Origin of the sequence: Affinundibacterium baiyunense, assembly GCF_018139645.1 — a bacterium.
Taxonomy (GTDB): Bacteria; Pseudomonadota; Gammaproteobacteria; order Burkholderiales; family Burkholderiaceae_D; genus Undibacterium; species Undibacterium baiyunense.
The window spans coordinates 1-57,671 of the sequence record NZ_JAGSPM010000009.1 but is presented as its reverse complement, the minus strand read 5'-3'; the positions used below and the strand labels follow the sequence as shown (position 1 = coordinate 57,671).

General features: G+C 45.5%; 47 protein-coding genes and 4 tRNA genes (1 of these 51 running past the window's edge). 36 read left to right on the top strand and 15 right to left on the bottom strand.

The annotated features are described in order from the left end of the window. The 12 genes from KDM92_RS14405 to KDM92_RS14350 form a co-directional block, all read left to right on the top strand. A protein-coding gene (locus KDM92_RS14405; protein ID WP_212685148.1) for an ABCB family ABC transporter ATP-binding protein/permease crosses the window boundary here: on the top strand, positions 1-1,201 show its 3' portion. Its footprint begins 641 nt before the window's first position; only the last 1,201 of its 1,842 coding nucleotides appear in the window; its start codon lies off the left edge, out of view; it ends in the stop codon at positions 1,199-1,201. A gap of 100 nt (positions 1,202-1,301) precedes the next feature. Continuing rightward, positions 1,302-2,261, top strand: coding sequence for a LysR substrate-binding domain-containing protein (locus KDM92_RS14400; RefSeq protein ID WP_212685147.1), 960 nt, complete (start codon positions 1,302-1,304; stop codon positions 2,259-2,261). Between the two features lie 139 nt (positions 2,262-2,400). Then, the gene (gene rnk, locus KDM92_RS14395; protein ID WP_212685146.1) at positions 2,401-2,823 is read left to right on the top strand and encodes a nucleoside diphosphate kinase regulator; all 423 of its coding nucleotides are present in this window, start codon (positions 2,401-2,403) and stop codon (positions 2,821-2,823) included. A gap of 829 nt (positions 2,824-3,652) precedes the next feature. Beyond that, positions 3,653-5,332, top strand: a complete 1,680-nt coding sequence (locus tag KDM92_RS14390) for a class I SAM-dependent DNA methyltransferase (protein WP_212685145.1) — start codon at positions 3,653-3,655, stop codon at positions 5,330-5,332. A 25-nt stretch (positions 5,333-5,357) separates the two neighbouring features. Next, positions 5,358-6,719, top strand: a complete 1,362-nt coding sequence (locus tag KDM92_RS14385; RefSeq protein ID WP_329603165.1) for a restriction endonuclease subunit S — start codon at positions 5,358-5,360, stop codon at positions 6,717-6,719. Positions 6,720-6,892: 173 nt separating this feature from the next. Next, on the top strand, positions 6,893-7,552 hold the full coding sequence (locus KDM92_RS14380; RefSeq protein ID WP_230408365.1) for an REP-associated tyrosine transposase: 660 nt from the start codon (positions 6,893-6,895) through the stop codon (positions 7,550-7,552). Between the two features lie 186 nt (positions 7,553-7,738). Beyond that, entirely contained in the window at positions 7,739-10,915 is a 3,177-nt protein-coding gene (locus tag KDM92_RS14375) for a type I restriction endonuclease subunit R (protein WP_230408364.1), read from the top strand. Between the two features lie 228 nt (positions 10,916-11,143). Beyond that, positions 11,144-11,707 carry a hypothetical protein gene (locus tag KDM92_RS14370; RefSeq protein ID WP_212685143.1) on the top strand — a complete coding sequence of 188 codons (564 nt, stop codon included), beginning with the start codon at positions 11,144-11,146 and terminating at the stop codon, positions 11,705-11,707. Further along, the gene (locus tag KDM92_RS14365; protein WP_212685142.1) at positions 11,704-12,426 is read left to right on the top strand and encodes a hypothetical protein; all 723 of its coding nucleotides are present in this window, start codon (positions 11,704-11,706) and stop codon (positions 12,424-12,426) included. Before KDM92_RS14370 ends, KDM92_RS14365 begins: the two co-directional genes overlap by 4 nt. 61 nt (positions 12,427-12,487) lie before the next feature. Beyond that, on the top strand, positions 12,488-13,933 hold the full coding sequence (locus KDM92_RS14360; protein WP_212685141.1) for a DUF2130 domain-containing protein: 1,446 nt from the start codon (positions 12,488-12,490) through the stop codon (positions 13,931-13,933). Between the two features lie 503 nt (positions 13,934-14,436). Further along, on the top strand, positions 14,437-14,886 hold the full coding sequence (locus tag KDM92_RS14355) for a helix-turn-helix domain-containing protein (RefSeq protein WP_212685140.1): 450 nt from the start codon (positions 14,437-14,439) through the stop codon (positions 14,884-14,886). A gap of 3 nt (positions 14,887-14,889) precedes the next feature. After that, positions 14,890-16,224: a type II toxin-antitoxin system HipA family toxin gene (locus KDM92_RS14350; RefSeq protein ID WP_212685139.1), complete on the top strand. Its 1,335-nt coding sequence runs from the start codon at positions 14,890-14,892 to the stop codon at positions 16,222-16,224. A 188-nt stretch (positions 16,225-16,412) separates the two neighbouring features. On the opposite strand, the gene KDM92_RS14345 is transcribed toward KDM92_RS14350, so the two are convergent. Further along, positions 16,413-16,488, bottom strand: a tRNA-Phe gene (locus KDM92_RS14345). 160 nt (positions 16,489-16,648) lie between these two features. Between KDM92_RS14345 and KDM92_RS14340 the strand changes: the two genes are divergently transcribed. From KDM92_RS14340 to KDM92_RS14320, 5 genes are all read left to right on the top strand, one after another. Continuing rightward, entirely contained in the window at positions 16,649-17,848 is a 1,200-nt protein-coding gene (locus KDM92_RS14340) for an FAD-dependent monooxygenase (RefSeq protein ID WP_212685138.1), read from the top strand. Positions 17,849-18,000: 152 nt separating this feature from the next. Then, on the top strand, positions 18,001-18,750 hold the full coding sequence (locus KDM92_RS14335) for a DsbC family protein (RefSeq protein WP_212685137.1): 750 nt from the start codon (positions 18,001-18,003) through the stop codon (positions 18,748-18,750). A gap of 3 nt (positions 18,751-18,753) precedes the next feature. After that, entirely contained in the window at positions 18,754-19,365 is a 612-nt protein-coding gene (locus tag KDM92_RS14330) for a nucleotidyltransferase family protein (protein ID WP_212685136.1), read from the top strand. A gap of 103 nt (positions 19,366-19,468) precedes the next feature. After that, positions 19,469-19,924: a DUF3429 domain-containing protein gene (locus tag KDM92_RS14325; protein WP_212685135.1), complete on the top strand. Its 456-nt coding sequence runs from the start codon at positions 19,469-19,471 to the stop codon at positions 19,922-19,924. Positions 19,925-19,938: 14 nt separating this feature from the next. After that, a complete protein-coding gene (locus KDM92_RS14320; RefSeq protein WP_212685134.1) occupies positions 19,939-21,759 on the top strand; it encodes a M61 family metallopeptidase in 1,821 nt (606 codons plus the stop codon). Between the two features lie 163 nt (positions 21,760-21,922). Here the strand turns inward: KDM92_RS14320 and KDM92_RS14315 are convergent, their stop codons facing one another. Genes KDM92_RS14315 through KDM92_RS14305 form a run of 3 tightly spaced genes read right to left on the bottom strand, consistent with a single transcriptional unit; the run spans position 21,923 to position 24,909 of the window. Further along, a complete protein-coding gene (locus tag KDM92_RS14315) occupies positions 21,923-23,077 on the bottom strand; it encodes an FAD-dependent monooxygenase (protein WP_212685133.1) in 1,155 nt (384 codons plus the stop codon). Positions 23,078-23,088: 11 nt separating this feature from the next. Beyond that, entirely contained in the window at positions 23,089-23,835 is a 747-nt protein-coding gene (gene murU / locus KDM92_RS14310) for an N-acetylmuramate alpha-1-phosphate uridylyltransferase MurU (RefSeq protein ID WP_212685132.1), read from the bottom strand. A gap of 12 nt (positions 23,836-23,847) precedes the next feature. Continuing rightward, on the bottom strand, positions 23,848-24,909 hold the full coding sequence (locus tag KDM92_RS14305; RefSeq protein WP_212685131.1) for an aminoglycoside phosphotransferase family protein: 1,062 nt from the start codon (positions 24,907-24,909) through the stop codon (positions 23,848-23,850). A 503-nt stretch (positions 24,910-25,412) separates the two neighbouring features. Between KDM92_RS14305 and KDM92_RS14300 the strand changes: the two genes are divergently transcribed. The 5 genes from KDM92_RS14300 (at position 25,413) to pgi (ending at position 32,824) form a co-directional block, all read left to right on the top strand. Further along, complete coding sequence (locus KDM92_RS14300) at positions 25,413-27,650, top strand: LPS-assembly protein LptD (RefSeq protein ID WP_212685130.1); 2,238 nt, start codon at positions 25,413-25,415, stop codon at positions 27,648-27,650. A 107-nt stretch (positions 27,651-27,757) separates the two neighbouring features. Continuing rightward, positions 27,758-29,188, top strand: coding sequence for a peptidylprolyl isomerase (locus KDM92_RS14295; protein WP_212685129.1), 1,431 nt, complete (start codon positions 27,758-27,760; stop codon positions 29,186-29,188). 19 nt (positions 29,189-29,207) lie between these two features. Further along, positions 29,208-30,272, top strand: coding sequence for a 4-hydroxythreonine-4-phosphate dehydrogenase PdxA (gene pdxA / locus KDM92_RS14290; RefSeq protein WP_212685128.1), 1,065 nt, complete (start codon positions 29,208-29,210; stop codon positions 30,270-30,272). A 55-nt stretch (positions 30,273-30,327) separates the two neighbouring features. Beyond that, positions 30,328-31,107 (top strand): 16S rRNA (adenine(1518)-N(6)/adenine(1519)-N(6))-dimethyltransferase RsmA, encoded by a 780-nt coding sequence (rsmA, locus tag KDM92_RS14285; protein ID WP_212685127.1) that lies wholly within the window; start codon positions 30,328-30,330, stop codon positions 31,105-31,107. A gap of 70 nt (positions 31,108-31,177) precedes the next feature. Next, positions 31,178-32,824: a glucose-6-phosphate isomerase gene (pgi, locus tag KDM92_RS14280; protein WP_212685126.1), complete on the top strand. Its 1,647-nt coding sequence runs from the start codon at positions 31,178-31,180 to the stop codon at positions 32,822-32,824. A 103-nt stretch (positions 32,825-32,927) separates the two neighbouring features. Here pgi and gloA read toward each other — a convergent pair whose 3' ends face one another. The 9 genes from gloA to glyQ form a co-directional block, all read right to left on the bottom strand. Further along, the gene (gloA, locus tag KDM92_RS14275) at positions 32,928-33,332 is read right to left on the bottom strand and encodes a lactoylglutathione lyase (RefSeq protein ID WP_189347167.1); all 405 of its coding nucleotides are present in this window, start codon (positions 33,330-33,332) and stop codon (positions 32,928-32,930) included. 78 nt (positions 33,333-33,410) lie between these two features. After that, positions 33,411-34,139, bottom strand: a complete 729-nt coding sequence (locus KDM92_RS14270; RefSeq protein ID WP_212685125.1) for a transglutaminase-like domain-containing protein — start codon at positions 34,137-34,139, stop codon at positions 33,411-33,413. 81 nt (positions 34,140-34,220) lie between these two features. Then, entirely contained in the window at positions 34,221-35,009 is a 789-nt protein-coding gene (locus KDM92_RS14265; protein WP_212685124.1) for an AraC family transcriptional regulator, read from the bottom strand. Between the two features lie 11 nt (positions 35,010-35,020). After that, positions 35,021-35,911, bottom strand: coding sequence for a M48 family metallopeptidase (locus KDM92_RS14260; RefSeq protein ID WP_212685123.1), 891 nt, complete (start codon positions 35,909-35,911; stop codon positions 35,021-35,023). Between the two features lie 130 nt (positions 35,912-36,041). Further along, positions 36,042-36,776 (bottom strand): lysophospholipid acyltransferase family protein, encoded by a 735-nt coding sequence (locus KDM92_RS14255; protein WP_212685122.1) that lies wholly within the window; start codon positions 36,774-36,776, stop codon positions 36,042-36,044. A 35-nt stretch (positions 36,777-36,811) separates the two neighbouring features. After that, positions 36,812-37,375, bottom strand: a complete 564-nt coding sequence (gene gmhB / locus KDM92_RS14250; protein ID WP_212685121.1) for a D-glycero-beta-D-manno-heptose 1,7-bisphosphate 7-phosphatase — start codon at positions 37,373-37,375, stop codon at positions 36,812-36,814. Positions 37,376-37,381: 6 nt separating this feature from the next. Further along, the gene (locus KDM92_RS14245; protein WP_212685120.1) at positions 37,382-37,582 is read right to left on the bottom strand and encodes a hypothetical protein; all 201 of its coding nucleotides are present in this window, start codon (positions 37,580-37,582) and stop codon (positions 37,382-37,384) included. Between the two features lie 48 nt (positions 37,583-37,630). Next, positions 37,631-39,715, bottom strand: a complete 2,085-nt coding sequence (gene glyS / locus KDM92_RS14240) for a glycine--tRNA ligase subunit beta (RefSeq protein ID WP_212685119.1) — start codon at positions 39,713-39,715, stop codon at positions 37,631-37,633. A gap of 43 nt (positions 39,716-39,758) precedes the next feature. After that, complete coding sequence (gene glyQ / locus KDM92_RS14235) at positions 39,759-40,748, bottom strand: glycine--tRNA ligase subunit alpha (RefSeq protein ID WP_230408363.1); 990 nt, start codon at positions 40,746-40,748, stop codon at positions 39,759-39,761. Between the two features lie 276 nt (positions 40,749-41,024). Between glyQ and KDM92_RS14230 the strand changes: the two genes are divergently transcribed. From KDM92_RS14230 to arsC, 7 genes are all read left to right on the top strand, one after another. Beyond that, positions 41,025-41,879, top strand: a complete 855-nt coding sequence (locus KDM92_RS14230) for a c-type cytochrome (protein WP_212685118.1) — start codon at positions 41,025-41,027, stop codon at positions 41,877-41,879. Between the two features lie 205 nt (positions 41,880-42,084). Then, positions 42,085-42,438 carry a hypothetical protein gene (locus tag KDM92_RS14225; protein ID WP_212685117.1) on the top strand — a complete coding sequence of 118 codons (354 nt, stop codon included), beginning with the start codon at positions 42,085-42,087 and terminating at the stop codon, positions 42,436-42,438. 110 nt (positions 42,439-42,548) lie between these two features. Beyond that, entirely contained in the window at positions 42,549-43,319 is a 771-nt protein-coding gene (locus KDM92_RS14220) for a head GIN domain-containing protein (RefSeq protein ID WP_189347176.1), read from the top strand. Between the two features lie 310 nt (positions 43,320-43,629). Then, positions 43,630-44,247, top strand: a complete 618-nt coding sequence (locus KDM92_RS14215; RefSeq protein ID WP_212685116.1) for a 3'-5' exonuclease — start codon at positions 43,630-43,632, stop codon at positions 44,245-44,247. An 86-nt stretch (positions 44,248-44,333) separates the two neighbouring features. Further along, on the top strand, positions 44,334-45,104 hold the full coding sequence (locus KDM92_RS14210) for a hypothetical protein (RefSeq protein ID WP_212685115.1): 771 nt from the start codon (positions 44,334-44,336) through the stop codon (positions 45,102-45,104). A 157-nt stretch (positions 45,105-45,261) separates the two neighbouring features. Continuing rightward, positions 45,262-48,408, top strand: a complete 3,147-nt coding sequence (locus KDM92_RS14205) for a S9 family peptidase (RefSeq protein ID WP_212685114.1) — start codon at positions 45,262-45,264, stop codon at positions 48,406-48,408. A 238-nt stretch (positions 48,409-48,646) separates the two neighbouring features. Continuing rightward, a complete protein-coding gene (arsC, locus tag KDM92_RS14200; protein ID WP_212685113.1) occupies positions 48,647-49,066 on the top strand; it encodes an arsenate reductase (glutaredoxin) in 420 nt (139 codons plus the stop codon). 120 nt (positions 49,067-49,186) lie between these two features. Here arsC and KDM92_RS14195 read toward each other — a convergent pair whose 3' ends face one another. Then, positions 49,187-49,696: a YciI family protein gene (locus KDM92_RS14195; protein WP_212685112.1), complete on the bottom strand. Its 510-nt coding sequence runs from the start codon at positions 49,694-49,696 to the stop codon at positions 49,187-49,189. 361 nt (positions 49,697-50,057) lie between these two features. On the opposite strand from KDM92_RS14195, the gene KDM92_RS14190 reads away from it, so the two are divergent. Together KDM92_RS14190 and KDM92_RS14185 are read left to right on the top strand one after the other, a co-directional pair. Beyond that, positions 50,058-50,885, top strand: a complete 828-nt coding sequence (locus tag KDM92_RS14190; RefSeq protein WP_212685111.1) for a type 2 periplasmic-binding domain-containing protein — start codon at positions 50,058-50,060, stop codon at positions 50,883-50,885. 193 nt (positions 50,886-51,078) lie between these two features. Next, positions 51,079-54,048 (top strand): S9 family peptidase, encoded by a 2,970-nt coding sequence (locus tag KDM92_RS14185; RefSeq protein WP_212685110.1) that lies wholly within the window; start codon positions 51,079-51,081, stop codon positions 54,046-54,048. 90 nt (positions 54,049-54,138) lie between these two features. On the opposite strand, the gene KDM92_RS14180 is transcribed toward KDM92_RS14185, so the two are convergent. Continuing rightward, positions 54,139-56,022 carry a DUF885 domain-containing protein gene (locus KDM92_RS14180; RefSeq protein WP_212685109.1) on the bottom strand — a complete coding sequence of 628 codons (1,884 nt, stop codon included), beginning with the start codon at positions 56,020-56,022 and terminating at the stop codon, positions 54,139-54,141. Positions 56,023-56,257: 235 nt separating this feature from the next. Between KDM92_RS14180 and KDM92_RS14175 the strand changes: the two genes are divergently transcribed. The 5 genes from KDM92_RS14175 to KDM92_RS14155 form a co-directional block, all read left to right on the top strand. Further along, the gene (locus tag KDM92_RS14175) at positions 56,258-57,004 is read left to right on the top strand and encodes an MgtC/SapB family protein (RefSeq protein WP_189347184.1); all 747 of its coding nucleotides are present in this window, start codon (positions 56,258-56,260) and stop codon (positions 57,002-57,004) included. Positions 57,005-57,138: 134 nt separating this feature from the next. Continuing rightward, positions 57,139-57,223: transfer RNA gene (locus KDM92_RS14170), tRNA-Tyr, on the top strand. Between the two features lie 44 nt (positions 57,224-57,267). Beyond that, positions 57,268-57,341 (top strand) — tRNA-Gly (locus KDM92_RS14165). A gap of 41 nt (positions 57,342-57,382) precedes the next feature. Next, positions 57,383-57,457 (top strand) — tRNA-Thr (locus KDM92_RS14160). Positions 57,458-57,548: 91 nt separating this feature from the next. Then, a partial coding sequence (locus KDM92_RS14155) for a GTP-binding protein (RefSeq protein ID WP_229827326.1) occupies positions 57,549-57,671 on the top strand: 123 nt, incomplete at its 3' end.

Genomic DNA, 57,671 nt, shown 5'->3' with positions numbered 1-57,671 from the left:
TCTCGATTCAAAAGCCAGTACCAAAGCAATTGATTCACTACTCAATTATGAGACCGTGAAATATTTTGGCAACGAAGAATACGAAGCACAGCGCTACGATCAAGGTTTGCAGAGTTACGAAAAAGCCGCAGTCAAATCGCAAACAACTTTGTCGATGTTAAATGCGGGCCAATCTTTGATTATCGCCACCGCAGTCACTTTAATTTTATGGCGTGCCGCGCAAGGTGTGATTGACCAAACGATGACGCTTGGTGACTTAGTACTGGTTAATGCTTTTATGATTCAGTTGTATATCCCCTTAAACTTTTTGGGAGTCTTATATCGAGAGATCAAACAAAGCTTGGCGGATATGGAAAAGCTATTTAGCTTGCTCGATCAAAACAAAGAAATCGCCGATAAGCCAGCAGCACCAGTATTGCAATTGGCTGGCAATGCTTCGCCAGAAGTAGAGTTCAAACGCGTGAATTTTAGTTACGAAGAAAAACGTCAAATTTTGTTTGATCTTGATTTCACGATTGCGGCAGGAACCACGACGGCTGTGGTCGGGCACAGCGGCTCAGGCAAGTCAACGCTGTCGCGTTTGCTGTTCCGCTTCTACGATATCCAATCTGGCAGCATTCATATTGGTGGCCAAAACATTATGGATGTGACGCAGCATTCTTTGCGCCAAGCGATTGGCATCGTGCCGCAAGATACTGTCTTATTCAATGACACCATTGGCTACAACATTGCTTACGGTAAACCCGGCGCAACGAAAGAAGAAGTGATTGCAGTAGCTAAGGCTGCGTATATTCATGATTTTATTGAGAGCCTGCCAGATGGCTACGAAACCATGGTCGGTGAGCGTGGCTTGAAATTGTCTGGCGGTGAAAAACAACGTGTCGCGATTGCGCGTACTTTACTCAAAAATCCGGTGGTCATGATTTTTGACGAAGCGACTTCGGCACTTGATTCAAAATCGGAACAAATGATACAAGCGCAATTAAAGCAAATTGCCAAGAGCCGCACCAGCTTAGTCATCGCCCATCGCCTATCGACGATTGTCGATGCACAGCAAATTTTAGTGATGGATAAAGGGCGCATTATCGAACGTGGTACGCATCCAGAATTGATGGCACTCGCAGGTGCGTATGCGCAAATGTGGGAGCGACAACAGCATAGTTATGATACGGCTAGCAATGTAAATGAGGCTGAGTCTTGATTTCATGCGATTGAATTCTGTCGCTGTGTCGTAGTTCTAATGCGTAGTTGACACTAATGTTTGAGTCTAACTTTTAATATTATTTATCTCAAAATAATCTATGGAAACCAAATGGCTAGAAGATTTCGTCTCCTTGGCGGAAACCAATAGTTTCAGTCGTTCTGCAGAATTGCGGCACGTAACGCAGCCAGCGTTTTCGCGACGCATACAATCCTTAGAAGCTTGGTTAGGCGCTGATTTGATTGATCGAACTTCTTACCCAACGCGTTTAACAAACGCGGGTGAAATTTTCTTTGAACAAGCGATTGCGATGCTGGGGCAAATCAATAATGCACGCGCCTTATTGCGCGGCAAGCGCACTTCGATTCAGACTACCGTCGACTTTGCAGTGCCGCATACTTTGTCCTTAACCTTTGTACCGAAATGGCTGAGTGAATTGCATAGCAACTTTGGCGAGATCAATAGCCGATTGTTAGCTTTGAACGTGCATGATGCGGTGATGAGTTTGGTAGAAGGTGGTTGTGATCTTATGCTTTGCTATCACCATCCACAGCAGCCCTTGCTGTTAGATCCAGCCCAATACGATATGATCAGCATGGGAACTGAAACTTTACGTGCGTACGCGCGCTGTGATAAAGCAGGTCAGCCAGATTTCATTTTGCCTGGCACCATCGAAGAACCCTTACCGTTTTTAGCCTACGCAAATAATGCTTATCTTGGACGCATGGTGGATTTGATTCTGACGCAAACCAAGCAAGCACTGCATCTCGATAAATGCTACGAGACTGACATGGCAGAAGGTCTCAAAATGATGGCCCTTGAAGGACGTGGCGTTGCGTTTCTTCCAGAATCTGCGGTAACGCGTGAGCTCAAGCAAAAGCAATTAGCACGCGCTGATGGTGGCGCAGATGCATGGGAAGTACGTATGGAAATCCGCTTGTATCGTGAGCGTCCATCAGAACAAAAGCCCGGCAAACCAGTCGTCGCTAAATTATGGGACTATTTGACGCAAATGAGTGCGTTAGCGAGCAAATCAAAAACAGTACGTTCTCAACGTTAGATCGTGCCACGTTAGATTGTGCAATCTTAGATTGTCCAACCTTAGATTGTCCAACCTTAGATTGTCCAACCTTAGATTGTTTATGCGGTCGATGTTAGACTAAGCCAAATCAAATTTGAATGTAGCAAAGGAGAAAAGTATGACCCCGCAAACGCTGAGTAGACCTAAGATTATTGTTTCCACATTAGATGCGGAGCGCATAGAACAATTGCTGTATGGTCTTCCACACAATGCAGCAATCAAAGACGAATTAGAAGCAGAGTTGCTGCGTGCCGATGTCGTTGAACCGACCGAGATTCCAGCTAATGTGGTGACGATGAACTCCACAGTCAGATTTAAAGTTGCATCTTCACCAGAAGAATTCGAATTAACTTTGGTGTATCCAAAAGATCTCGACGCCAGCGGCAAGAAAATTTCAATTCTGGCCCCAATCGGCAGTGCCTTACTCGGCTTATCGCAAGGCGACCAGATCCAATGGCCAACACCAGATGGCGGCGTGCAACAAGTATCGATACAAGAAATTACCTATCAACCTGAACGAAATGGTGAGTATCACCGCTAATGAAACATCAGCAATCATGCTCCATGTTACTGGCTAAATACTAAAGCGAAGACGATGGTTAGCGATTGATTGTGAATCGATTTGGTATTTTTCTATGAAATAGCACGAAGTCATTTTCGTGCTATTTTTTTTACTTGCTACTACTTGAAATCAGAGCGTTGAATTACAGACTAAATAGTGCAATCCAAAAGAATAAAAAGCTACCTAGTCAATTTCTTTATTAAGTAGGGTCAATCCTCGATTAAATTTTTTAGGAACATTGATTCAAGTCTAATTTTTGTCTGCGATTCGCTATTGTTGATGAGACTATCGGCCTGCTCAAAAATGATTGTGGTGCACCTGACATGTGGCTGGCATTCTTTGTGCATAGTTGCGCTAGCCTAAAAACTTGCATCAAAAAAAAGGGAAAGTTGAATAGAGTTCACACGGCATTGACTTGCTCTTGCGACGTTATTGGTTACACTTTTCCATTGAATTCACATAAGTATTTGATGGTGTCTTCTTACGTGTAATTGACATGTAATCGTTGCTGATTGTTGTGGATGCATTAAGTTCAAGGCGAACTAATCTAGTTTGTTTGAAATCTAAGCAAAAATCAAGAAAGCTACTGTATCACGCTGAAGTCATTCATATAGCTTGATACATCGGTTGGTAACTATGAGCTGAGGAGCTGTAGATAAGAATCAAAATAATGCAATATTGGCGAGGCATCTATCAAGATTTAGAATATGATCCTTAGTCTCGTTAAAAAGCATCGATGAAAACATCGCAATGCTGCAAAAAATAATGCTCTTTTTAAAACGAGCATACAAAACACATAGAAAGCATCATGGTCGATCAGAACGAACAAGAATTCCTCAACAGCCTAGAAAAGAAACTCTGGACCAGCGCCAATAAGCTTTTGCCCGCACTCGATGCGGCGCAGTACAAGCACGTCATGCTTGGTCTGATCTTTTTGAAATATGTGTCCGACGCCTTTGATTTGCGTCGAGAAGAGCTCGCCAAACAAATCGCTGATCCTCAGCATGAAAACTATCTCGACCCAGACGGCATGGACGAAGCCGAGTATCAGGCTGAAATTGCGAATGAATTAGAAGTGCGCGACTTCTACTTGGAGACTAATACCTTCTGGGTGCCGCCCGTCGCACGTTGGCAATTCTTGCGCGATCACAATAAAGTCGTCATTGGTGGTGCAGAGCTTGAAGTGCTCGTCAACGGCAAGGCGCAAAAAGTAAAGGTGAGTTCCGTCGGGCATTTGATCGACAATGCGCTGGAAGCGATTGAGTTAGACAACACCAAACTCAAAGGCGTGTTGAACAAACGCTATACGCAATTGCAGATCGACCAAGCCAAGCTTGGTGAATTGATCGACCTGATTTCCACCATCCCGTTCACGCACGATTCTTTGTCGAGCAAAGATATTCTCGGCCACGTCTACGAATACTTCCTCGGTCAATTCGCTTTGGCCGAAGGTAAAAAAGGCGGGCAGTTCTACACGCCCAAAGCCATCGTGAGTTTGATCGTGCAAATGTTGGAACCCTACAAAGGCCGCGTGTACGACCCTGCTATGGGGTCGGGTGGTTTCTTTGTACAGTCGGAACAATTCATACGCGAGCACCAAGGTCGTATCGGTGAGATTTCGATTTACGGGCAAGAGTACAACCACACCACATGGCAACTCGCCGCCATGAACATGGCGATCCGTGGCATCGAATTTAACTTCGGCAAAGAGCCTGCCAACACCTACACCAACGACCAACATCCCGATCTGCGCGCCGATTTTGTGATGGCCAATCCACCATTCAATATGAAGGAATGGGATACCGGTGTCGACGACAACGACCCCCGCTGGGTCTACGGCAAGCCACCGTCTGGCAATGCCAACTTCGCATGGTTGCAGCACATGCTGTATCACTTAGCACCCAACGGTAGCATGGGTTTGCTGTTGGCGAATGGCTCCATGAGTTCCAACACCAGCGGCGAAGGCGAGATCCGCAAAGCCTTGATCGACAACGATTTGATCGAATGTATGGTGGCGCTACCGGGGCAACTGTTCACCAACACCCAAATCCCCGCCTGTATTTGGTTCCTCACCAAAAACAAAGGCGCACGCACTGCCGCCAGTGGCCGTGCTTTGCGCGACCGCAAGCAACAAGTCTTGTTCATCGATGCACGCAATTTGGGTTACATGAAAGACCGCGTCCTGCGCGATTTCACCGCAGAAGACTTGAAGAAAATTTGCGATGTTTATCATGCTTGGCAAACCGGAATTGATTACCAAGATCAAAAAGGATTCTGCGCCAGCGCTCGTTTAGAAGACATGCAAAAGCAGGACTACGTGTTGACACCCGGCCGCTATGTGGGAGCAGAAGAAGTCGAAGAAGATGGCGAAGCCTTCGCAGAAAAAATGACGCGCTTGACCGCGCAGTTGAAAACGCAGTTTGAAGAAAGTGCGCGCTTAGAAGGCGAGATCAAGAAGAACTTGGCGGGGTTGGGTTATGAGTTCTGATTGGAAAGAGTACGCTTTGCTTGATGTGTTTGATGTAACCAATGGTCTCTCAAAGAGTCGAGAAGCGTTTGGTTTTGGCTACCCGTTCTTAACTTTTAAAGAAATTTTTAATAGTTATTTTGTGCCTGATGAGTTGGTTAACTTAGCTAATACCACTGAAGCAGAGAGAAAGAAGTGTTCTATCAAGCGTGGTGATGTTTTTATTACCAGAACAAGTGAGACCTTCGATGAATTGGGCATCACGTGTGTGGCTTTAAAGGACTATCCTAATGCAACGTTCAATGGTTTCACTAAACGCTTGCGACCAAACGGTAAGGTTAAAATCAATCCAGAGTATTCATCTTTCTACTTCAAGAATGCTTCGTTCCGACGTCAAGTCTTAAGCCTAACAAATATGACCACAAGAGCGAGCCTTAACAACGAAATGCTCGAACGATTGACGATTGTCTTACCTCCCATGGAGAAGCAGAAAGAGATTGCGAAGATTTTGGTTGATTGCCACAACAAAATCGAACTCAACCGTCAAATCAACCAAACCCTAGAACAAATCGCGCAAGCCATGTTCAAGAGTTGGTTTGTCGATTTCGAACCCACACGCGCCAAGATTGCAGCGAAAGAAGCGGGTGGTGATCAAGCAGCCATAGAACAAGCCGCCATGTGCGCCATCAGCGGCAAAACCTCAGACCAACTAAACCAAAGCCCACCAGAAACCCTAGCCCAACTAAAAGCCACCGCAGCCCTATTCCCAGACGCACTAGTTGATTCGGAGTTGGGGGAGATTCCGGAAGGGTGGGAGGTTAGTGAAATTGGCAAAGAGGTTGACGTTGTAGGTGGAGGAACGCCTAGTACAGCGAATGTGGAGTTTTGGGATGGCGGGCAACATCATTGGACTACGCCAAAGGATTTATCCAATCTGACCGACAAAATACTTTTGGAAACCGATAGGAAAATTACCGATGCTGGCTTAGCGAAAATTAGCTCGGGACTCTTACCTCAAAATACTGTGCTGATGTCATCACGCGCACCTGTCGGCTACTTGGCGATTGCGAAAATTCCCGTTGCCATCAACCAGGGTTACATCGCAATGAAGTGCGAGAAAATTCTTAGTCCTGAATATGTTGTCCAATGGGCAGAGTCGGTCATGGATGAGATCAAGCAGCGTTCCAGTGGCACTACTTTTGCAGAGATTAGTAAGACTAATTTTCGATTAATTCGAGTCCTAGTACCCAGTAAAGACTTGATTCAGGCGTATACGAAAGATACATCGAAGTTCTACGAAACAATCACATCTTTGCTTTTAGAAAATTTAACCCTAGTTTCAATGCGTGATTCGTTACTGCCTAGGCTATTGTCAGGTGGCACAATTTTCGGAGTGAACGATGAATGAGGCTTCTTTTATTCTTCAAAATTTCAATAGCGCTTTCGTAAGCAATGCTTCCGCCTCTCATTTGTTAGGGACGTAGGGCGCAATGAATTGCGCCGCATGGGGTGGTTGAATATGGTGTGATGGATGGTGAAACTCATGGGATCGTAAAAATGCTGTGATGTGCGGTTGAAACAATGGCGCAATACATTGCGCCCTACGCTTCTTGGTTTGTTTTTGGCGGAGTGGTTGAACCGATGGTGCAATGCATTGCGCCTTACGCCGCGACGCTTCGTGGTTTGTTTTTTGGAGGGTGGGGTTTCGTAATACTTGTTACGGATGGGAGATGCGCTGTGCCAAATTATCGACGTTTGTGGTATCCGGGAGGCACCTATTTTTTTACGGTGAACTTATTGGAACGTAAGGGAAATGATTTATTGGTGCGGCATATTGATTTACTGCGTATCGCGGTGCGCGAGGTAAAAGTGACTCATCCGTTCGTAATACACGCTTGGGTGGTGCTACCTGATCATTTGCATTGCATCATCGAATTACCGCAAGGTGATGTTGATTTTGCCATGCGTTGGCGGCGCATTAAGGCAATTTTTTCGAAGTCACTTCCCAAGGGGGAAACCCTTTCCGCGACGCGTGTGAAACGGGGGGAGCGTGGTATTTGGCAACGCCGCTTTTGGGAACATTTGATACGCGACGAAGATGATTATGCGATGCACATGAACTATGTGCACATCAATCCCGTCAAACATGGTTTAGTGAGCAAAGTAGCCGATTGGCCGCACTCCACTTTTCATGGTTTGGTGGAACAAGGTGTGTATGCGGCAGATTGGGCGGGAGAATAAGATTGTAGGGCGCAATGCATTGCGCCGCATGGGATGATCGAATATGGTGTGTTCGATGGTGAAACTCATGGAATCGAAAAAAATGCCACGGTGCGTGGTTGAAACAATGGCGCAATACATTGCGCCCTACGGTGTTGCAAAACAACGATGTCTTGAACGTAATAGTGAGAAAGTGAAAAGGATAGGATGATCACCGAAGACCAACTAGAACAACTCTGCCTTTCATGGTTTCAAGAGATCGGTTACGACTACGTCTGTGGCTATGATATCGCGCCCGAAGGTTCGCAACCAGAGCGTGTCGATTATCGTCAGATTATTTTGACGCAGCGTTTGATCACTGCTTTACAACGCATCAATCCGCACATTCCCTTGGCGACACTGGAGCAGGTGGCTTTGTCTTTGGCTAAGCCCGAGTCTTTAACACTGATCAAGAGCAATAAAGCGATTCATCAGTTGGTGTTAGAGGGTGTGAAGGTTGAGTTTAAGACGCAGGATGGTGATAGCGGTGCTGATGCCAAAATCGATTATGTGCGTTTGATTGATTTTGCTGTGCCTAGCAATAATCAGTTTTTGGTCGTGAATCAGTACAGTTTGGTGGGTAAGAAAATTGATCGTCGCCCTGATGTCTTGGTCTTCATTAATGGCTTGCCTTTGGCGATTTTGGAGCTGAAAAATCCTGCCGATCAGAATGCAGATATTTGGCAGGCTTTCCAACAGATTCAAACCTATAAAGACGAAATTCCTGAGTTATTTGTTTTTAATGAAGCCGTGGTCGTCAGTGATGGTATTGTCGCGCGCGTTGGTTCGCTGACGTCAAACAAAGAGCGCTTTTTACCTTGGCGCACTGTCGCGAATGAAAACGACAAACCCAAATTTGAATATCAGCTTGAGACCTTGGTCAAAGGTTTCTTCAAGCCCGAGCTCTACCTTGATTACATTCGCTTCTTCATTTTGTATGAGCAAGATGGTGATACCACGATTAAGAAAATTGCGGGCTACCATCAGTTCCATGCCGTGCGCGAAGCGGTTCGCGCCACCGTGATTGCGGCTCAGCGTGCCGATGGGCGCAGCGTCATGCAACCACGTGCCAACTATGCGAATGAAGTCGTGCCGGGATCAGGCAAGGCGGGTGTGGTGTGGCATACGCAAGGCTCAGGTAAATCGATCTCGATGTTGTGTTATGCGGCCAAGCTGTTAGCGCAACCTGAAATGAATAACCCCACCATTGTGGTCGTCACCGATCGCAATGATTTGGACGGGCAGTTGTATAACACCTTCAGCTTGGCGCAAGAATCATTGAAGCAAACGCCAGTGCAAGCAGAAGACCGCGATAGCTTGCGTGAACTGCTCTCATCACGCCAATCGGGCGGCATTATCTTTACCACGGTGCAGAAGTTTGCTTTGCTAGGCGAAGAGACGATGCATCCGGTGTTATCGACACGCCATAATATTGTGGTGGTGAGTGACGAAGCGCACCGTAGCCAATATGGCGACAAAGCCAAATTCAACACCAAGACGGGGCAATATAGCTTTGGCTATTCCAAGCATATGCGAGATGCATTGCCAGAAGCGTCTTTCATTGGCTTTACGGGCACACCAATTGATTCAGCAGACAAAGATACCAAAGCGGTGTTTGGTGATTATGTGTCGATCTACGATATTCAAGATGCGGTCGATGATGGCGCCACGGTGCCGATCTACTACGAATCGCGTCTCGCTAAATTGAATATTGATCAAGCGGGCATTGAAGACCTGAATGAAGAGATTGAAGAAATTATCGAAGATGAAGAAGACGTTGCTACCCGCGAAAGCACTAAATCGCAATGGGCTGCGTTAGAGAAGTTGGTCGGTAGTGACCCGCGTATTCAACAAGTGGCGGCAGACCTTGTCGCCCACTTTGAAAGTAGAACTGCGAGTATGCCGGGCAAGGGCATGCTGGTGTGCATGAGTCGCGAGATTTGCGTGGATATGTACAACGCCATCACCGCATTGCGACCGGAGTGGCACGATGCCGATCCGAATAAAGGCGCGATCAAAATTGTGATGACGGGTTCGGCTTCTGATAAAACAAAGCTGCAAGCACACATCTACAACAAAGAAACGAAAAAACTGTTTGAGAAACGCTTCAAAGATGTGAATGATCCATTGCGTTTGGTAATTGTGCGTGACATGTGGCTCACGGGTTTTGATGCGCCGAATTGCCACACCATGTACATCGATAAGCCGATGAAGGGGCATAACTTGATGCAAGCGATTGCACGAGTGAACCGCGTTTTCAAAGATAAACCAGGCGGCTTGGTGGTGGACTATATCGGCATTGCGAGCGAACTGAAAAAAGCTTTGCACACGTACACCAATTCGCAAGGCAAAGGCAAACCAACGCTCGACACGCACGAAGCCTATGCCATCTTTTTAGAGAAGCTGGAGATCATACACGCCATGTTTCATGGTTTTGACTACAGCCAATTTGAAACCAAGGCTTTACAACTATTGCCCGGTGCGATGAATTATTTGTTTAGCATCAAGGGGGCGAATGGTGAACTGGATGGTAAGAAACGCTTCCTAGACGTCATGGCCGCCTTGAGTAAAGCCTACACCTTGTGCAGTACCTTGGACGAAGTCGGCCCGGTCAAAAAAGAAGTCGCTTTCTTAAGCGCGGTAAAGCACGCCATCACTAAATTCACCACCATCGACAAACGCCGCACCGATGAAGAACGCAATAGCGCGATGAAACAAATCATCGACAACGCCATCATTGCGGAAGGCGTGGATGATATTTTTAAATTGGTCGGCTTAGACAAACCGAACATCGGTTTGCTTTCGCCCGAATTCTTAGATGACGTGGCCAACTTACCGCAAAAGAACCTTGCCGTCGAACTCTTGGAAAAGTTATTGCGCGATGAAGTCAAAGCACGTATGAAAACTGACGTGGTATCGGAGAAAAAATACTCAGATCGCATCTTAGAAACCCTACGCAAGTACCATAACCGCGCCATCGAAACCGCACAGGTGATCGAAGAGATGATCCAGATGGCGAAAGACATGGCAGCAGACGCAGAGCAAGCGGCTAGGCTTGGCTTGAATGCCGATGAAATCGCCTTCTACCGCGCCCTGATTCAAAACGAAGCCGCAGTCCGCGAACTAGGCGACAACAACTTACGCGACCTAGCCAAATACGTCACCGAACAACTACGCGCCTCCACCACGGTCGATTGGCAAGTACGCGACAGCGTCCGCGCCAAACTACGCAACTTAGTACGCCGCGCCCTCAGAAAATGGAAGTACCCACCAGACAAAGCCGATGAAGCGATTGAACTGTGCTTGAAGCAGGCTGAGGTGTTGAGTCATGGGTGGAGTAGTTGAGTGTTTATGTGTGCAAGTGAGCCTGGCTATAGCAGTTTTTAGGAAAATTTGAACAATGTGAGTTCTATGTGTCAGCGTTTTGGCATTGAGCTGCGCGCATCTTTAAATACAGTCTCTGACATTAAAAAAACAACACATTCGCTATTCGCGAATAACGAATATCCTTAATAAATCATTGACAAATAATGGAAAAATAAAGAACATATTCTATTCGTGAATAGAGAATGGATGTTTGCATTTAAGACAATGACTGCTGTTAAAACAAATCCTCAAATTATTTTGCGCCCCCAAGATTTGGTCGTCTTGTTGCGTCTCTCTTTGGAGAATGGGCCCGCACCAACTTATGCAAGTTTAGCTGACGAACTATGTTTGACAGCATCGGAAATTCACGCCGGTGTTAAACGTGCAGAGGCGGCGCAGTTATTATTTAAGGACGAAGCTGGCAAAGCAATCGTGATTAAAGAAGCTTTGCGTTTGTTTGTACAGCATGGCGCGCGTTATGCATTCCCAGCGACACGCGGCAGTGAATCGCGAGGGATGCCCACCAGTTACGCGGCAGCACCCTTAGCGGATAAGATCGTTGCCGGAAGTGGTGTCTTGCCTGTGTGGCCGTATAAAGGAGGCAGTGCGCGTGGCTTTGCTTTTTATCCGCTGTACCCAAGCGTGCCACAAGCCGCGATGCGCAACGCAGCCTTATACGAACTTCTCGTTTTATTCGATGCCATACGTGGTGGAAGCCCAAGGGAACGTGCTTTAGCAATTGGCATGCTAGACGAAAGACTCAAAGCATGAGTCCACATGATCCTAATATCGCGATGATCGAATTAGTCGCCAAGCACTTGGGTGACATGCTGCTAGATGAAGTGGTCTTTGTTGGTGGTGCGGTGGCGGGTTTGCTGATCACAGATCCTGCTCAGCCAGCGATTCGTCCAACTGAAGACGTGGATATGATCGTGCAAGTCATCGCGCATAGCGATTACTATCAGCTTGAAAAGCGTTTGCGTGAACGTGGTTTCATACAAGACTTGCAAGCTGAGGCACCGATTTGTCGTTGGAAAATCCAAAGCATCACCGTTGATCTGATGCCGACACTAGAAGAAATTTTAGGCTTCTCTAATCGCTGGTATGGCTACGCATTGGAGATGGCGCAAAGGATCGTTTTGCCATCAGGATGTGCGATACGTTGTATCACAGCGCCATTATTCCTGGCGACCAAATTAGAAGCTTTTTCGGGGCGTGGGAATGATGACTACTTATTCAGCCACGACCTCGGTGATTTACTCGCCATTATTGATGGGCGCGAAACGATTATCACCGAATGCGCGCAAACAAAAATAGAACTGAGAGAATACTTTCGTGATCGCTTACGAGCCTTATTGCAAACGCCAGCATTTGTCCAAGCCTTACCTGGGCATTTGCCCGGTGATGCTGCCAGTCAAGCGCGACTGCCAGAACTTCACGAAAAAATACGGCTGCTAGCTGGGTTAGTAGAAATTGAGAACAAGCACTAAATTTGTTCTCACTGATTGTGACCATCACGCCACGATTACGAGAGCGAATGTCGCACGCTTTATGTATAGTGCAGCCACCCCATTTTTAGGTAAGACGTATGAACGAAATCATTGCCCCCATTGCAGTAAAGCTTTCAAGATCGATGAAACTGGTTATGCCGATATCGTGCGGCAGGTGCATGATGCGGAGTTTGAGCAGGCTTTGCATGAACGTTTGAGCTTGGCTGCGCAAGAGAAGCAGACGGCTGTGCAGTTGGCGGAGGCGAAGAGTGCGAGTGAGGTGCAGCGCGTGGCGGCGAGTAAGGATGCTGAGATTGTGGCGCTGAAATCTAAGCTCGATGCGGTGGGTGTTGAGAAGCAGTTGGCGGTGGCTGAGGCTTTGAGTCAGGTGCAAAAAGAGCGCGATGCCTTGGCGAATGAGTTGGCACAAGCCAAGCGTGATCGCGAAGCAGCGTCGGCTTTGTTGGAGGCGAAATTGCAAACCGAGATGCAGAGAGTTGCGGCGGAAAAAGAAGCGCAGATTCAGAGTTTGAAAGCGCAGTTGGATGCCAAGGCTATCAGCGAGCAATTGGCGATTAAAGAGGCGATCACCACGGTTGAGAAACAGCGTGATGAATTGAAAAATGGTTTAGAGCGTTCGCAGCTGGAACGTAGTTTGGCCGAGAGTGCTCTTAAGGAAAAATACGAAACGCAGTTGAAAGATCGCGATGAAGCGATTGAGCGTTTGAAGGATATGAAGGCCAAGTTGTCGACCAAGATGGTGGGCGAAACTTTGGAACAGCATTGTGAGATCGAGTTCAATAAAATCCGCTCCTTGGCCTTTCCGCGTGCCCATTTCGAGAAAGACAATGACGCGCGCAGTGGCAGTAAGGGCGATTTCATCTTCCGCGATTTTGATGAATCGGGTACCGAGATTGTCTCGATCATGTTCGAGATGAAAAACGAAAACGAAGAGACCGCGACCAAGAAAAAGAATGAAGATTTCTTGAAAGAGCTCGACAAAGATCGTCAAGAAAAGCAATGCGAATACGCGATCTTGGTGTCGATGCTAGAACCAGAAAACGAACTCTACAATTCGGGCATCGTCGATGTCTTTCATCGCTATCCCAAAATGTATGTGGTGCGCCCGCAGTTCTTTATCCCCATGATCACGCTGTTGCGCAATGCGGCGATGAATTCTATGCAGTACAAGAACGAGCTAGCGCTCGTGAAATCGCAGAATATCGATATCACCAATTTTGAGAGCGAACTCGATAACTTTAAGGCTGCGTTCGGTAGAAATTATGAGCTGGCTTCCGCCAAGTTTCAAAAAGCCATCGAGGAAATCGACAAGTCCATTGATCATCTGCAAAAGACCAAAGACGCTTTGTTAGGCACTGATCGCAATTTGCGTTTGGCGAACGATAAGGCGCAGGATGTGACGATTAAACGTCTGACCAAAGGGAATCCGACCATGGCGAAGAAGTTCGCAGATTTGCGTGATGGTGGTGGGGATTTGTTGGATTAATGCATTCAATTCTCAATGAAGCAACTTAACTTGATTTTCGATGGGTACTTTACATATTGCCGAATCTCCGAATGTTTTGGAATTGTTGAATTGTTGCACTGAAAGAAACTAATTGATTCTCAATCTAGGAGCAATAGGAAGTTTTGGAGTAGATCGACGATAAAAGCTAGTGAAGAGTGGAAAAATCCTAGATAAATGAAAACGGCTCACATTTCTGTGAGCCGCATTATTTTGGTGGCCCGGGGGGAATCAAGTTGGTGAGATAGGGATTTTTTAATCCTCGATTAAATCATTTAAAACAATGAGTTAGATTTATTTTTTCTCCGAAATATGCACTTTATAAGTTCCGCTTTTTGGCGAAGATAATTTCGTTTAACAATGTTTATGTTTCAACTCCTCGTTACAATGTATAAATTGTAATTTGTAAATACAATTTTTATGTTGTATTGTTGAAATACAATGCTAAACTTGTAGGCGATTTAAATTGTCAGGAGTAGGAGCGCATGGAATATCGAATCCAAACACTCAATCAACTAAAACCACTTGTTCAAGGCTTTAGGCGAAAATCCGGCTTGACGCAAGCGGCGATGGCTGAGCGACTAGGGGTGTCTCAGCAAGCATATGCACAAATTGAATCAAACTTATCCAGCACAAGCGTTGAACGACTTTACACAATACTTAGGCTATTGAATATCGATATTAATTTTACGAGCCAGACAGATGTCCAATCAACAGCGGCAGAGATCGCTAGCATTTCATCGAAAAATCTGGTCACTCCGAATAAAGTTAAAAAAACTCAGAACTTCAAAGCAGAACAAGGTACTAAAAAACTAGTCTCCAGAGAAAAGCAGTCAAATACTTTATCGAGCAAAGAAGAAACTAGCGTAAACAAAAAACGAACCTTGGTCTCACCTGCAAAACTAAGTAAGCGTTCAGACACGACGAAATGGTGATGCATGGCACGTAGATCAAAGCAAAATACGCTTAATGTTTGGTTCAACGGCACTCCCGTTGGTCAATGGAGAAACAAGGCAAATTCTTCTACTTTCACTTACTTTAATGAGTGGTTAGAGGACGAGGGCGGACGTCCATTGTCATTGTCGATGCCATTTACGGCAAGTAATGATGCCTATTCCGGTCAGGTAGTCATAAACTATTTCGATAATTTATTACCAGGCAGCGATATCATTCGACGTCGGCTTGCCATGCGCCACAATACAGGCGGCACATCTCCGTTTCAACTACTTGAGGCAATCGGTAGAGACTGCGTGGGCGCCGCCCAAATACTCCCTGTAGATGTGCAGCCCGAAGACTTGTTTTCTATCCGCAAACGTCCATTAGACGAACAGGCGATCGCCAAATTATTGCGTGATACTACTAACCCAAATGCGTTTGGACACCACGATGATAATCAAGATTTCCGAATTTCCATCGCTGGTGCGCAGGAAAAAAATGCTCTCCTATACCATCAGGGAGGTTGGTACCTACCAATTGGAAGTACTCCAACCACACATATATTGAAATTGCCGCTCGGATTGGTTGGAAGTATGCGCGCGGATATGAGTACATCGATAGAAAATGAATGGCTGTGTTCTATCATTCTTGAAGGGTTTAATCTGCCGATTGCTAAGACAGAAATTCTGCAGTTTGAAGAACAAAAAGTGCTTTCTGTAGAAAGATTCGATCGGAAGTATTCCGATGACAGAAGTTGGATTGTTCGTCTGCCGCAAGAAGACATGTGTCAAGCCTTGGGATGTTCACCGCTCAATAAATATCAGAGAGATGGCGGACCAGGAATTGAAGCGATTATGCGGCTGTTGTTGGGCTCCGAAAGCGCGGTAAAAGACAGACAAAATTTCTTTAAAACCCAAGTCATCTTTTGGTTGCTCGCGGCAATCGATGGGCACGCAAAAAAATTCAGTATTTTCTTACAGCCGAATGCTCGATATCAGGCAACGCCAATCTATGACGTGTTATCTGCACACCCAGTTATTGGTACAGGACCTAATATGATTTCGCCACAGGACGCTAAACTCGCTATGGCAGTCCGAGGAAGCGCTAACTACTATCATCTTCAACCTATCCAGCGTCGACATTGGTCTAGTGTGGCAAAACAGGTGGGACTAGGTGCAATCACCGCTGAAGAGATTATCGAAGAGGTACTTGCGCAGGTCCCAAAAGTTGTTGAGTCTGTGTATGGAAGATTGCCCGCAAACTTTCCATTATCTCTTGCCGAGTCGATAATTGAGGGACTACAAAAACAGGCGGCCATTCTTATCAATCAGTGCTGACGCGCATCCCCGGCTGGTCAAATTTGAGTGTGCGTCAATACATTACATCAAGAACAGACGCGGAGATCAGGTAAATCCAACCAAATAGTCGTGACGTGGAAAGATGCCAAACAGGTGGAATTGTGGAGCAAGCAAGAAATTGCCGAACAAAACAAAACGGCCCACATCGCTGTGAGCCGCATTATTCTTGGTGGCCCGGGGCGGAATCGAACCACCGACACAAGGATTTTCAATCCTCTGCTCTACCGACTGAGCTACCAGGCCAAGACCAAGAATTATAGACACCTATTCCGGAAAAAGCAAATAATTTCTGTTTTATCCTTGAAATTTGATTCTTCTCAGATGGGATTGCGGCTGGCGTATGGATTATTTTGGCTCACGTATAATGCGGTTTTGGGTGTCTTCTTGTCCGTAAAGGTGAGGTATGAACCAGCAATTGATTCGTTCGGAAATATGTATCGTTGGTGATGGTGCGGTTGGTAAAGCGGCTGCTTTGGGATTGGCGCAGGCTGGTTTGTCGGTGGTTTTATTGCGTAGCGGCGCGACCAATAAGTTGGTAGAGACGACACCTGATTGGGACGTGCGTGTGTTTGCCTTGAACCATGTGGCACACGATTTATTGGATTCTTTGAAGGTATGGGGTGCGCTTGATGCGTCTCGGTTGGCACCAGTGAGTGCGATGCAAGTGCATGATGCGGCTGAGTCTGGTAGTGGCAAGCTCGACTTTGATGCTTACGGTGCTTATATTAATGAACTGGCATGGATAGTTGAAGATAAAAATCTGAATCAAGCCTTAGATAGCGCCTTACGTTTTGCGCCGAATATTCAATTCGTGGACGGGCGAGCAGAGGCGTTGCATGTTGGCAGTGACTCGGCAAGTATCCGTTTGACCGATGCACGTGTGATTGAATCGCAATTGATTATTGGTGCGGATGGCGCGCAATCTTGGGTTCGTGGGCAAGCTGATATTGGTTTGGATTATCGTTCTTATGGGCAGCAAGGCGTGGTAACAAACTTTGCTTGTGAAAAGCCGCACCACGGTGTCGCGCGTCAATGGTTTGTGGAAGGGCAGGGAATTATTGCTTTACTACCTTTGCCCGGCAAGCAAGTGTCATTGGTGTGGTCGGCTCCTGATTTATTGGCGGCAGACTTAATGCGTGAGCCATTGTCTGCATTGGCGGATCGCTTGGCGGTGTATGCAGCACCAGAGTTGGGTAACTTAACTCCGTTACAACCCGAAGTAGTGAAGGCTTTTCCACTACGTTTGATTCGTCCACATAGCATGGTCGCACAACGTATTGCCTTAATTGGCGATGCGGCGCATGCGGTACATCCTTTAGCTGGACATGGTATGAATCTGGGGTTTGGCGATGTACAAGCACTACTGCGTATTTTGCGTGAACGCGAAGCGCATCGTGATTGTGGTGATGCGCGAATTTTGGCGCGATATCGTCGAGCCCGTCGCGAGGAAGTGGCGCTGATGCAATTCACAACAGATGGTTTGGCACATCTCTTTGGTAGTGAATTTCCTGCCGTTCGTCTGATGCGTAACTTAGGAATGAACTTACTGAATCAATTACCAGTCCTAAAACGAAAACTGATTTCCCATGCGATGGGGAAGTAAAAATAAAGTTGAACGGGGGACGTGCGCCGCTCTAGCTGCGGATTTCGTGTGATCGGCTCAATGCAGCATCGTACTGCAAGGTACAATAAAGCGACGATCAGAATTGAAAACGAGCATGCTATTTTAAGAAAGATATTTTAAGAAAGACCAATATGAAAAAGAAACTAATCAGCTTTGCAGTTGCCGCTATCACGATGGTCGGCAGCAGCGTTTGGGCACAGACGCCGGCGCAAATTGAAGCCAATATTAAGAAGGTGATTTCGTCGAATATCAGTAGTGGTGTCAAAATTGATTCCGTGACCAAGACGCCTTATGGTGGTTTATATGAAGTACGGATGGGAAATGAAATTGTCTACACCGATGACAAAGCAAAATACATTTTTGTTGGTAGCATTATCGACGCTAAAGGGACGACTAATTTCACCAAGCAACGTACCGATGAGTTGAATCGCGTGAATTTTTCTGAGTTACCTCTGGATGCCGCAGTCAAGTATGTGAAAGGTGATGGCAAACGTGTGATTGCGATTTTTGAAGATCCTAATTGCGGCTACTGCAAAAAGTTTAGAAAGACTTTGCAAGGTGTCGACAATATTACGATCTACACTTTTATGTACAATATTTTGTCCGACGATTCTGTAACCAAATCACGCGACATCTGGTGTTCTGCGGATCGTAGTAAAGCTTGGGATGAATGGATGATGAATGGCAAAGTAGCACCGACCGCTGCCGCCAGTTGCAAAACGCCGCATGATCAAGTGCTAGCGCTTGGTAAAAGGTATCGTGTCACTGGCACGCCAACGGTGATTTTTACCGACGGCTCGCGTTTGCCGGGCATGGTTGATGTGAAGGCATTGGAAGAAAAGTTCGCTAGTTTAAAAACGCCTTCGCTCGCGGCGAAATAAACCATGAAGGATCAGCGTTTTCTCTGTTGTGGCATTTTATTATCGGCAGGGCAAGGGAAACGTTTTGATCCAAGCGGAGCGCAGCACAAGTTATTGCAAGTGCTGCCCTCTGGTGTCAATGTTGTGAGTGCGAGTGCGCAGCATTTGCAACAAGCGTTGCCGCAAAGTTGGGCAGTGTTAGCTGATCCAGCTACTTCAAACTTGGCGTCACAAATTCAGGCATCTCTGCATGCCATTAACTTTCCAACCTATATTTGTCATGATGCCGCCTTAGGCATGGCACATTCGCTTCGTACTGGTGTCGAACATCTTCCTGCTGATGCTAATGCCTTTGTAATTGCCTTGGCCGATATGCCATTTGTGGCAATTCAGACCTTGATCGCGATTCGTGATGCACTTGCACTGGGTGCAGATCTAGTGGTGCCAGTTTGTCGTGGGCAGCGCGGTAATCCGGTTGGATTTTCAAGAAAATATCTACCGCATTTGATGAATTTGCGCGGTGATCGTGGTGCTCGCCAATTATTGCAAACTGAGTATGTCACCGAGATCGAGGTTAACGATGTTGGCATTCTGCAAGATATTGATCGCCCAGAAGATTTATCAGTTTATCTTTAGAACTTGTCTTTGGTTCTCTATCATTGATCGCAGTCCGTGCATATTTCGCCTAAAATAGCGCCTTTATTTCAATGATCGCACTGCACGATCCAAATTGCTTGATATGGAAACTCTTGATAAACAGTTCGCTACCCGCCTTGGTTTAGTTGGCCTCGTTCCTTTCGTTTTACTCACTTTGTTATGTTGGATTGTTCATCCTGAATGGATGCAATTCTTCGTCGAAGCCCAGTTAGTTTACGGTATTGCGATTTTGGGATTTTTAGGTGGCTTGCACTGGGGTCTGGCTTTGATCGGTAAAGAGCGTAGTGCGCAAGAAGCCAAGCGTGATTTGCTTTCTGGTGTGTTGCCAGTGATTATCGCTTGGTTTGCATTGTCGCAAATTACGGTGATTGGATTCTTGATTCAGATGGGCGCGTTCATTTATTCCTATCACTACGATAAACGCATGTATCAACGCTTTGCGATGCCTGCTTGGTTTGTGGAGTTGCGATTCCGCTTAACGGCTGTGGTAGTCACAACGCAAGTGTTCACTTTTCTCGCCGCGAATATACGTTTGTAATCAAGGAGCGCAATATGACTAAGCAACAAAGCGCTGTGCATTACAGCATTACCTCGCATGATTTAGCTGCGCATCTATTTCATGTGACGTTAACGATTTCGAATCCTGATCCAAACGGACAAGTGGTGTCACTGCCAGTTTGGATACCAGGTAGTTACATGGTGCGCGAATTCGCACGCAATATTATTCGGATTCAAGCGCACGCCAATGGCAAAAAAATCGCATTGAAAAAATTGAATAAGACTAGTTGGCAAGCTGCGCCTTGCGATGCGAATGCAAGCTTACAGATCAGTTACGAAGTCTATGCGTGGGATTTATCTGTGCGTGCGGCGCATTTGGATCAGTCGCATGGTTTCTTTAATGGCACCAGCGTGTTCATACAAGTGCATGGACAAGAGCAACTGGCGCATGTTGTAGATATTCAAAAACCTGTCGATAGCGCAAGCAAGACTTGGCGTGTCGCGACTTCTTTGCCAGAACTAAAGGCCAAGCGTTATGGCTTTGGAAGCTATATTGCCCGCGATTATGATGACTTAATTGATCATCCAGTTGAAATGGGTGATTTTGCTTTGGTCAGTTTTAAAGCGCATGGGGTGCCACATGATTTCGTCGTGACGGGCAAAGTTCCTAATATCGATTTGGCTCGCATTGCGAAAGACTTGCAGAAAATTTGTGAAACCGAGATCGCTTTCTTCGAGCCGCGAACCAAGCAAGCACCGATGCAGCGGTATGTGTTTATGACGATGGCGGTAGGTGAGGGATATGGTGGCTTGGAGCACCGCGCGTCAACGGCATTGATTTGTAATCGCGCTGATTTGCCGACCAAGAATGATACGAGCTTAAGTGAGGGCTATCGCGGCTTTCTAGCTTTGTGCAGTCACGAGTATTTCCATACCTGGAATGTCAAACGCATCAAACCAGCGGTATTTGCAAAATACGATTTGAGCCAAGAAAATTACACGAGTTTGCTTTGGCTATTTGAAGGTTTCACGAGTTATTACGACGATTTGTTTTTGCGCCGTAGCGGCTTAATTGACGAAGCAACGTATTTAAATTTGATCGCAAAAACCGTCAATACAGTGCAACGTGGTTCTGGACGTAAAAAGCAAAGCGTTGCCGATTCTAGTTTTGATGCGTGGACCAAATATTATCGTCAAGATGAAAACTCACCAAACGCGATTGTAAGTTACTACGCCAAAGGTTCTTTAGTTGCACTAGGTTTGGATTTGACTATACGCCACGAAACTGCTGGCAAGAAATCACTCGATGATGTAATGCGAGCGCTATGGAAAAAATACGGTAAAGATTTCTACGAGAAAGCGCAATCTGGTAAGCAACAAGGATTAGGCGAGACGGAGTTTGAGAGCTTAGTTGAGCAAGCAACTGGAGTGAAGATTCAGCGTTTTATCGATAAATACATCAAAGGTGTTGAGGACGTCCCTTTGGCAAAGTTGTATGCGGATTTTGCGGTCGACGTTATCGAGCAATCTGCGAGCAAGAAAGCCTCTCTGAATGTACGTTTAAGTAAGAGTGGTGCCGATTGTAAGTTGGCGCATGTCTACGAGAATGGTGCCGCACATCGTGCTGGACTCTCTGCTGGTGATGTGTTGGTGGCACTTAATGGCTTGCGTGTTACTGCTGCCGATGCAGGCAATGGTTTAGCCAATTTGCTGGCTGCTTATCGGATTGGTGAGACGGTGCAGATACATGCTTTTAGACGCGATGAGTTGTTGACCGTGGATCTGAAATTGCAAGCCGACGATGCGCCCATGTTGGCGATTAGTTTGGCAAAGAATCAGAAATTGGCCGGTGCTAAAAAACGACCGTCTTTGTAGTTGATGCTGTTCAGCTAAGCTAAAATAAATTTAAAGCATTTCTGTGTCATCCCTGCGTAGGCAGGGATTCAGTGCCTTTAGGCTTTGACGCCACTGGATTCCCGCCTTCGCGGGAATGACGAGTTTCCCTTCATCCAATCGCGGATAAAGGTATTTTTTAAATTCAGCGCCAACCAAACATCATTTGTTCAGCCAGCGTTTTTTTTGCGACAGGCAGCAAATCGACCGCACTTAAACCTAAGCCAAATAAACCCTGCATCAAACTACCATCCGCACTACTCGCAAACATTTTTGCCATGGTATCGGTGAGTTTGATTGTGGTTTGTCGGTCTGCTTTGCGTTGATGTAAAAATGTCTGTAGTGCTTGTGACGAGAAATCACGAGTAAGACACTGCGCTAAACAATGAGCGTCTCGCAATCCTAAGTTGAGGCCTTGTCCCGCCACAGGGTGCAAGGTTTGTGCGGCATTGCCTATGCGTACGCTACGCAGACCGGCTTGGGCTTGGGCGTTAAGACCAAGAGGATACGATACCCGTTTGCTCACCGCAGTAAATTGCCCTAAGCGTTCACCAAAGGCTTGCTGAAGTGCTTGTAAGAACGCGGCATCGTTTAAAGCTAATATGGTGGTCACAGTTTCTGGTCGTATGCACCAGACTAAAGAATAGCCGTCTTCTTGCGGTAACAGTGCAATCGGCCCTTGATCGGTAAAGCGTTCGAAGGCGCGATGCGCAATTGGTCGATCTGCGATGACATGCGCAATCAATGCGGTTTGTTGATAGTCATGATGTTGCTGCCTTTGCTCTTGATCCGCGAAGGTGCCGCCTTCAGCTTGAATCACAAATTCAGCCGTATGCACACTACCATCTTGTAAATGAACACTGGCAAACTGATCACCATCTTCGATGTTGACGACTTGAACCGGGCGATGTGTGGTGATTCCAGCGACAGATAATGCTTGCTCTAAAGGACTGACGATATCGCCATAACGCACCACATAACCAAGCGCTGGTAATTGATAATCGGTTGCCGTCAAAAAACTTCGACCGAAATGACGGCGGCGTGAAACGTGGATTTCCGTAATTGCTGTCGTTCTCTGCGGACGCGCATGTAACTTGCTGAGAAGTTGATCGCTACCATAAGAGAGCGCGATACTGCGTGCATCTTGGTTGGCTTGTTCACTACTCTTCGCATCGAATAAAACGATGTCCGCAGCTGCCATACCTTGTTGATGCAACATTAAAGCTAAGGCTTGACCAACTGGACCAGCGCCACAAATCGCTATTTTGCTGTGTTGGTTGTTATGGCTTGTATTGGACATGCGAATCAAAATTAATGCGGTTTATCTTTTGAAGCAAAGTTAATCGGTGGTGCGTTTAATGCTACTAGTTGCTCAGGCGTGCCGAGGTTATGCCATTCTCCACGATATAGCTCGCCACCGAGTTGACCTTGATCAGCATATTTGCGCAGGATAGGCGCAAGTTTAGCGTGTTCGCCAGCTTGGATGCTAGCAAACATTTCGGGACGATAGACGCCGATATTGCCAAACGTGACGCGCTCTGCACCAGCATTGTCTTCATTGGATAATCCCATCAAACTTAATGAAAAGTCGCCCTTGGGATGGAACGAAGGATTCTTCACCATATACAACCAAGCGACATCGCGCTTATCTAATGGATGCGGATTACCCCACATATCTTCTGCTTCTAAAGTGTTTAAGCATTCTGCAAAGTTAAAGTACGGAATGTAGATGTCACCAGAAACCACGATGAAAGGTTCTTCGCCGTCGGTGAGTAAGGGCAAGGCTTTGGCGATGCCACCAGCAGTTTCTAATGCAGTTTCTTCCGCCGAGTAAGAAATAGTCGCGCCAAATTTGCTGCCATCACCAATCGCATCAACGATCATTTGTCCTAAATGCGCGTGATTGATGACGATCTCAGTGATCCCAGCTTTTACTAAGTTCAAAATATGCCAGACGATCAGCGGACGACCGCGTACTTTTAATAGTGGTTTCGGACAAGTATCTGTTAGTGGACGCATGCGTTCGCCACGGCCAGCGGCAAGGATCATTGCTTTCATGCTGCGATCCTCTTAAAAAGTGTAGCCAAATTGCGGTGCGGTTTCTTCTAACACGTCCAATAAACGCAATAGCGGAATCAATTCTTTGTAGCGATGAGAAGTTTTACGCACGTAATCCATCACGGTTGGCATGTCGTCGAGATAATGTTGTTTGCCATCGCGATGGGCGAGGCGGGCGAAGATGCCGAGAATTTTTAAATGACGCTGCAAGCCCATGAATTCAAAATCACGATAGAAGGTATCGATATCAGGAGCGACTGGCAAGCCCGCTTTTTTGGCTTTTTCCCAGTAGCGAATTGCCCAATCCAAGACCATTTCCTCATCCCATTGCACATAAGCGTCGCGCAATAATGACACCAAATCATAAGTCAGTGGACCGTACAAAGCACCTTGAAAATCCAAGATGCCGGGATTGCCTTTGCCCATCAACATCAGGTTGCGCGAGTGGTAATCGCGATGCACAAAGACCTGTGGCTGCGCCATAATATTCGCGAGCAGAGCATCGAATACTTTATGCAAACTTGCATTTTGTTCGTCTGTGAGTGTGATGCCTAAGTGTTTGTTGATATACCACTCAGGGAAAATCATCAATTCGCGCTTGAGAAATTCTCTATCGTATTCGGGCAACACATCTGGCTGACTTTGGGTTTGCAATAAAATCAGAGAATCGATCGCGTCCATGTACAGTTTATGCGCCGTATCGCTATTGAGCACATGCGAGTACATAGTTGTACCCAGATCAGTGAGTAGCAAAAAGCCTTGCTCGGTATCTTGCGCCAACACTTCTGGCACTGTTAAGTTGATCTGTTTAAACAATTGCGCGATTTGGATGAAAGGTTTGACATCCTCTTGCGGTTGCGGTGCGTCCATAACGATGAAGCTATACTTGGTGCCTTCGGCTTCGCCATCGATACGGAAATAACGGCGGAAGCTGGCATCCTCGGACGCAGGTCGGATACTGCTTAAATCTAATTTTGGATTTGTTAATTTGCTTAGCCAAAGATGTAAATCTTGCAGACGTTGTGCGTCTTGCGCGGATTGACTGGCTGAAGAATTAGGCGAAATAGCGGACATGATTGGCTCGTGTAACAAAAGTAATCGTTAAGAATGGCGTTTGCCGTGGTAATTAATTAAATAGAATTTTAAGATAAATTATTTGACTCAGTTATTTGGATCAATGTCGCGAAACGAGCATTCCGCAAAAGACGGACTTGGTTTCAACTGCTTAGATATCAAATGAGATTCCAAATAAGATCCAAATAACACCCAAATAAGGCCTAAATAAGACCCCCAAATAATGTAACTCTATGCAGGGAAGCAATTTAGCCTAGCGTTTGCGCCTATAATAGAGCGCTTTTATTGGCTTAGGATTTTGCAATCAATTTTCTTGCATTTTTCTTCGTATGCTATTGCTTGCATCAGCACATCAACATGTCTGTCATTTTACGTAAGCAATGTGTGAAGCAATCCTTAGCGCTAGAGAAACATTTAACTTAATGTCATTCAATAATTATTCCATGTCTCGGAAAAATCATTCTACAAAAGCGTTATTATCGCATCCATCGCAATCCACAGCTATGTTTCCTGCAAGCCCAGCATTTGCGAAGACAGTTATCGCAGTTTGCTTGTTGTCTGCATTTTCTTCAGCTCAGGCACAAGAAGCTGCGTCACAGCAAGTTGCAAGTGACAAGACCGTAGACAAATTGGCGTTAAAAGTAGAGCCGAAGCTCGAGTTAAAAAAATCATCTTCTCAGCCAATCAACACAACCGTCATTAAGGCGGAGCATGTCAGTGGTCAACCAGATCGCGTGATTCATTTGGATCATCAAGTTGAAGTCACACGCGGCAACTTAAATTTCAGTGCCGATAAAGCGACATACCTGCAAGTTGAAGACCAATTAGATGCAACAGGTAAGGTCAAATTGCAGCGCAATGGTGACTGTTACAGCGGCGATTTGATGCGCTTCATATTAGAAACTGGTGCTGGTTATGTGCAAAATCCTAGCTATTTTTTCGCGAAGAATAATGGACAAGGGCGCGCTGATAAAATTGAATTTGAGAGTGAAGAAAAGGCCAAAATCACCAATGGTACTTACAGCACGTGCGAAGGTTTAGATCCCGATTGGTACTTGCGAGCAGATACCATGAGCTTGGATACCGGATTGGATACCGGTATCGCGGGTAAATCTGTCCTGTATTTTAAAGGTGTCCCAATTATGGGCACACCATCTTGGTTGAATTTTAGTTTCCCACTGTCTGGCGCACGTCATTCGGGCCTATTACCGCCAACCATTGGGCATTCAAATAAAGGTGGCGTCGAATTTGGTATGCCTTACTACTTCAATATCGCACCGAATAGGGATTTCACTTTACATCCTAAATTGATCGCTCGACGTGGTTTGCAGTTAGGCATGGAAGGACGTTACCTCGGTGAAACCTATGCAGGCGAAACCGCGGTTGAAGTGGTACGCGACAAATTAACCGAGACCACACGTTATGCGGGCGCTTCTGTACATAAACAGAATTTGACGCCGGCTTTGGTCTTTTCTTGGAATATGAATAAGGCATCGGATAATGATTATCCAGCCGATTTTTCTAACTCCACGACTAAGACTGCCCAGCGTTTATTGGTGCGCGATATCGGATTAGATTACTACGGCTCCATTTGGAATGCGTCGTTGCGTTCTACTAGCTATCAAGTGTTACAAGACGTGACGGCACCGATTACCTTGCCTTATGAACGTTTGCCGCAATTGAGTTTCCGCGCTGGGCAGAGTGATGTGCTTGGATTGGATTGGTCAGTGGATGCATCGATGACGCGCTTCTGGCATCCAACATTGACGCGTGGTCAGCGCGCAGTGATCAATCCACAACTGTCTTTGCCATTTATTCAGCCGGCGTATTTTGTAGTGCCGAAAGTGTCGTTCCATGCCACTAGCTACCAGATTGATAATCCTATGGCGGGGCAGCCGGACCGATTACAGAGAACCGTGCCGAGTTTTTCGGTGGACAGTGGCTTGATCTTTGAGCGAAGTGCCAAGTTGCTGGGGAATAAAATGACGCAAACGCTAGAACCGCGTTTGTTTTATGTAAACACCCCGTTCCGCGACCAAAAAAATTATCCTCTCTTTGATACTGCCTTAGCAGATTTTAATTTCGCACAGATTTTTAGTGAAAATCGCTTTACAGGACACGACCGTATTGGCGATTCGAATCAAGTGACGGCGGCGGTGGTTTCTCGTTTTATTGAAGACAATGGGGTCGAACGGTTTAAATTTGCGCTTGGTCAGCGTTTTTATTTCAATACGCAAAAAGTTAGTTTGGATGGTATTTCAAGCCCTAGCCGCTCGGACTTGCTATTAGCTGGAACTGGGCAAGTTTCTGATACTTTAAACGTTGAAGCTGCTTTGCAAGTGAGTCAAAGTGATCGACAATCCGTTCGATCGAATTATGCAGTGCGTTGGCAGCCTGCACCGAAGAAAATATTGAACTTGCAATACCAATTCCAGCGCGAAGTGTTGAAACAGTTAGAGTTATCAGGACAATGGCCAGTCGCACAGCGCTGGTATGTCGTCGGTAAGAGTAACTATTCTTTGCAAAATAGTAAAATGGTGGAAGGTTTAGCAGGATTTGAGTATCGCGCAGATTGCTGGGCTTTACGCTTTGTGGCGCATCGTTTTGCGACCACCAATTTATCGAACAACTCGGGTTTTTCGATTCAGCTAGAGTTAAATGGCCTAGCCCGCATAGGATTTGGCTCGAATCCAGTCGAAACTTTGAAAAAGAATATTTCCGGTTATCAGGCTACGAATTAGCGTGTATATTGCAGCTTTCGCCAGAAAATGGCGATAAAAGTCGAGGTAGATTAGCTAGCACCTCATTTTTATTATGAATTTGGATCACTATGCGACACAATTTGCACATGAATCAATTGAAACGCCCTGCAGCAATCTGTTTATCCGTATGCCTGACCGCTTTATTTGGACTCTCTATTTCCGCGAATGCGTGGTCGCAAGCCGCACCAGCAAGTAAAGCACAATCGGCTTCACCAGTCGCACCAATTGAAGACCCGTTAGCTAGTGCGACTAAAGCGCCAGTCAAAAAGGTTTCTAAGGCGCAAATTATTAACGGTATCGCCGTGGTGGTAAATGATGAAGTGATTACCAACATGGAAGTACAAGAGCGTATCAATTCCATCGAGCGTAGTTTGAAAGCACAGGGAACGCCATTGCCAGCGCGTGCTGATCTCGAAAAACAAATTTTGGAACGCATGATCATTGATCGTTTGCAAGTTCAATTGGCCAAAGAACAAGGTATGCGTGTTGATGACATTATGCTCGACCGTGCCTTGCAAAGAATGGCAGAGCAAAATAAAACGACTTTGCAAGAACTGCGCAATCAAATTGAACGTGACGGTACTTCTTTCTCTGCGTTCCGTGAAGAGATTCGTGACGACATCATGATGCAGCGTGTACGTGAACGTGAAGTCGAAAGCAAATTGCAAGTGTCTGAATTAGAAGTTGATAACTTTATCGCTGCACAAGAAGCGGCGCCAAGTAAAAATCAAGAAATCAATCTAGGTCACATCATGGTGCGTATTCCAGAGAATGCAACACCAGAAGTGATCGCTCAACGTAATGCACGTGCGCAAGAAGCGTACAAAAAATTGCGTATCGGTGATGATTTTGCGAAATTGGCGGCAACTTACTCTGATTCTAGTGAAGCACTCAAAGGTGGCGAAGTCGGTTGGCGTGATCAAGATAAAATCCCAACGATCTTTGTCGAAGCGGTCAATAAAATTAGTTTTGTCGGTGGTTTTTCTGAAATCGTGCGTAGTCCAAATGGCTTCCACATTTTCAAGTTGTTAGGCAAACGTGATGCAGCGCCGGTGGCGGCTAGCAATACCGTGCAAGAAACAAACGTGCGCCATATTTTGATGCGTCCTACGCAGTTATTAACTGCGGCGCAAGTGAAGAGCACTTTGGCAGAACTCAAACAAAAAATCGTCAATAAAACAGCAACATTTGAAGAATTAGCTAAAGCAAATTCGGTTGATACTTCAGCTTCTAAAGGTGGCGATCTGGGCTGGGTCAATCCTGGCGATACTTTCCCTGAGTTTGAAGCTGCCATGAATAAATTGGCGATCAATGAAGTCAGTGATCCTATCGAAACGCAAATGGGCTTCCACATTTTGCAAGTGGTAGAACGTAAAGTTAGTGATGACTCTAAAGAGCGTAAGCGTGTCGCTGCGCGCCAATCTGTGCGCGCGCGCAAATCTGAAGAAGCCTTGCAAGACTGGCTGCGCCAATTGCGCGACCGGGCTTATGTTGAATTCCGTAACGAACAGAAATAATCACTAAGCACCACACATAATGGGATCGTCTTTACCTGTCATTGCAATTACTGTTGGTGAGCCAGCCGGCATTGGTCCAGAGATTTCTTTGCTGGCGGCTTGGGAATTGCGAACACAAGTGCGTCCTGTACTGCTTGGCGACGCCGCTTATTTAGCCATGCTCGCCCATGATTTGGATAGAAACATTCGACTCATGGGAATCTCGCAACAAGCGCTAAGAAATAATGGCTTGCCTGGTTGTGGTAAAGATCAAATCACCGTGATCGACTGTCCGCTTGCTGCGCATGTGGTGGCAGGGCAACTCGATCCACGTAATGGCCGCGCGGTATTAGCTACCCTAGATTTAGCGATTGAGTGCATACAACAAGGCTGGTGTGATGCGATGGTCACCGCCCCGCTGCAAAAAAGTACGATCAACGATGCAGGTGTCGCCTTTACCGGACATACCGAATATTTAGCGCAACAAACGAAGACACCACAAGTGGTGATGATGCTAGCATGTGAAGCTTCGGCGCATTTACCGCAAGCATTGCGGGTCGCCTTAGCAACGACACATTTGCCATTACGAGCAGTTCCAGACGCAATTCAATTTGATCATTTGCTGACTAGCTTGCAGATTATCCATAATGATTTGCAAGTCAAATTTGGTATCGCCAAACCAAAGATTTATGTGGCGGGTTTAAATCCGCATGCAGGGGAAAATGGCTACCTTGGGCAGGAAGAAATTGATGTCATTAATCCTGTAATTTTGCATGCGCGTGGCTTGGGTATGGATGTGCATGGTGCTTTTCCAGCAGACACTTTATTCCAACAAAAATATTTGAAAGACGCTGATTGTGTGTTGGCGATGTATCACGATCAAGGTTTGTCGGTATTAAAGCATGCGAGTTTTGGTTTGGGCGTGAACATCACTCTAGGCTTGCCATTGATACGAACTTCAGTCGATCACGGTACTGCTTTGGATTTGGCAAAATTAGGTACAGGCTTAGCAGATGCGGGAAGTATGAAAGTGGCGATTCGGATTGCCGCAGAAATGGTGGCACGCCAACATGCTGCCACAAACTCGGCAACTCGCCATCATTAAGTTATCACCGCGTGCGAAATGATTCGCTACGCCATAACGCAAAAATACAAATAATATGAAACACATAGCGCGAAAACGGTTTGGTCAAAATTTCCTCACAGACCAGCAAGTCTTGAGTGACATCATTCAGGTGATTAATCCTAAACCGGGCGAGAGCATGGTTGAAATCGGACCTGGATTAGCAGCAATGACACGTTTGCTGCTAGAAGGCTTGGATCAATTACATGTGGTTGAGCTTGATCGTGATTTGGTCGCGCGTTTGAAGAAAAGTTTTGATCAAAGTAAGTTGATTATCCACGAAGGTGATGCGCTGCAATTTGATTTCGCAACGATCCCAGTGAATCAAGGTAAGAAACTGCGCATCGTTGGCAATCTGCCTTACAATATTTCTAGTCCCTTATTATTTCATCTTGCCGAATACGCAGAGCAAGTAGAAGACCAACATTTCATGCTGCAAAAAGAAGTGGTTGAGCGCATGGTGGCTGAGCCTGGCGGCAAAGAATATGGGCGTTTGTCAGTGATGCTGCAATGGCGTTATCACATGGAATTGCTATTTATTGTTCCGCCTACTGCGTTCGATCCGCCACCGCGCGTCGATTCGGCGATTGTGCGCATGATTCCGAAAAAAGAAAAATTGCCATGCAAATTGCCGCTATTGGAACAAGTGGTCACTAAAGCGTTTTCACAACGTCGTAAAACTATCCGTAATTGTGTAGCGGGATTGTTCACCGAGCAGCAATTAATGGATGTTGGCATTGATCCCCAATTACGTGCCGAAACAATTCCCCTAGAACACTATGTGGCGTTGGCGAATTTGTTAGACCTGAATCCATAGCATTGAAATTGATCTGAAGTTGATCAGAAGTTGATCCTTAAGTCCATTAATACAAATACGAACTAAAGCTATGAATCTCATCAACACTCCAGAATGGCAAGCTTTGTTGGGACATAAAGCGCGTTTGCAGACTCAGCATTTACGCGATTTGTTTGCGGATGATCCGCAGCGGTTTCAACATTTTTCTTTGGAGTTAGATGGCTTATTGGTCGATTATTCGAAACAAAGAATTGACGCAGCAGCACTCAATGATTTGATTCAATTAGCGCGGCATTCTGAAGTTGAAAGCTGGCGTGATCGCATGTTCGCTGGTGAAAAAATCAATTTCAGCGAAAATCGCGCCGTCCTGCATACCGCTTTACGTCATACCGACTTTACGCCTTTCCCCAGTGCAGAACATGACGTAATGCCGGAAGTTCACGCGGTGCGCAAACAAATGCGCGATATTGTCGAGCGTGTGCGCAGTGGTCTATGGCGCGGATTTAAAGGTGGTGCAATCCAGAATGTTGTCAACATCGGGATTGGTGGTTCGGATCTTGGCCCTAAGCTCGCCACGCGCGCTTTGTCTGCCTTACAGCATCCTGGATTGAACTTCTATTACGTATCTAATTTAGATAGCGCGCATTTGGCACCACTTTTAGAAAAGCTCGATCCACACACAACCTTGTTCATCGTCGCATCCAAAACTTTTACGACGCAAGAAACCAGCATTAATGCGCACACCGCACGTACATGGTTGATGGCTGCGGCGATGGAAGAATGGGCGATTGCCAAGCACTTTATTGCGGTCACTTCGAACCCAAGCAAGGCGCAAGAATTTGGCATTCCCGAGGCGAATATTTTGCAGATTTGGGATTGGGTCGGCGGGCGCTATTCCTTGTGGTCGGCGGTAGGGTTGTCGGTAGCTTTGGCGATTGGTATGCGTGGATTTGAGCGTTTGCTCGAAGGCGCCGAAGCCATGGATAGCCATTTTCGTAGCGCGCCATTAGATAAAAATCTGCCGGTGCTGTTGGCCTTGATGTCGATTTGGAACACCAACTTCTTAGGGGCAGAGACCACGGCTGTTTTGCCTTATAACGAATCGATGCGTCACTTGCCTGGTTTCTTGCAGCAGTTGGAAATGGAGTCCAATGGTAAAACAGTAGGGCGAGATGGCGAGCCCTTAAATTGTCGTGCTAACCCTATCGTGTGGGGTGAGATTGGCGTCAATGGTCAACACGCTTTCTTCCAATTATTGCATCAAGGCGGTTGGTTGATCCCTTGCGATTTTGTAGTAGCAGCGAGTAGCGACTATCCTTTGCCCGGTCATCAAGCACCTTTGTTGGCGAATTGTTTGGCACAAAGTTCGGCATTGGCATTTGGTAAAACCGAACAACAAGCGCGCATAGAGTTAGCCGCAGCTGGCTTGCAAGAAGCCGAGATCGCCAAATTATTGCCGCATAAAGTGTTCGCTGGGAATCAACCATCCACCACGATATTGATGACGAGTTTAGATCCATTCCAACTCGGTATGTTACTTGCGCTGTATGAACACAAAGTGTTTGTACAAGGCGTAGTGTGGGGCTTGAATTCCTTCGATCAATGGGGTGTGGAATTGGGTAAGCAATTAGCGAATAGTTTATTGCCAGCTTTAAATGGTGACCAAGCTTACGATGCGCAGCTAGATGATTCTACGCGCGGTTTGATTTCTTATTTCCGCCGCTATGGGAATAATTGAAGCGTGACTGGCAGTATTCTTTAATTTTGGTATTTGTAGGACGGGTGCAACCCGCCCTGTCCACAAGTCACTTAAGAATTACGTGGCGCGGGCTGCACTGATATTACAAGGTCACTGGCGTATCAAATTCACGTTCTATCAATTCTACTTTATAGCCATCAGGGTCTTGTACAAATGCGATCACGGTTTTACCACCTTTGACGGGTCCTGCCTCACGCGTTACGTTACCACCTCGCGCTTTGACAGCGGCACAAGCAGCTGCCGCATCAGGAACAGAGATAGCGATATGGCCATAGGCTGTTCCCATTTCATAAGACTCAACGCCATAGTTGTAGGTCAGTTCTAATTCGGCGTGGTCAGGATTGCTGCCAAAACCTAAGAAGGCGAGTGTGTATTGATATTCAGGATTGTCGGAAGTACGGAGTAATTTCATTCCCAATACTTCGGTGTAGAAATCAATCGAGCGCTGCAAATTGCCAACGCGCAGCATAGTGTGAAGTAATCGCATAATCAGTTTGTCGTTTTATTGAAAACGATATTGTAGCGCTGAGTTTGGCAATGCGCTTTTGTGCGCTCATTTGTAGGTTCACTTGTGCGGTAATTTGATTGAAGACCAATTTCCTTGACGAATATTTTGAACGCGATGATTCAAAGTTTTCCTGATCCAGTGTAAGAACAGGAAACGTTTGATACCGGATAAATTGCTTCCATGTTTCAGATAGAAATCGTCCGGCGCATCGAAAACGCCATAGTCATGATTGATCCCCTCTTTCTGTATGTAGGTATCGGTACCGAGCCATTCGATATTAGGTTGCACTAGTGATTTAGTCGCGATGCCAAAACCACAAAAAGCACCTTTAATTTCCATGAACTGTTTCTGCACACTGCTTAAATAGGGTTTATCTAAAATAAAACCTTCTAGATTGATCCAGCGATTTTGATACCAGACTTCAACCCAGCTATGAATGATGCTACGTGGTGCAAGTGCATAAGCAAGCCCGCTGATCACGCCTTTTTGTAATGCTTTGTCGATAGTGAATCCATGAAAGCGACATGGAATTTCACAACTGCGTAGGAGTGCCATCAGTAAAGTTGTTTTGGTATTGCATTGCCCAATACCGTCAGCCAGGACCCGCGATGCGGGTAAGTCATCTGCTTCGTTGTAGCCAAATATGATTTGGTTTTGAACGAAATCGTAAATGCTTGCGATACGTTCAGTGTGCGGCAAACTTGGCCAAGCCTTGCTGGAAATCAGTTGTTTGATCTTGTCGTGATTGAAATCTAGCAAATTTGTTGAACGTAGAAATTGTTCCATTTAGTTTCACCTCATGTTTGAATGATCGATGCCTTAGTATGGCGATCTCAAAGCGTGGTGTCTTGAACGAAACTGCTGAGTTTAAGTTCGACGCTGTAGACGTGGCAATAAACTTTGGGGCGAGACACCAAACATCGCTAGAAAGCTGCGAGAAAAATGTGCCTGATCAGAAAAACCTGCTGCATGCGCCGCATCAATTGCGCTACTACCATCTAATATCATTTCAAGTGCGACGATAAGGCGTAACCACTTACGATAACTTCGTAAGGGCATATCTGTTTGTTCTCTAAACCAGTGCGAGAAGCGCGAATCTGACAACGCTATTTGCTGTGCAAATGTCTTACGTTTGCTATAGCTTGTGCCTACCTCTTGTCGAATCGTTTGCAAAATAAGTGGAAGTCGTGGATCGCGTTTCTTGATCACGCGATGATACTTAAAAAATTCTAAGCAATCTTGATACAAGTTTTGCTTGGAACTTTCTGAGTGAAGCAGCGTTTGAAAAAAGTCGGCAATTCTTGGTGGTAGGGCTTGTATGGATCGTGCATCTTGTAGATGCTCGCATAAAGCATTGGCCAGCGTGCTGGTAGGATCAAAAAATAGAGAGAGATGACGAGTTGCGATCAAACGATGTTCGACGCCAGCGGGTACAAAGATTGCATTTGCTTGGAACTGTGTTTCACCGCTGATAATCGTAAAAGGCTGATCTAGTCGCACGATGCATTGATGTGCCCAATGTGCGTGTGATCGATTCTCTCCAGATTGCCCAATAAAAAACGCGAAGCCTATCTCAATACCTACTTCTCCCGCCCAAATTTGTGAGTTCAAACCTTGTGAGCTCAAATTAGAAATGGAACGAGTCTGTTTGCGCATGCAAGTGATATTTAAAAAGTGGGCAATTCAGCACTAGCATGTTGACGCAGTTTGCGTTTTGCGTGTTCATATTCGGGGTAGATTGATTCCACAGTCGCCCAAAATTTTGTGCTGTGATTCATTTCACGCAAATGCGAAAGTTCATGCGCGATCACGTAATCAATAATATCGATTGAAAAGTGTATAAGTCGCCAGTTCAGCCGAATTTTTCCTTGAGATGTACAAGAGCCCCACCGAGTCCCCGCTGATGACAAGCTCATGGAGTGATAACTTACACCCAGTCGTTGTGCAAACAAAGGCATGCGTTGATTGAATAAGTGTTTTGCTTCTTGTTGCAACCAAGCTTTGACACGATCTTTTATTTGTTGTTCGTGACTATCGGGCGGAATGGAAATAGTTAGAATGTCTTGCTCAGCTTCGTGGTGAATTGATGCTCGGCTTTGAAAGCGAATACGCAGCGTCAGATGTTTGCCAAGATAGGGTAAACGTGCACCATCTTCCCAACGCATTGTGGCTTCTTTACGCCTGTGATTCTGTTCTCGTTTTTCACTGAGCTTGGCAATGATCCATTGCTGCTTTTCGCGTATCGCTTGTTCGATGTCGGCAACAGTTACCCAACGAGGTGCAGTGATACGTAGGCCTTCATCGCCAATCAAAAAGCCGATGCTGCGGCGCTTTGATCGACGCAATTCATAGTCGAGAATTTGATCTTGAATCAGAATTTGGCGTTTACGCACGCCATTGGCGGGGTCGATTGTGTTTGGTGGACGGCGAGGTGTTATTGCTTGCTCATTTCCGCCAAATAAATCGTTGAAAAAATCTAATTGCAATGCACGTTGCAATCCTTGGATCAAGCTTGCTTGTGCTGAACCTGCAGTATTTTTAGAATTCCCAGCGGACATGACTTCTCTCAATCTAATCTGTAGCGCAGCGCTTGCTTGGATAAACTTTATAAAATCAAGCGAGCAGCTGACGCTAACGAGTTTAGCACGGCTTTGATTGAGCGGCTTATTTGTGGGCTAACTTGTAGGCTTACTTGTAGGCTTGCGGAGAGATGACGCGCATTTCCGCTTCTATCCATTCTTCGACTTTGGCCATTAGTTCGGACGCATTCATATCGCCTGGTGCGATCGGTTTTCCTACTGAGACGGTGATCAAGCCAGGACGTTTGATGAAAGAGTTCTTAGGCCAGCATTCGCCAGAATTTAAAGCAATCGGAATCACAGGTGTATTGGTTTCAATCGCAAGTCGCGTGCCGCCACCTTTGTAGTTACCTTTTTGTCCAACCGGGATACGAGTACCTTCTGGGAACATGATGACCCATTGGCCGTCGGTCAAACGTTTGCGTCCTATCGTTACAACTTGTGCGAAGGCATCTTTACCTTTGCTACGATCAATCGGGATCATTTTTAGAAGGGCGATCCCCCAACCAAAAAAGGGGATGTAGAGTATCGATTTTTTAAATACGAATACCAAGGGGCGCGGGGTAGACATCAGTAAGAAAATGGTTTCCCAGGCAGATTGATGTTTAGATAAAACAATCACGGGGCCGTCTGGAAAATTCTCATATCCGCGCGTTTGATAACGAATCCCACAAATTACTTTTGCTGCCCAGATGATGAAAACATTCCAGCGTGCAGTTGCCCAGTAGCGTTGATTGTAAGGAAGCGGCGCGAACAAAAAACAAATAGGTGCCCAAATCACGGTGGCGATGACCATCACAATCGTGAAAAGCAAAGAGCGGATAAAACACAATGCTGAATACATGAATAATCCTGAAGCGAAAGAAATAAGATTAAAAATTAGTCGGCTGCTGCTTCTGCATGTAGCAGTGCTTCTACCATCGCCGCGAGGTCGGAATGGATTTGTGTTCCTGGTGGTAAACCACCTTTGTTCATCGTTCCTTGACCTTTGCCGGTCAGAACTAAATTCGGAATGCAGCCCATCACAAAACCAGATTGCAAATCACGTAAAGAATCGCCGACACAATGCACACCTTTGAGTGAGACATTGTAGCGGCTTGCGATCTCTTGCAGCATGCCAGGCTTGGGTTTGCGGCAGTCACAATTATCATCCGCGCTGTGCGGGCAAAAAAACACTGCATCGATTAAGCCACCTACTTGCTCGACAGTCGCATGCATTTTTTGATGAATCGCATTCAGCGTGGTCATCGGAAATAGCTTACGTGCTACACCCGATTGGTTGGTCGCTACCACCACGGTATAGCCAGCTTGATTCAAACGCGCAATCGCTTGCGCTGAGCCAGGAATAACTCGCCATTCATCTGGTGACTTAATGAACGCGTCGGAATCATGATTGATGACGCCATCGCGGTCGAGGATGATGAGTTTGGTGGTAGGTGTCATTATTTCTTAATCCGACAATGTATCGATAAAATCTTGAAGTTGCTGTGGAGTTGTTACGGCGAGTAGAAGGGCCAGCAGACTAAATGCAGTCAAAAGAAGACTGATTATGCTAAAACCTTCAATGGTTAAACTGACCGCTGCCGAGATCGTGAGTACGACAAAAATCGTTCTCATCATCACTTTAGCTTTGTGATCAGTATTTGCCATGATTTACCTTCAATCAGTTGTAGGGCGGGTGCAACCCGCGCCGTCTACTTACGCCGCCAACTTAGAAATATCCGCGACTTGGTTCAACATGCCATGCAAAGAAGCCAATAAAGCCAAACGGTTATTACGCAATGCCAAATCTTCCGCATTGACCATCACATCATTAAAGAATGCATCGACACCTTCACGCAATGCCGCCAAAGTTTTCAGAGCACTTGTGAAGTCGCCTGCAGCATACGCGGCATCAACGCTAGGTTTGACATCGACCATCGCTTTGTACAATGCTTGTTCCGCAGCTTCTTGCAAGAGGCTGGCGTTAATCTCGCCTGGCGTACCGTCGGCTTTTTTCAAGATGTTGGTGATACGTTTGTTCGCTGCCGCTAATGAAGCAGATTCTGGCAATGCCGCGAAGCTTTGTACGGCTTGCAAGCGTTCCACAATGTTGGCTAAGCTATCTGGGTTTTGCGCAACCACAGCTTCGACTTCACTTTGTGAGAAGCCACGTTCACGTAATTGACCACGCAAGCGGTCATATAAGAACGTCAGTACATCAGCGCTTGGGTCTTTGAAGTTCGCATTGCCAGCAAATAATGTGGCGGCAGCAGCGATCAAGGATTGCAGAGAAATCGCCAAACGTTTTTCAACCAACATACGCAAGATGCCGAGTGCGTGTCGACGCAAGGCGAATGGATCTTTGTCGCCCGTTGGTTGCAAACCGATGCCCCAAATACCGACTAAAGTTTCAAGCTTGTCGGCAAGTGCGACTGCGGTACCCGTGGGCGTTGCAGGCAAAGCGTCACCTGCGAAACGGGGTTGATAATGTTCGGAAGCGGCCGCGGCGACTTCATCGTGTTCGCCATCATGCTTGGCATAGTAAGTGCCCATAATGCCTTGCAACTCAGGGAATTCACCGACCATGTCGGTCAACAAATCAGCCTTTGCCAATAAGGCACCGCGTTCTGCGAGGGCAACATCGGCACCGATTAATTTCGCAATCGTGCCAGCCAGAGACTGAACCCGTTGCGTACGTTCTGCTTGGCTACCGAGTTTATTGTGATATACGACATTGGCTAATTGCGGCAAACGGTCGGCTAAAGATTTTTTCTTATCTTGTTCGAAGAAGAATTTCGCATCAGATAAGCGTGGACGTACAACACGTTCATTACCTTGAATGATGTGTTCTGGTGTGTCGGTCGCTAAGTTAGAAACGATCAAGAAACGTGAACGCAATTTGCCAGCAGCATCCGTCACTGCGAAATATTTCTGGTTGGTTTGCATGGTCAAAATCAAGCATTCTTGCGGCACGGCCAAGAACTCTTCTTCGAAATGGCATTCATACACGACAGGCCATTCAACTAAAGCTGCAACTTCGTCGAGCAAGGATTCTGGCATCAAGACCTGATCGCCATTGGCTTTAGCCAGCAAAGCTTGGCGAATTTGTTCTTTGCGTTCAGTGACGTTGGCAGTCACTTTACCTTCTTCTTTCAAGGCACGGTTGTAGTCTTCCGCATCAGCGATATTCACTTGGCCGGCGGACAAGAAACGGTGACCTTGGGTGACACGTCCAGCCGTTAAACCAAGCGCGCTGAGTGGGACGATGTCTTTGCCATGCAAGGCGATAATGCTATGCACTGGGCGCACGAAATGCACGGTCGCGCCATCAGGACGTTGATAGCTCATGACTTTAGGAATCGGCAACTTGCTGATGGATTCCTCGAGTGCCAATTGCAAGCTGCCTGCCAATGCGCTACCAGGTGCGGTGTAACTGTAGAAGAAGCTTTCTGCTTTACCGTCGACGGCGCGTTCTAAGTCGGATACTTGCAAATTCGAGAAACCCAAGGCGGCGAGTTTTTTTGTTAAGGGTGCTGTGGCATTGCCATTCGCATCGATTGCCACGGACACAGGCAATACTTTTTCACGCATTTGTTTATCTGGAGAAGTGTCGCGTACTTTGCTGATACTTACAGCCAAACGGCGAGGTGAAGCAAAGCTAGTAACGATAGAGTCCGTTTCTAAGAAATCACGCGATTTCAAACCATTGACGATGCCTGCAGCAAATGCTTCGCCTAATTTGGCAAGGGCTTTTGGTGGCAATTCTTCGGTAAACAATTCAACTAAAAGTGTTTGGTTCATGTTCAATCTCAATTCTGTACTTGTCTGTGGCTGAGCGAAGTGCTTAAGCTGCTGTCGCTGCTGCTTGTGCTGTAGCTTTCGCGAGTTGTGCTTCGATCGCGGCTACAACCTCACGTTTATGTTGGTCGTCTTCTGCGCACATAGGGAAGCCCAATTGATAGCGTGCAGACAAATATGCTGCCGCAACAGCACGTGATAAGTTACGAATACGGCCAATATAAGCAGCACGTTCGGTGACTGAGATTGCGCCGCGTGCGTCCAACAAGTTGAAGGTATGCGCTGCCTTCAAAATCATTTCGTATGCAGGCAAAGCCAAGGATTTTTCTGTGATGTCGAGCAGACGTTTTGCTTCTGCTTCGTAGTTGCTGAACAGAGAAAACAAGAAGTCGGTATTCGAATATTCAAAATTGAAAGTCGATTGCTCGACTTCGTTTTGGTGGAAAACGTCACCGTAAGATAAGCGTACGGTTTTGCCGTTCTCTTCGCGCTCCGTCCAAACCAAGTCATAGACATTTTCTACGCCTTGCAAATACATCGCCAAACGTTCGATACCGTAGGTGATTTCACCGAGAATCGGTTTGCAATCTAAACCGCCCACTTGCTGGAAGTAAGTGAATTGCGTCACTTCCATCCCATTCAACCACACTTCCCAGCCCAAGCCCCATGCGCCCAAGGTTGGGTTTTCCCAGTCATCCTCGACGAAACGAATATCATTTTGTTGTAGATCGAGACCTAAGGCTTTCAAAGAACCCAAATACAAGTCCAAAATATTTTCTGGTGCTGGTTTTAACACTACCTGATATTGATAGTAATGTTGAAGGCGATTTGGGTTTTCACCATAGCGGCCATCTTTTGGACGGCGTGACGGTTGCACGTAGGCAGCGCGCCAAGGCTCAGGGCCAATCGCACGTAAGAAGGTTCCGGTATGTGACGTACCCGCGCCTACTTCCATATCGATCGGTTGCAACAGTGCGCAGCCTTGTTTGTCCCAATAATCTTGTAAGGTCAAAATAATTTGTTGAAATGTGAGCATAGCTCTTCTGCCTTTGTGCTGGATTGTTGCTCTATATCATGTGTCTCGAGAAGCAAGCTGAATGACATGAGCAAGGAATTTATAAACCTTTGATTTTAACCTTTTTTCGCTCTTATTCGTCAGCTATCACTGAGCTTTTCGCTCTAAAAGCATGCTTTTAGTGGATCCAGATCGCATCTAGGTTGAGGATGCAGAAAATTTTCTGTGTTCGCCTATACTTTTGCTATTTTGTGAATTATTTATTCCCTCAGTTTTACCCTTGTCTTGGAGTTTGTTATGCGCGCTTACGCTGTTTCTTATACTTTGCGGTTCGCTTACCTCGTGTTATTGGCTGCCATTAGTTTTTCTACTTGGGGCCAAGAACCTCAATTAGAAGTAAGTGATGGTGCCTCAGTAAAACAATGGAGTCGTAGCGCTTTATTGGCGGAATCGCTTCCCATTCAAATCGACAAAGATTCTGCTTATAAGCGCAGCATGACTTACCGCGCGGTTCCTTTCGCGAAGTTGATGCCGACGTTGATGACAAAAGCGGCTGCAAATACTTCAGTGCAGTTTGTTGCTTCCGACGGATTTGTTGCCAATATCGCAGCTGCCGATTTAGTTGGCAAAGGACAGCCATATCTGGCGATTGAGACAGATCAACAGCCATGGCCAGCGATCGACCCAAATAATCCAGCAAAAACTGCGAGCGCAGGGCCGTTTTATTTGGTCTGGCTGAATCCAGAAGCAGGCAAGATTAGTAATGAGCAATGGCCTTATCAAGTGGTAAAGATTCGTGTGGAACTGCCTTTGCAGCAAAGATTTCCGCAAATAATTCCTTCACCAAAATTGTTGAAAAATTATCAGCAAGCTATGCAGGGTATGCAAATTTATGTTAAAAATTGTGCGGTCTGCCATAGTATGAATGGCGGAGGAGATGCCGCGATCGGTCCTGATTTAAACCAGCCATTTAGTCCTACCGAGTATTTTCACGAAGCGTATTTGCGTAAGTTGATTCGCAACCCAGCAGCTGTGCGTAGCTGGAAACAAGCACTGATGCCAGGATTTGATCATCAGTCGATATCCGAATCGGATTTAGATGCTTTATTAGTCTATTTCAAGCACATGGCTGCACTCCGTCGCTTGAAATGAACGTATTTGCGAGATGAATTCGAGTCAAATGACACTTTGTTCCTCGGTTTTTGCATTCTGTCGCAATTCACTAGCAGCGCAGTGCGGCGATCCCTACAATGCAGTCATCGGATCAGCAATTACGAGTTAGCCACAGGTAGTTATTCATTGATGACCGATTGAGAGAACGAAGCAGTTTTTGCTTAAATACATAAGGGGAATAAAAATGAAAACGAATCACCGCAACATTCTTATCGCTATCGCCATTATTGTGGGTTTGCTGTTCTTGACCTATCTGTCGATTGACACATCACATATCGTTATTGATGGCGAAGAGATCGGCGATATTGGTGGCTTTACTGGATTCTTAATTGCCTGCGTGGTTGGTTTTGGCGCTTTGTTCTTCGCCTTAAGTATTACCGGTTTGGTGCTGGCGATGGTGGCCTTAGTCTTGGTTGTGGTCTTGGGTGCCGTACTCGGTTCATTCGCGATTGCTTTGCTTCCACTGATGATCCCGTTCTTAATTTTGTATGGCTTATTTGTACTGATTTCTCGTAGTTCACGCAAAAAAGCAGCCTAAGCTTTTTTGAAATGCACCGATAGAAGTGATCTGACTTACAGAAGCGAGCACCAAAATTAAGTGTAAAACCGAGTTCAGTTTTAACCACATAGAAGCAAAAGAGGTAAATCATGTCGACACTAAAAACTTTCACAATGCGTCGCCGCTTATTGGCAACAGCATTCATTGCCACCGCATTTGCCGCAACCCCAGCCTCTGCTAGCTGGGGTAACTGGTGGGGAAAATCGGTTGAGGGTTCCGGTAAAGTCGTTAAGCAAGAGCGGAATGTGCAGGATTTTCGTGCGATACAGATTTCTGTACCTGGCAAGGTTGAACTCAAACAGGGCAATCATGAGGCGGTATCGATTGAAACCGATGACAATATTCAAGCTATGCTAGAAGTCGTAGTCGAAGGCAATACCTTAAAGATACGCTCAAAAGAGAAGAATCAATACCCAAAAACACGCAACCTGTCGATCGTCGTGCATTTTAAGAATTTAGATGATTTTGCCTTAGAGAGTTCTGGTAGTGTGAAGAGCGATAAAATCATCGGCACCGATTTAAAACTGCGGATTGGTGGTTCTGGCGAGATGGATGTGAATGAGTTAAAGGCAGAGACCTTAAAAGTCAGTATCGGCGGCAGTGGTAACTTCAGCGCTCGTGGTGTTGTGCCACAAATCGCAGGAACTATCGGTGGCTCAGGTGAATTGAATATGGCTAAGCTAGCTGCCAAAGATGTCAGAATTAGTATTGGCGGTTCTGGCTCAGTACAGACTTGGGTCAGTGACAATTTAAATGTGCGTATTGGTGGCTCTGGTACCGTGAACTATTACGGTGATCCGCAAGTCAGTAAATCGATCGGTGGTTCTGGCAGCGTGAATCGTAAGGGTGCGCAACCATAAAGATTATTCAAACGTATTCAACCGAAGTAAAACAAAAAGGCGACCACTGGTCGCCTTTTTGTTCTTATATGCTTAAGATTTTTTCGGCAAACCTATTTGTGCGAACACAGCCAATATGGGTAAGAATTTTGTATGGAACACGATTCCTAGCCCGCATTGTTGTGATTTGGCAGTCAATAGCAAAAAGTAGTTGTCACATGAATCTTTATGGCATCATAAGTCGCTACGATTCGATTGCTTTATTTTGTTGTTAATTTTTAAAGTGAATCGAGTTAATTTTATTCTTCCTTAATTAAATAAAAATGTATTAATGAATCAATTCGTTTCTCCTCCGACGGAACCAGTTCCCACTCTGCCAGATTATCCAGGCATAGCCTTAAACCAAATTATTTTGGTGCAAAATCAAACACAATTAGATTTAGCACGCACCAACTTACTCTCGCATTTATGCTTAGGCTATGACACTGAATCAAAGCCAGTATTCACCGCCGGAAAAGAATCTGATGGACCGCATCTGATTCAACTAGCGACTGAAGAGCTTGCCTTTCTTTTCCCTCTGGTATCGTCAGAGCAGATCAGCTTTAGTCGTGAATTATTGCGAGAAGTATTTGAATCCGATCAGATTAAAAAAGTCGGATTTGGTTTATCCGATGATAATCAAATGTTATCGCGCAAGCTTGGAATTCGTATTGCGAATGTGCTCGATTTATCCCGTAGCTTAAGTGATAGCCGTAAAAAGCAAATGGGTGCAAAGCGCGCTGTTGAAAAATACTTTGGACAGGTTTTGCAAAAATCAAAACGCGTATCGACTTCGAATTGGGCGGCCGAGCGATTGACGGATAAGCAACTAAAATATGCGGCGGATGATGCGCAGTCGGCCTTGTTGGTCTACTTGCTTGCTACTGCACAAATTTCATTAAAACCCTAATACCGAAGAGTTTGGTTTGACGCGACTGAACTCATTGGTCTTTTCTTAGTCATACCCTCCTAGCAACATCCTTACAGGACGTATTCATGTCTAGTTTTTATAAATTTTTATCATGTATTTTTGTTGCCGTAATTTGTGTGAGCACCCATGCTAACGCAGATGGTTTATCGGATTTGAAAGCAGCTTTAGTGCGATTGCAAGGGCAGACGCCGGTGAAAGCCTTAGTCGAAGCGAAAACCTGGAATCGACAAGGCGAAGGTAAAGATCAAGAAGAAACCCAGGGTTTGGCGAGTGTCAGCATTGAAGAAAGTTCGCGCGGACTACAAGTCTTATATAGCAAGGATATGTTGTTAAAACTAGAGTCCGAAGAACGCCAACGAGAAAAAGATAAAAAAGCGAAAACACCGACATTATCAGCTTTGAGCGAGGTCAACTCTTCAGCATTGCGACCTATGATTTCGGCCGCAAGTAGTTTAAGTCGAAGCTTAGAAAAAGCGAATTTTAAGAGTGAAAAAGCGGATAGCTTTAATGGCAAACCTGCCCGCTTGTTAAATTTTGAAATGTCGATCGATAAGCTGAACGAACGTGAGCGTAAGTACATGAAAAAATTTGATGGTCAGATTGACGTTTGGATTGCTGCCGATGGTACGCCTTTGGCTAGCCGATTAACGCAGACGGTATCTGGTCGCGCTTATGTCGTGATTAGTTTTGAAATGAAAAATGAAGAAGAATGGCTTTACGGAACAGTTGGAGATCGTCTAGTTGCTCTAAAAAAAGAAAGTAAAAATAGTGGTGTAGGTATGGGTGAAAAAGGGGAAGGGAAAGTAGTTAAAACTCTGCAAATACAAGCTCTGTAATTCGCAGGGGAAGTTCTTGATTCGTTCAGCTCTCGCTCAATCGTTGATCACATCTTCCCTTAAATAATCAAAGAAATAAGTAGTAAGTATTGAGAAAAAACAAGCAGCAAATAATGAATCATTGGTTCGATAATTAAGCCAACATAAAGGAAAGAAGATGCAACTAAAAAATCTAATAAAACAATCGAATGCTATCTTTAATACGTTCGTGCGCCCAGTTAGTGCCCTCGTTTTGGTTCTGGGTTTGCAAGCGATCAGCGTGCCACAAACAGCGATTGCGCAGTCCACTACAGCAAATGCGGAAGCAAATGCTGCGAATCAGACGCAGGCAGGAAAAAAACTCATTACGCATGATGTTTACGCTAATTGGCGCAGTATTCAAAACGCGGTGTTGAGTCGTGATGGACAGTGGGCAGCGTATGCATTAGTTGGGCAAGAATCCGATGGCGAAATCGTCATCAAAAACGTACGTGACGCTAAAGAGTGGCGAGCACCACGTGGCAACAATCCGGTATTTAGTTACGACGGCAAATTCGTTGCGTTCTCGGTGTTGCCAACGCGTGCTGACCTTGAAAAAGCAAAGAAAGCGAAAGTAAAACCAGAAGACGCACCGAAAGCGAGCCTTGGTGTGATGGACTTATCAACCGGCGTAATTGAATACGTTGAACGTGTAAAACGCTTCAGCTTTCCAGAAGAAGGAACAAGCTTGTTGGCAGTTTTGTTAGAGCCTGTGAAAGAGCTGAAGAAAGAACTGAAAAAAGAAGAGGCTGTAAAAGCAGATAGCTTAAGTGATGACGATGCTAATGTGATGCAAGACACAAGCGAGAATTCACAAGAGCAGTATGATCAGCAAGCAATGATGGCTACGGCTGGAGCAGTAGCGAAAAAGAAAGAACCGGGTACAGAATTAATCATTTGGGATTTAGCACAAAAGCAGAAAACTTCTATCTCAGATGTCGCTGATATAACTTGGAATAAAGCGGGCACTTTGTTGGCCTATTCGGTTTCATTGAAAGATGTCGCTAAGGACGCTGCAAAAGAGCCAATCAAGGAAGTGGCTAAAGATCAATCTGCAGAAGCGGCAAAGTCTGACAATAACGCTGCACAAGATAAAGTGAAAGCCGTTTCTCAAGCAGAAGGTGTCTACCTGTGGTCCGCTGATACCAAGCTAGCTAAGCCAATACTTACTGGCGCCGGTAGCTACAAATACTTACGATTTGACGATGCTGGTCAACAATTTGCAGTGTTAAGTAATCGTGATGAGTTGGCTAAGAAAGCAAAGGATACGCAAGTGTATTCTCTGTTTTATTGGCGCGCTGATGCGCCGCAAGCGAAGTTGCTCGTCAACGCAGAATCGAATGGGATGACTAAAGGTTGGGCGCCAAGTGAGTATGCCGATCTTAGTTTTAGTAAAGATGGTCAACGTTTGTTTTTGAGTACAGCGGAATTGCCTGTTACGCCACCAAAGAATGCCGCCGAGCCAGTGAAGGTTGATCTTTGGCATTGGAAAGACCCCGAGTTACAGTCTATGCAAAAAGCTAATGCTGAGCGCGACAAGCAACGCTCTTATCGTGCGGTCGTACATTTAGCTGAAGGTAAGTTTGTGCAATTGGCAAATAAGCTGATTCCCCAGATTATGTTGAATGACAATGCCCAATTTGCGATGGGAATTAGCACGCTGCCTTATCGTCATTTGATGTCATGGGACAGTTTGTATTACGACGCTTATGCGGTTGATCTGCAAAATGGGCAAGCGAAAATGCTGGTAGAAAAATCGCGCTTTATGCCACAGTTTTCCCCAGCTGGTAAATATGTTGTCTACTTCGATGCCGATAAAAATGTGTGGTGGTCTCATGCAACGACTGACGGCAAGAAAACAAATTTAACAGGGCATATCAAGACACGTTTTGAAGATCAGCAACGTGACACGCCAGAACCAAAAAATGCGTTTGGTGTAGCAGGTTGGACCAACGATGATGCCAGCGTAGTACTCTATGATCAATTCGATTTATGGGAAGTGAATTTGCAATCTAAAGCGGCACGTAACTTGACTGCTGGTTTCGGTCGAAAAAATCAATTAGAACTGCGTTATGTACATTTGAGTGATGTACGTCAAAGTCCGCAAACAAAAGCTTTACCTGCGGACAAACCGTGGATTTTATCGGCGACGCATGATGTGAATCAATCGACTGGTTACTACACCATTCAGCCTACCGCGAATCAGCCGCTTGAACCCAAGCGTTTGATTCATGGAGACAAGTTGTATTCTGGTTTAATGAAAGCAAAGGATAGCGACACGATTTTATTTACACAGCAAACGTTTACCGAATTTCCTGATTTGTGGAGTGCGGATTTGAGTTTTGCTAAACCGCAGAAAATTAGCCATGCGAATCCTCAGCAAGCCCAATATAACTGGGGTACGCAAGAGATGATTGATTACACCAGCGCTGATGGGAAAAAACTCAAAGCTTTGCTCGCTAAGCCTGAGGACTTTGATCCGAAGAAAAAGTATCCGATGATGGTGTATATCTACGAAAAGATGACAGACAATATGCATCGTTTCGTCTCACCAGCGCCAGCGCAAAATATCAACGTCACACGTTATGTTAGCAACGGATATGTTGTGTTGCGTCCGGATATTGTTTACAAAACTGGTTACCCAGGTAAGAGTGCACTAGATACCGTAGTACCTGCGGTGCAGCAAGTGATTGCTAAGGGTTATGTTGATCCAAAACGTGTCGGTATTCAAGGACATAGTTGGGGCGCTTACCAAATCAGCTACATGATTACGCGTACGAATATTTTCCGCGCAGCTGAAGCTGGCGCCTCGATGGCGAATATGGTGAGTGGCTATGGCGGTATTCGTTGGGGTGCCGGAATTAGCCGTGCTTTTCAATATGAAAAGCAACAAAGCCGTATTGGTGGAACGCCTTGGGATAGTACCGCGAAGTACGTAGAAAACTCACCGATTTTTGCGATCGATAAAGTACAGACACCATTTTTGACAGTGCATAACGATGATGATGACGCTGTACCTTGGTACCAAGCAATTGAGTTTTTTACTGCGATGCGTCGCCTGAATAAGGAAGCCTACTGGTTTAACTACAACGGTGAAAAACATGGTTTGCGTGACCGCGACAACATTAAGCATTTCACTGTTCACATGAGTGAATTCTTCGATCATTATTTGCTGAATAAACCGCGCCCAGAATGGATGGATAAACCAGTGCCATATTTGGAAAAAGGTAAGCGTGATGTGATGGGACAATTTGTTCCAGTTAAAGCAGCAGACGTGAAGAATTAGAAAGATTAACTAAGTAGTTTCTTTTTTGCTTGTAACAAAAGGGCGATTCAATATCGCCCTTTTGCATTTGTTCGCAGTGGTCAGTTCTTAGCTCGCTTTATAATACTGCTTTAGCAGATAAGTGCTGGCGAAAATTCATTCGAACAAGCTGAGCTAGCAGCTAGAAGTTGAAATTGAAAGTTTCAAGATACAGCTTCAATATCAAGTTTAAAAAATCTTCAAGGAATAAAGAAAATATATGACGATCACGATTTATCACAATCCTCGATGCGGTACTTCTCGTAATACGCTCGCTCTCATCCGTAATAGCGGTGATGAACCTGTTGTGATTGAGTATTTAAAGCAAGTTCCGAGTAAACAAGAGCTTCAACAAATCTTAGCGGCAATGTCGTTTTCAGCCCGCCAGTTGATGCGAGAAAAAGAAAGTGTGTATCAAGAGCTGGGTCTGGCAGATGACAAATGGAGTGAAGACGCGCTCGTCGACGTGATGCTTGCGAATCCTATTTTAATTAATCGACCGATTGTCGTTACCCCTTTGGGAACGAAGTTGTGTCGTCCATCTGAATTGGTATTAGAAATTCTTCCTTCTGCTCAGCGCGGTGAGTTTCGTAAGGAAGATGGAGAGTTAGTGATCGGCGCCGACGGTAAGCGGGTCTAAATACTAAATACAGATTAAAAAATAGTGGCATTCAATTTGCTACGAATCGCATTTTGAATGCCACGATGTTTTGAAACATATTTGTTCTTTACTTTGTGCAGGCCTTAGTTTTGGTAAGCCTCATTTACTCAAGGTTTCATGAATACGGCCGACCTCCATCATCGCGGCAGAGCCATACCATTTATGGTACTCAGCAATCATTTCTCCCTTAATAATCACCGGATCTGTGGCGGTTAATTGTTTGGCTTCTTCTATATCCTTCACTGCGAAAATAAATAAACCTCGCCATCCGTCGGCACCATCGAAGGGGCCAGCAACTGCTAACTTTCCTTCTGCGGCGAGTCGTTTCATATTGGCAAAGTGTCCTGCGAACATTTCATCTCTTTCTTTACCTGCGGCTATTTTATTGGGGCCAGTTTTCAAAACGACTAGCACGTAATTGCGCATGCCACGTTGATCTGCACCTAGACGTTCTGCCGTTGCCGCATCGTATTTGGGATTGTTCACAAGGCTGGGGCTCTGTGCTTGTGCTACTGCGCCTATTGAGATGGAAAAAATTGTCGTGATGCTCAAGATACAATTTCGTACGCGACTCAGTACGCAGCTTAGTAAGCGAATATTTGATCGCATAATGCACTCCTGTGGGTTGGGTGGTTAGACATTGTGGAGCTGTAGCCTACTTCTATAGTAATGGAATCTGCTAAAAATTGTATTGTCTTATTCAGTTTTTAATTTGGTAAAAGTGTCGTGAAAGTCCTACATCGCCTGAGACTTAACAATTTTTTGAGGTTCATTGTTGATAGATGATAGGAATGCGCATGGTTTCCATGCACAATGATTGAACTATGTAGGTATTTCTGATCGATTAAAAGATTAGAAGAAGCAGGGTATTGGCTATTTAGGTGCTGACGCTTATTTGATGCTCATTTCCTTTTATTGAAATGGAAGAAAATTGCTAGTTCGTTTGTACATTTCGAAGTTTGCTATTGTTATGCACGACATTCGTCTTTACTTTCGCGTTTTGATTCTGTTGATTGCGTTGGCAATCACATATCCCGTTTTTGCTGAATGTTCTCGAACGGTTCAAGTTCCCGTCTCCGTCACTGGTTTGAGTGTGATTGTAAAAGGTAATCGCTACACCGGGATTACGCCTGATTTTCTCAGTTTGCTAGAGGCGAAGTCCAACTGTCGATTTGCTTATTATCAAGTGCCAAAAAATCGCCAAGAATTTTTATTTGAAAGCGGTAAAGCCGATCTGTTAATTACCACCGTAAAAACAGATAAGCGCGACAAAGTAGGCTACTTTGTTCCTTTGATTCAAATTCGAGCGACTGTGATTTCGATGCAGTCTGCGGGATCGCCAATTCTAAGTTTGTCCGATTTACTATCGCGAGAACAGCTCCGCTTGGTTGCGGTACGTGGATTTGACTATGGAGTTGGATATCAAGAAATTTTGAAAGAGATGGCGAAGCGTAAGCGATTAATCATTGAGCCTGATGCTGTGTCAGTAGCGCGTAGCATGCAAAAAAATGGTAATTACGTGACGATTATGACGCCGACTTTGTTTTCTGGCTTCGTTCGTACCGAAAAAATACTGCACGATTTGGAAGGTAAGGTGCGTTACGACAAGTTAGACGAATTACCTTGGACTGATAGCGGAATTTACATTTCAAAATCTGCTTTGCCGCCGAATGATCAAATCTATTTAAAAGCGCAGATGGACAAGCTCGCCGCAACGGATGTGGTTTGGAAATCGTATGTGAATGTTTATCCATCCGACGTTGTTAAGCTCGGTTTGCGGCGTCATTCTGGCGCTTAGCATTTGCAGTGCGGAAACTCCTTTCCTCAATATCTACGCATTTGAACTTACTATTTGCGTGTCCGCGACTCAGACCGAAATTGTCCTCAATTATTCATACCGCACACACCTCGATTCACTGGAACTAAGTTAAGATACCGCGGTCAATATTGATTCCTGATCTTTCCCCCCCTTTTTTTCTTTGGAGTGTGTAATGCGCCCAGTTTATCCCGCTGTCACCTTAGGTTTTCTTTTGGCGAGTGCCGAAGTTTTAGCTCAATCTGCAGCTACCGTAGATAAAAATATTCCCGCTACAGCTCCCGCAAATGCGGCTCAGAAAGTCGAAGCTAAATCGGCTGCTAAAGCCCCCGTGGCTGCGACACCACGCCCTATCGAGATCGCCGATATGGCTGCTTTCAAAGGAATTAGTGCTGCTGTGCTATCGGCAAACGGACAGTGGGCTGCGTGGCGTTTGAGCGAAGCGGAGGGCGATGCCACTGTCGTTGTCAAATCCTTGTTGGGCAAAGAGGAATATAGTTTTCCTGCAGGGCAGGGTGCAGGAAGTATTGAATTTTCTGAAGATGGTTTGTGGGCGGCATTTACATCGCACATGAGTAAGAAAGAACAAGATGCCGCGAAGAAAGCCAAGAAGCCTGTGCAAGCGAAAGTCACACTCGTTGATTTGAAAACGGGTAAATCTAGCGTTGTTGAAAAAGTGCGTAAATTTGCATTTGCAAATGAGCGTGGTGGTTGGATTGCAATGCATAAGGCGATGGCAGATGGCGCGACACCTGCACCAGCGATGCCTACAGTCCCAGGAGCTCCTGCACCAACGCGCGCCAAAGGTTCAGACTTGCTGTTAAAAAACCTGAAGACTGGAGCTTTGCTGAACCTTGGCAATGTTGCTGAATTTGAGTTTGATTTCCAAGGGCGCTATTTGGCTTACATCGTTGACGCGAATGACAAAGCGGGTAATGGCGTGGTAGTCCACAACTTGGATAGTGGTGCTAGTCAGGTGTTGGATGATGGTGATGCAGTTTATGAAAAACTGCTGTGGAACGATAAGGGAACTGGTTTTACCGTGCTCAAGGGCATAGAAGATAAAGCCTATGTTGACAAGTTATGGAACGCGATTGGTTTTCGGATTGATACCAACAACAGTTTTGTGAAGACTATAGTTGATCCTCTCAAACTGAAAGATTTTCCGCAGGACATGACAATATCTGGTGACGCACAACCACGTTGGAGCAGAGATTTCGCTTGGATTTCGTTTGGAATTAAAGAAGCGAAAAAGAAACCGAAGGATGAGAAAAAAGAAGCAGATTCAGATGAAAAAGTGAATTTGGTTCTTTGGCATCACCAAGATAAACGCTTACCAACGCAACAAAAGGTGCAGCAAGATTTTGATAAGAAGCGATCTTCAGCGGCGATTTATCGTATAGCAGAAGCCAAATTTATTCGACTCGGTGATGAAAAATTGACTTCGGTAGCGATGCCTCAGTTTGGCGATTGGGCGCTGGCACAGGATGACAGTGAGTATCAGCGTCAAGCTAGTATGGATGGTCGACGTTTCAGTGATGTGTACGCGCTTAGTTTGAAAACAGGAGAGCGCCGATTACTGAATAAACAAGCGAGTTGGACGTTTGGTCTAGCGCATGATGGCCGTCATTATTTGCACTATGAAGATGGAAATTTCTTCAGCATAGAAATGGCTACAGGCAAACGTCATAATTTGACCGCTGGTTTAAACACAACTTTTATCAATGTCGAGGACGACCATAATTTGGTGAAACCACCAGTCACGCCATTTGGCTGGAGTTCCGACAGTCGTTTTGTTCTGTTAAGCGATGGTTGGGACATTTGGAAAATGCCAGTAGACGGTGGTAAGGCGACCCAAGTGACGCAAGATGGCAAGCGCGATCAAGTGCGTTATCAGCGACGTTTGGTGCTCGATCCCAATGAAAAAGGGATTGATTTAAGTAAGCCTCAGTACTTTAATGCCTATGGCGAATGGACTAAGAAAGCAGGCTTTTTGCGTCTAGATCCAAACGGTAATGTGAAACGTTTGGCGTATGCTGATGCTGCTTATCGTCGTTTAATTAAGGCAGAGAAAAGTGACACTTTCTTGTTGTCGAAAGAGACTGCGATTACGCCGCCAGATCTGTACGTGAGCGATGCGCAACTTTCAAATATGCGTAAGCTCACCGATTTGCAAGAGCAAGAGAAAAATTACACCATGGGCAGTGGTTCGATCTTAGTCGATTACATTGGTACTGATGGCAAAAAACTCCAAGGCGCTTTGTTTTTACCTGCCAATTATCAAGCAGGAAAATCCTATCCAACGGTGGTCTATATCTATGAAAAATTAAGTCAGGGTTTAAACAGCTATACGCCCCCAATGGTTGGCGGTGGTGGTTTTAATCGCGCGTATTACACCAGCCACGGCTATGCGGTTTTTAATCCTGATATTACATATCGTTTAAACGATCCAGGTGTGAGTGCGAAAGAAAGTGTGCTGCCGGCTTTGCAAGCGGCAATTGCGACTGGGGTGGTCGATTTTAAGCGTGTTGGTTTACAAGGACATAGTTGGGGTGGATATCAAACTGCATTTTTGATCACGCAAACCGATGTATTTAAGGCTGCGTCTGCTGGCGCTGCATTGACCAATATGATTAGTATGTACAGTTTGGTTTACAAAAATTCTGGAAGTACCAATCAAGCGATTTTTGAAAGTAGCCAAGGTCGCTTCCTCGGTAATTACAATGATCACTGGGATGCTTATGTGCGAAATAGTCCAGTGTTCTTTGCGAAAAACGTCAAGACACCTTTATTGATGTTGCAAAATGATGTCGACGGCGCGGTCGATTACACGCAAGGCGTCGAGTATTTCAATACCTTGCGTCGTGCCGGTAAAGATGTTGTGATGTTGGAGTATCCAGGTGAAAACCATGGCTTAGTGAAGAAGCCAAATCAAAAAGACTATATGCAACGCATGAAAGAGTTTTTTGATTTCCACCTGAAAGATAAGCCTGCACCAGAGTGGTTAAATAAAGGCGTTGCGTGGCTAAAAATGGAAGATCATTTGAAGGAGCGCGCTGCTTTAGTTCGACCAGCAGATGTAAAAGCTGAAGCGAAAGCGGATGATAAAAAGAATGCAGATGGGAAGCCAGCGGCAGGAAATTGATGTGGGAACTTGCGCTTGCAAATGAATGTGTTTGCAAGCGCATCAATAAAAAACCTCGAATCTATTTCGAGGTTTTTTGTTTTATGCATTTTACTTCTTGTCTTGTTTTAGCTTGTTTGCCCAAGCCAGCATTTCACTTTCTAAGATGGATAAAGGCACCGAGCCTAGGCTCAATAGCTTATCGTGAAACGCTTTGATATCAAACTTTTCGCCGAGTATGGTGTTTATTTTTTGCCGTACTTCGCGAATTTTAATTTCGCCTAATTTGTAGGCTAATGCTTGTCCTGGCCATGAAATGTAGCGATCAATTTCTGTAGTGATTTCATGTTCTGAAAGTGCTGTATTGTCACGCATGAATTGTAGTGCTTGATCACGCGTCCAACCCTTTGCATGCATGCCAGTATCGACCACCAGACGCGAAGCACGCCACATTTCGTAAACTAAACGACCGAAGTGATGGTAGGGTGTTTCATAGAATCCCATCTCGACGCCCAGATGCTCAGCATACAGTGCCCAGCCCTCACCGAATGCGGAAATATAGGCATTGCGTCTAAATTCTGGTTGTTCTGCTTGCTCACCCGCTAAGGCGATTTGTAAGTGGTGCCCTGGTACTGCTTCATGCAAAGTTAAGGCAGGCAATGCCCACATTGGACGCTGATTGAGTAATGAGGTATTGACCCAGTAATTTGACGGACGTTTCGGATCACCGCTACCTGCATAACGACCTGCGGTATAAGTTGGTGCGATGTCGGCTGGAACTGCTTGAATTCCATAAGGCTTACGTGGTAATTGCCCAAAATAGCGGATCAACATTCCATCTGCCTTTTTTGCCCAATATGACGCCTCCGCTAATAATTCATGGGGCGTCTTTGCATAGAATTGCGGATCAGTGCGTAGAAAGTGCAGGAAGGCTTTGAAGTCGCCATTGAACTTCAATTCAGCGATAATTTTTTCCATATCGCTGCGTATGCGCGCAACTTCTGCAAGCCCAACGTTATGGATTTCTTCGGGTGTATTTTCTAAAGTGGTGTATTCAAAAATCTGTGCTTGATAGAAAGCTTTGCCATTTGGAAGATCATAGGCCGCAATTGATTTTCTTGCTTTCGGCATGTATTCGTTGCGTATGAATTCATATAAATTTTGATACGCAGGAATTACCTTGTCAGCGATAACGCTTCTTGCCTTCTTCTGTAATTCCGTTTGTTGTGCGGCTGATATCGATGCAGGAAGCTGGGTAAATGCTTTAAAAAATACGCTGTTATCAACGCTGGTCGTTAAGTGTTTTTGAATGCTAGCATCACGTCCAGTTAACACTACTTGAGGCATCGTCATTCCTCGTTCCATTCCAAGCTTCATCAAAGCAATTTTTTGTGAGAAAGTATGTGGAATGCTCGCCATTTGTTTAATAAACCGCTCACAACTTTTTACACTAACGCAGCGCGTTGATTCCGCTGCGCCTGCGGTGCTAGCCCAAAACTGGCTATCCGAATTGAAGGTCAGTAGATGCGCGTTGAGTGTCGTTGAATTGATGCGATTAGTGAGTTGGTCGGCAAATATTTTGTAGTTGATGCGCGACTCACTCGAAAGCAGTGCAGGATTAATTTTCTTTAGATCTTCCGATAAATTACGCCACATTTTTAGGCGGCGCTGTTCTGCCTCGTCGCTATAATCGGCTTGCGTGATCTCATCTTCATCATCCGCTGCACGACGACCAGGAAATTCCTTATTTCTGTACACAGTTTCTTTCTGATATAGCGTTTTAAAATTGAGTTCTGCCTTGGCTTGCTCAGATTGATTGGCGACGCCACTGACCTTAATCGTTTGTTCCGCAGCTTGTACGTTTGAAATGCCGCAGGTATTCCACATTCCTAGGCAAAAAATCAGGCTGATGGCAATGCTAATGTCTGTACGCTTATTCGTCGGCGTTGAGCTCTGCGAGATTTGAGAGGCAATAGAATTTCTGTGCTGATGCATAATTTCTCCGAAGTTGAGGTGAGGCAAGAAGTTCGAATAGATGAAGAGATGTTTAGATATACTAAGAATATACCGAAGTGCGCATGCAAGGTCTGATCGCTTAAAACTAAATTAGTTCATTGTTGTGGAAACGCGGAAAAATTTATATTCAAGAAACAAATGTGGGCGAGTATTAGACAGTATCTGACTCGCTTGCTACACTGAAATTCAATATAAATTATTTTCAATATTTTGAATGACAACACTAGCTTCTTACACCGCTAACTTCTGGTCGCATGCCGAGTTAGGTGCGAATACGATTATCTTTCTCAACTTGACTGGCGCTTTGTTGCTGGGATTTGTTGTCGGTTACGAACGATCCTATCATGGTAGGGCGGCTGGAATGCGTACCTACGGCTTGGTTTGTATGGCGTCTGCCGCGCTGGTCGTGATTGCGGGATACCCAGATTTCTGGTTTGGTGGCAGAGCCTTGTCACCGGTAGCTTTAGATCCATCGCGAACCATACAAGGCGTTGTTACAGGCATCGGTTTTCTAGGTGCTGGTGTGATCATGAAAGAGGGTTTTAGCATTAGTGGCTTGACTACAGCTGCTTCGCTTTGGGCTTCCTCTGCGATTGGTATCTTAGTTGGAGTTGGCTTTTACGCTGCGGCGATTTTGTTAGCTTTTTTGTCGGCCGCCTGCATGATTTGGGTTTTTAAATTGGAAGCATGGCTGCCAGCACGTCAGGCAATCTCCATCGTGATGCAATTTAAGGAAGGTTTTGTTGCGAGTGAGACTGCGATACGCCAATTAGCGATGGCGCGCGGCTACGAAGTGGCTGGAGGGACGATCATCATCTCGTCAAAAGATGGTCGAACTGAGTGGCGCTTTGTTGCAGTCGCTTTAAATCGAAAGCAAGCCACCTCAATTAGTGCCTTGTCGGAAGAAATGAATAAATTTGAGGGTTTAGTTTCTTACCAGTTGGCACACGCGAGGAATTAGCTAAGTGATTGAATCGTAAGTGTAAAAGAGAATTTCCCTGATTTTCGCTGGAAATTTTTATCTAAAAAGTGCTAGAGAGATTTAAAAATCTATTGACAGTTAAATCGAACATCTCCATAATTCGGGGTTCCCTGGGAGGGGTGGCCGAGTGGTTAAAGGCGACAGACTGTAAATCTGTTCTCTCTGAGTACGCTGGTTCGAATCCAGCCCCCTCCACCAGGCAGAATTTAGCGGCTGAGGTTATTGTCGGATCAGTTTCGTACGCGGGTGTAGCTCAATGGTAGAGCCGAAGCCTTCCAAGCTTAAGACGAGGGTTCGATTCCCTTCACCCGCTCCAAGTTTAAAGTTTTGTAGGTGCATGTGGTTTGTGCAAGTGCTGCCCTTGTAGCTCAGTGGTAGAGCACTCCCTTGGTAAGGGAGAGGCCACGTGTTCAATCCACGTCAAGGGCACCAGAGTAGTTTTAAATCATCGTCTTCGCATTGTTATTGTCAGGCGTGTGTCTGATAGCTTAAGAAGATCTCTCACAATCGTTAGGAGTCTAAAATGGCAAAAGGTAAGTTCGAACGCACCAAGCCGCACGTTAACGTCGGTACAATTGGTCACGTGGATCACGGTAAAACGACATTGACAGCAGCGATTGCGACAGTATTGTCTGCAAAATTCGGC

Excerpts from the sequence above, each read along its gene's own strand:
- KDM92_RS14400 (WP_212685147.1), top strand. The coding sequence starts at position 1,302 with ATGGAAACCAAATGGCTAGAAGATTTCGTCTCCTTGGCGGAAACCAAT.
- rnk (WP_212685146.1), top strand. The coding sequence starts at position 2,401 with ATGACCCCGCAAACGCTGAGTAGACCTAAGATTATTGTTTCCACATTA.
- KDM92_RS14390 (WP_212685145.1), top strand. The coding sequence starts at position 3,653 with ATGGTCGATCAGAACGAACAAGAATTCCTCAACAGCCTAGAAAAGAAA.
- KDM92_RS14380 (WP_230408365.1), top strand. The coding sequence starts at position 6,893 with ATGGCGCAATACATTGCGCCCTACGCTTCTTGGTTTGTTTTTGGCGGA.
- KDM92_RS14375 (WP_230408364.1), top strand. The coding sequence starts at position 7,739 with ATGATCACCGAAGACCAACTAGAACAACTCTGCCTTTCATGGTTTCAA.
- KDM92_RS14370 (WP_212685143.1), top strand. The coding sequence starts at position 11,144 with ATGTTTGCATTTAAGACAATGACTGCTGTTAAAACAAATCCTCAAATT.
- KDM92_RS14365 (WP_212685142.1), top strand. The coding sequence starts at position 11,704 with ATGAGTCCACATGATCCTAATATCGCGATGATCGAATTAGTCGCCAAG.
- KDM92_RS14360 (WP_212685141.1), top strand. The coding sequence starts at position 12,488 with ATGTATAGTGCAGCCACCCCATTTTTAGGTAAGACGTATGAACGAAAT.
- KDM92_RS14355 (WP_212685140.1), top strand. The coding sequence starts at position 14,437 with ATGGAATATCGAATCCAAACACTCAATCAACTAAAACCACTTGTTCAA.
- KDM92_RS14350 (WP_212685139.1), top strand. The coding sequence starts at position 14,890 with ATGGCACGTAGATCAAAGCAAAATACGCTTAATGTTTGGTTCAACGGC.
- KDM92_RS14340 (WP_212685138.1), top strand. The coding sequence starts at position 16,649 with ATGAACCAGCAATTGATTCGTTCGGAAATATGTATCGTTGGTGATGGT.
- KDM92_RS14335 (WP_212685137.1), top strand. The coding sequence starts at position 18,001 with ATGAAAAAGAAACTAATCAGCTTTGCAGTTGCCGCTATCACGATGGTC.
- KDM92_RS14330 (WP_212685136.1), top strand. The coding sequence starts at position 18,754 with ATGAAGGATCAGCGTTTTCTCTGTTGTGGCATTTTATTATCGGCAGGG.
- KDM92_RS14325 (WP_212685135.1), top strand. The coding sequence starts at position 19,469 with ATGGAAACTCTTGATAAACAGTTCGCTACCCGCCTTGGTTTAGTTGGC.
- KDM92_RS14320 (WP_212685134.1), top strand. The coding sequence starts at position 19,939 with ATGACTAAGCAACAAAGCGCTGTGCATTACAGCATTACCTCGCATGAT.
- KDM92_RS14315 (WP_212685133.1), bottom strand. The coding sequence starts at position 23,077 with ATGTCCAATACAAGCCATAACAACCAACACAGCAAAATAGCGATTTGT.
- murU (WP_212685132.1), bottom strand. The coding sequence starts at position 23,835 with ATGAAAGCAATGATCCTTGCCGCTGGCCGTGGCGAACGCATGCGTCCA.
- KDM92_RS14305 (WP_212685131.1), bottom strand. The coding sequence starts at position 24,909 with ATGTCCGCTATTTCGCCTAATTCTTCAGCCAGTCAATCCGCGCAAGAC.
- KDM92_RS14300 (WP_212685130.1), top strand. The coding sequence starts at position 25,413 with ATGTTTCCTGCAAGCCCAGCATTTGCGAAGACAGTTATCGCAGTTTGC.
- KDM92_RS14295 (WP_212685129.1), top strand. The coding sequence starts at position 27,758 with ATGAATCAATTGAAACGCCCTGCAGCAATCTGTTTATCCGTATGCCTG.
- pdxA (WP_212685128.1), top strand. The coding sequence starts at position 29,208 with ATGGGATCGTCTTTACCTGTCATTGCAATTACTGTTGGTGAGCCAGCC.
- rsmA (WP_212685127.1), top strand. The coding sequence starts at position 30,328 with ATGAAACACATAGCGCGAAAACGGTTTGGTCAAAATTTCCTCACAGAC.
- pgi (WP_212685126.1), top strand. The coding sequence starts at position 31,178 with ATGAATCTCATCAACACTCCAGAATGGCAAGCTTTGTTGGGACATAAA.
- gloA (WP_189347167.1), bottom strand. The coding sequence starts at position 33,332 with ATGCGATTACTTCACACTATGCTGCGCGTTGGCAATTTGCAGCGCTCG.
- KDM92_RS14270 (WP_212685125.1), bottom strand. The coding sequence starts at position 34,139 with ATGGAACAATTTCTACGTTCAACAAATTTGCTAGATTTCAATCACGAC.
- KDM92_RS14265 (WP_212685124.1), bottom strand. The coding sequence starts at position 35,009 with ATGCGCAAACAGACTCGTTCCATTTCTAATTTGAGCTCACAAGGTTTG.
- KDM92_RS14260 (WP_212685123.1), bottom strand. The coding sequence starts at position 35,911 with ATGTCCGCTGGGAATTCTAAAAATACTGCAGGTTCAGCACAAGCAAGC.
- KDM92_RS14255 (WP_212685122.1), bottom strand. The coding sequence starts at position 36,776 with ATGTATTCAGCATTGTGTTTTATCCGCTCTTTGCTTTTCACGATTGTG.
- gmhB (WP_212685121.1), bottom strand. The coding sequence starts at position 37,375 with ATGACACCTACCACCAAACTCATCATCCTCGACCGCGATGGCGTCATC.
- KDM92_RS14245 (WP_212685120.1), bottom strand. The coding sequence starts at position 37,582 with ATGGCAAATACTGATCACAAAGCTAAAGTGATGATGAGAACGATTTTT.
- glyS (WP_212685119.1), bottom strand. The coding sequence starts at position 39,715 with ATGAACCAAACACTTTTAGTTGAATTGTTTACCGAAGAATTGCCACCA.
- glyQ (WP_230408363.1), bottom strand. The coding sequence starts at position 40,748 with ATGCTCACATTTCAACAAATTATTTTGACCTTACAAGATTATTGGGAC.
- KDM92_RS14230 (WP_212685118.1), top strand. The coding sequence starts at position 41,025 with ATGCGCGCTTACGCTGTTTCTTATACTTTGCGGTTCGCTTACCTCGTG.
- KDM92_RS14225 (WP_212685117.1), top strand. The coding sequence starts at position 42,085 with ATGAAAACGAATCACCGCAACATTCTTATCGCTATCGCCATTATTGTG.
- KDM92_RS14220 (WP_189347176.1), top strand. The coding sequence starts at position 42,549 with ATGTCGACACTAAAAACTTTCACAATGCGTCGCCGCTTATTGGCAACA.
- KDM92_RS14215 (WP_212685116.1), top strand. The coding sequence starts at position 43,630 with ATGAATCAATTCGTTTCTCCTCCGACGGAACCAGTTCCCACTCTGCCA.
- KDM92_RS14210 (WP_212685115.1), top strand. The coding sequence starts at position 44,334 with ATGTCTAGTTTTTATAAATTTTTATCATGTATTTTTGTTGCCGTAATT.
- KDM92_RS14205 (WP_212685114.1), top strand. The coding sequence starts at position 45,262 with ATGCAACTAAAAAATCTAATAAAACAATCGAATGCTATCTTTAATACG.
- arsC (WP_212685113.1), top strand. The coding sequence starts at position 48,647 with ATGACGATCACGATTTATCACAATCCTCGATGCGGTACTTCTCGTAAT.
- KDM92_RS14195 (WP_212685112.1), bottom strand. The coding sequence starts at position 49,696 with ATGCGATCAAATATTCGCTTACTAAGCTGCGTACTGAGTCGCGTACGA.
- KDM92_RS14190 (WP_212685111.1), top strand. The coding sequence starts at position 50,058 with ATGCACGACATTCGTCTTTACTTTCGCGTTTTGATTCTGTTGATTGCG.
- KDM92_RS14185 (WP_212685110.1), top strand. The coding sequence starts at position 51,079 with ATGCGCCCAGTTTATCCCGCTGTCACCTTAGGTTTTCTTTTGGCGAGT.
- KDM92_RS14180 (WP_212685109.1), bottom strand. The coding sequence starts at position 56,022 with ATGCATCAGCACAGAAATTCTATTGCCTCTCAAATCTCGCAGAGCTCA.
- KDM92_RS14175 (WP_189347184.1), top strand. The coding sequence starts at position 56,258 with ATGACAACACTAGCTTCTTACACCGCTAACTTCTGGTCGCATGCCGAG.